This is a genomic window from Streptomyces sp. NPDC004788, assembly GCF_053601115.1.
The window spans coordinates 1-53,392 of sequence record NZ_JBSGBF010000053.1 but is presented as its reverse complement, the minus strand read 5'-3'; the positions used below and the strand labels follow the sequence as shown (position 1 = coordinate 53,392).

The 53,392-nt window shown below is 74.3% G+C and carries 50 protein-coding genes and 1 pseudogene; 29 read left to right on the top strand and 22 right to left on the bottom strand.

Annotated elements, in window-relative coordinates; genetic code table 11:
• Positions 1-903: DUF2637 domain-containing protein (locus ACWEJX_RS22845; RefSeq protein WP_451609261.1), on the bottom strand; the 903-nt coding region annotated here is incomplete at its 3' end.
• Positions 904-1,109: 206 nt separating this feature from the next.
• Complete coding sequence (locus ACWEJX_RS22840; protein WP_451609260.1) at positions 1,110-2,000, bottom strand: (2Fe-2S)-binding protein; 891 nt, start codon at positions 1,998-2,000, stop codon at positions 1,110-1,112.
• Positions 2,001-2,148: 148 nt separating this feature from the next.
• On the opposite strand from ACWEJX_RS22840, the gene ACWEJX_RS22835 reads away from it, so the two are divergent.
• Positions 2,149-2,937 (top strand): GntR family transcriptional regulator, encoded by a 789-nt coding sequence (locus ACWEJX_RS22835; RefSeq protein WP_451609259.1) that lies wholly within the window; start codon positions 2,149-2,151, stop codon positions 2,935-2,937.
• Between the two features lie 74 nt (positions 2,938-3,011).
• On the top strand, positions 3,012-4,688 hold the full coding sequence (locus ACWEJX_RS22830; RefSeq protein WP_451609258.1) for a WD40 repeat domain-containing protein: 1,677 nt from the start codon (positions 3,012-3,014) through the stop codon (positions 4,686-4,688).
• Between the two features lie 104 nt (positions 4,689-4,792).
• Here the strand turns inward: ACWEJX_RS22830 and ACWEJX_RS22825 are convergent, their stop codons facing one another.
• Positions 4,793-5,560 carry a hypothetical protein gene (locus ACWEJX_RS22825; RefSeq protein ID WP_451609257.1) on the bottom strand — a complete coding sequence of 256 codons (768 nt, stop codon included), beginning with the start codon at positions 5,558-5,560 and terminating at the stop codon, positions 4,793-4,795.
• A 198-nt stretch (positions 5,561-5,758) separates the two neighbouring features.
• The gene (locus ACWEJX_RS22820; protein WP_451609256.1) at positions 5,759-7,453 is read right to left on the bottom strand and encodes a PucR family transcriptional regulator; all 1,695 of its coding nucleotides are present in this window, start codon (positions 7,451-7,453) and stop codon (positions 5,759-5,761) included.
• A 272-nt stretch (positions 7,454-7,725) separates the two neighbouring features.
• Here ACWEJX_RS22820 and ACWEJX_RS22815 point away from each other — a divergent pair.
• The 3 genes and pseudogenes from ACWEJX_RS22815 to ACWEJX_RS22805 form a co-directional block, all read left to right on the top strand.
• Positions 7,726-7,845 (top strand): annotated as a pseudogene (locus ACWEJX_RS22815) (FAD binding domain-containing protein); the annotation flags it as partial.
• 205 nt (positions 7,846-8,050) lie between these two features.
• The gene (locus tag ACWEJX_RS22810; RefSeq protein ID WP_451609255.1) at positions 8,051-9,517 is read left to right on the top strand and encodes an NCS2 family permease; all 1,467 of its coding nucleotides are present in this window, start codon (positions 8,051-8,053) and stop codon (positions 9,515-9,517) included.
• Positions 9,518-9,596: 79 nt separating this feature from the next.
• A complete protein-coding gene (locus tag ACWEJX_RS22805) occupies positions 9,597-10,745 on the top strand; it encodes an XdhC family protein (protein WP_451609254.1) in 1,149 nt (382 codons plus the stop codon).
• A 26-nt stretch (positions 10,746-10,771) separates the two neighbouring features.
• On the opposite strand, the gene ACWEJX_RS22800 is transcribed toward ACWEJX_RS22805, so the two are convergent.
• Entirely contained in the window at positions 10,772-11,377 is a 606-nt protein-coding gene (locus ACWEJX_RS22800; protein ID WP_403801638.1) for a TetR/AcrR family transcriptional regulator, read from the bottom strand.
• A 181-nt stretch (positions 11,378-11,558) separates the two neighbouring features.
• On the opposite strand from ACWEJX_RS22800, the gene ACWEJX_RS22795 reads away from it, so the two are divergent.
• Positions 11,559-12,713 (top strand): acyl-CoA dehydrogenase family protein, encoded by a 1,155-nt coding sequence (locus tag ACWEJX_RS22795; RefSeq protein ID WP_451609253.1) that lies wholly within the window; start codon positions 11,559-11,561, stop codon positions 12,711-12,713.
• Here the strand turns inward: ACWEJX_RS22795 and ACWEJX_RS22790 are convergent.
• Positions 12,682-13,119: a glutaredoxin domain-containing protein gene (locus ACWEJX_RS22790; RefSeq protein ID WP_451609252.1), complete on the bottom strand. Its 438-nt coding sequence runs from the start codon at positions 13,117-13,119 to the stop codon at positions 12,682-12,684. The genes ACWEJX_RS22795 and ACWEJX_RS22790 overlap by 32 nt on opposite strands.
• A gap of 311 nt (positions 13,120-13,430) precedes the next feature.
• Between ACWEJX_RS22790 and ACWEJX_RS22785 the strand changes: the two genes are divergently transcribed.
• The 3 genes from ACWEJX_RS22785 to ACWEJX_RS22775 all read left to right on the top strand — a co-directional run bounded on the left by ACWEJX_RS22785 (position 13,431) and on the right by ACWEJX_RS22775 (position 15,513).
• Positions 13,431-14,192, top strand: a complete 762-nt coding sequence (locus tag ACWEJX_RS22785) for an SDR family NAD(P)-dependent oxidoreductase (RefSeq protein ID WP_451609251.1) — start codon at positions 13,431-13,433, stop codon at positions 14,190-14,192.
• Positions 14,193-14,250: 58 nt separating this feature from the next.
• The gene (locus ACWEJX_RS22780; RefSeq protein WP_451609250.1) at positions 14,251-14,955 is read left to right on the top strand and encodes a TetR family transcriptional regulator; all 705 of its coding nucleotides are present in this window, start codon (positions 14,251-14,253) and stop codon (positions 14,953-14,955) included.
• A gap of 162 nt (positions 14,956-15,117) precedes the next feature.
• On the top strand, positions 15,118-15,513 hold the full coding sequence (locus ACWEJX_RS22775; RefSeq protein ID WP_403801621.1) for a Zn-ribbon domain-containing OB-fold protein: 396 nt from the start codon (positions 15,118-15,120) through the stop codon (positions 15,511-15,513).
• Positions 15,514-15,593: 80 nt separating this feature from the next.
• On the opposite strand, the gene ACWEJX_RS22770 is transcribed toward ACWEJX_RS22775, so the two are convergent.
• Genes ACWEJX_RS22770 through ACWEJX_RS22760 form a run of 3 tightly spaced genes read right to left on the bottom strand, consistent with a single transcriptional unit; the run spans position 15,594 to position 18,549 of the window.
• Positions 15,594-16,550 carry an electron transfer flavoprotein subunit alpha/FixB family protein gene (locus ACWEJX_RS22770; RefSeq protein ID WP_451609249.1) on the bottom strand — a complete coding sequence of 319 codons (957 nt, stop codon included), beginning with the start codon at positions 16,548-16,550 and terminating at the stop codon, positions 15,594-15,596.
• 33 nt (positions 16,551-16,583) lie between these two features.
• On the bottom strand, positions 16,584-17,369 hold the full coding sequence (locus tag ACWEJX_RS22765) for an electron transfer flavoprotein subunit beta/FixA family protein (RefSeq protein WP_403801616.1): 786 nt from the start codon (positions 17,367-17,369) through the stop codon (positions 16,584-16,586).
• A 28-nt stretch (positions 17,370-17,397) separates the two neighbouring features.
• Entirely contained in the window at positions 17,398-18,549 is a 1,152-nt protein-coding gene (locus ACWEJX_RS22760; RefSeq protein WP_451609248.1) for an acyl-CoA dehydrogenase family protein, read from the bottom strand.
• A gap of 99 nt (positions 18,550-18,648) precedes the next feature.
• Here ACWEJX_RS22760 and ACWEJX_RS22755 point away from each other — a divergent pair, with 99 nt between their 5' ends.
• On the top strand, positions 18,649-19,437 hold the full coding sequence (locus tag ACWEJX_RS22755; protein ID WP_451609247.1) for a hypothetical protein: 789 nt from the start codon (positions 18,649-18,651) through the stop codon (positions 19,435-19,437).
• Between the two features lie 57 nt (positions 19,438-19,494).
• Here the strand turns inward: ACWEJX_RS22755 and ACWEJX_RS22750 are convergent, their stop codons facing one another.
• Positions 19,495-19,986 carry a hypothetical protein gene (locus ACWEJX_RS22750; RefSeq protein WP_451609246.1) on the bottom strand — a complete coding sequence of 164 codons (492 nt, stop codon included), beginning with the start codon at positions 19,984-19,986 and terminating at the stop codon, positions 19,495-19,497.
• 739 nt (positions 19,987-20,725) lie between these two features.
• On the opposite strand from ACWEJX_RS22750, the gene ACWEJX_RS22745 reads away from it, so the two are divergent.
• The 7 genes from ACWEJX_RS22745 to ACWEJX_RS22715 all read left to right on the top strand — a co-directional run bounded on the left by ACWEJX_RS22745 (position 20,726) and on the right by ACWEJX_RS22715 (position 29,989).
• Entirely contained in the window at positions 20,726-22,285 is a 1,560-nt protein-coding gene (locus ACWEJX_RS22745) for a vanadium-dependent haloperoxidase (RefSeq protein ID WP_451609245.1), read from the top strand.
• An 11-nt stretch (positions 22,286-22,296) separates the two neighbouring features.
• Complete coding sequence (locus ACWEJX_RS22740) at positions 22,297-22,884, top strand: HPP family protein (protein WP_451609244.1); 588 nt, start codon at positions 22,297-22,299, stop codon at positions 22,882-22,884.
• A 5-nt stretch (positions 22,885-22,889) separates the two neighbouring features.
• Positions 22,890-23,825: a sulfurtransferase gene (locus tag ACWEJX_RS22735; RefSeq protein WP_451609243.1), complete on the top strand. Its 936-nt coding sequence runs from the start codon at positions 22,890-22,892 to the stop codon at positions 23,823-23,825.
• Positions 23,818-24,243 carry a cupin domain-containing protein gene (locus ACWEJX_RS22730; protein WP_451609242.1) on the top strand — a complete coding sequence of 142 codons (426 nt, stop codon included), beginning with the start codon at positions 23,818-23,820 and terminating at the stop codon, positions 24,241-24,243. Before ACWEJX_RS22735 ends, ACWEJX_RS22730 begins: the two co-directional genes overlap by 8 nt.
• Positions 24,244-24,537: 294 nt before the next feature.
• Complete coding sequence (locus ACWEJX_RS22725) at positions 24,538-25,011, top strand: cobalamin B12-binding domain-containing protein (protein WP_451609241.1); 474 nt, start codon at positions 24,538-24,540, stop codon at positions 25,009-25,011.
• On the top strand, positions 25,008-28,253 hold the full coding sequence (locus ACWEJX_RS22720; protein ID WP_451609240.1) for an FAD/NAD(P)-binding protein: 3,246 nt from the start codon (positions 25,008-25,010) through the stop codon (positions 28,251-28,253). The genes ACWEJX_RS22725 and ACWEJX_RS22720 overlap by 4 nt, the downstream gene beginning before the upstream one ends.
• Positions 28,250-29,989: an acyl-CoA synthetase gene (locus tag ACWEJX_RS22715; protein WP_451609239.1), complete on the top strand. Its 1,740-nt coding sequence runs from the start codon at positions 28,250-28,252 to the stop codon at positions 29,987-29,989. The genes ACWEJX_RS22720 and ACWEJX_RS22715 overlap by 4 nt, the downstream gene beginning before the upstream one ends.
• A gap of 205 nt (positions 29,990-30,194) precedes the next feature.
• On the opposite strand, the gene ACWEJX_RS22710 is transcribed toward ACWEJX_RS22715, so the two are convergent.
• Positions 30,195-30,776: a TetR/AcrR family transcriptional regulator gene (locus tag ACWEJX_RS22710; RefSeq protein WP_451609238.1), complete on the bottom strand. Its 582-nt coding sequence runs from the start codon at positions 30,774-30,776 to the stop codon at positions 30,195-30,197.
• Positions 30,777-30,906: 130 nt separating this feature from the next.
• Here ACWEJX_RS22710 and ACWEJX_RS22705 point away from each other — a divergent pair, with 130 nt between their 5' ends.
• Positions 30,907-31,455 (top strand): carboxymuconolactone decarboxylase family protein, encoded by a 549-nt coding sequence (locus ACWEJX_RS22705; protein WP_451609237.1) that lies wholly within the window; start codon positions 30,907-30,909, stop codon positions 31,453-31,455.
• 148 nt (positions 31,456-31,603) lie between these two features.
• Positions 31,604-32,710 carry a LysR family transcriptional regulator gene (locus ACWEJX_RS22700; protein WP_451609236.1) on the top strand — a complete coding sequence of 369 codons (1,107 nt, stop codon included), beginning with the start codon at positions 31,604-31,606 and terminating at the stop codon, positions 32,708-32,710.
• A gap of 110 nt (positions 32,711-32,820) precedes the next feature.
• On the opposite strand, the gene ACWEJX_RS22695 is transcribed toward ACWEJX_RS22700, so the two are convergent.
• Positions 32,821-33,210, bottom strand: a complete 390-nt coding sequence (locus tag ACWEJX_RS22695; RefSeq protein WP_451609235.1) for a MaoC/PaaZ C-terminal domain-containing protein — start codon at positions 33,208-33,210, stop codon at positions 32,821-32,823.
• 141 nt (positions 33,211-33,351) lie between these two features.
• Between ACWEJX_RS22695 and ACWEJX_RS22690 the strand changes: the two genes are divergently transcribed.
• Positions 33,352-33,792, top strand: a complete 441-nt coding sequence (locus tag ACWEJX_RS22690) for a BlaI/MecI/CopY family transcriptional regulator (RefSeq protein ID WP_451609234.1) — start codon at positions 33,352-33,354, stop codon at positions 33,790-33,792.
• 5 nt (positions 33,793-33,797) lie between these two features.
• Positions 33,798-34,823, top strand: coding sequence for a M48 family metalloprotease (locus ACWEJX_RS22685; RefSeq protein ID WP_451609233.1), 1,026 nt, complete (start codon positions 33,798-33,800; stop codon positions 34,821-34,823).
• Positions 34,824-34,832: 9 nt separating this feature from the next.
• Here ACWEJX_RS22685 and ACWEJX_RS22680 read toward each other — a convergent pair whose 3' ends face one another.
• Positions 34,833-35,288, bottom strand: a complete 456-nt coding sequence (locus tag ACWEJX_RS22680) for a tellurite resistance TerB family protein (RefSeq protein ID WP_403789429.1) — start codon at positions 35,286-35,288, stop codon at positions 34,833-34,835.
• Between the two features lie 105 nt (positions 35,289-35,393).
• On the opposite strand from ACWEJX_RS22680, the gene ACWEJX_RS22675 reads away from it, so the two are divergent.
• The gene (locus ACWEJX_RS22675; RefSeq protein ID WP_451609232.1) at positions 35,394-35,732 is read left to right on the top strand and encodes an ArsR/SmtB family transcription factor; all 339 of its coding nucleotides are present in this window, start codon (positions 35,394-35,396) and stop codon (positions 35,730-35,732) included.
• A 69-nt stretch (positions 35,733-35,801) separates the two neighbouring features.
• Complete coding sequence (locus tag ACWEJX_RS22670) at positions 35,802-37,250, top strand: MFS transporter (RefSeq protein WP_451609231.1); 1,449 nt, start codon at positions 35,802-35,804, stop codon at positions 37,248-37,250.
• Here ACWEJX_RS22670 and ACWEJX_RS22665 read toward each other — a convergent pair.
• The gene (locus ACWEJX_RS22665; RefSeq protein WP_403790176.1) at positions 37,186-38,631 is read right to left on the bottom strand and encodes a glyceraldehyde-3-phosphate dehydrogenase; all 1,446 of its coding nucleotides are present in this window, start codon (positions 38,629-38,631) and stop codon (positions 37,186-37,188) included. The two genes, ACWEJX_RS22670 and ACWEJX_RS22665, sit on opposite strands and share 65 nt — an antisense overlap.
• Before the next feature lie 187 nt (positions 38,632-38,818).
• On the opposite strand from ACWEJX_RS22665, the gene ACWEJX_RS22660 reads away from it, so the two are divergent.
• Positions 38,819-39,502 carry an esterase/lipase family protein gene (locus ACWEJX_RS22660; RefSeq protein ID WP_451609230.1) on the top strand — a complete coding sequence of 228 codons (684 nt, stop codon included), beginning with the start codon at positions 38,819-38,821 and terminating at the stop codon, positions 39,500-39,502.
• 82 nt (positions 39,503-39,584) lie between these two features.
• Here the strand turns inward: ACWEJX_RS22660 and lysA are convergent, their stop codons facing one another.
• Positions 39,585-40,928, bottom strand: coding sequence for a diaminopimelate decarboxylase (lysA, locus tag ACWEJX_RS22655; protein ID WP_451609229.1), 1,344 nt, complete (start codon positions 40,926-40,928; stop codon positions 39,585-39,587).
• 11 nt (positions 40,929-40,939) lie between these two features.
• Complete coding sequence (locus ACWEJX_RS22650) at positions 40,940-41,275, bottom strand: SAV_915 family protein (protein ID WP_451609228.1); 336 nt, start codon at positions 41,273-41,275, stop codon at positions 40,940-40,942.
• A gap of 299 nt (positions 41,276-41,574) precedes the next feature.
• Here ACWEJX_RS22650 and ACWEJX_RS22645 point away from each other — a divergent pair, with 299 nt between their 5' ends.
• Positions 41,575-42,729 (top strand): hypothetical protein, encoded by a 1,155-nt coding sequence (locus ACWEJX_RS22645; protein ID WP_451609227.1) that lies wholly within the window; start codon positions 41,575-41,577, stop codon positions 42,727-42,729.
• Between the two features lie 208 nt (positions 42,730-42,937).
• Here ACWEJX_RS22645 and ACWEJX_RS22640 read toward each other — a convergent pair whose 3' ends face one another.
• Positions 42,938-43,423, bottom strand: coding sequence for a carboxymuconolactone decarboxylase family protein (locus tag ACWEJX_RS22640; protein ID WP_451609226.1), 486 nt, complete (start codon positions 43,421-43,423; stop codon positions 42,938-42,940).
• A 273-nt stretch (positions 43,424-43,696) separates the two neighbouring features.
• Between ACWEJX_RS22640 and ACWEJX_RS22635 the strand changes: the two genes are divergently transcribed.
• The 3 genes from ACWEJX_RS22635 (at position 43,697) to ACWEJX_RS22625 (ending at position 46,301) form a co-directional block, all read left to right on the top strand.
• Positions 43,697-44,563 carry an RNA polymerase sigma-70 factor gene (locus tag ACWEJX_RS22635; protein WP_451609262.1) on the top strand — a complete coding sequence of 289 codons (867 nt, stop codon included), beginning with the start codon at positions 43,697-43,699 and terminating at the stop codon, positions 44,561-44,563.
• Between the two features lie 350 nt (positions 44,564-44,913).
• Positions 44,914-45,522, top strand: coding sequence for a phosphoribosylanthranilate isomerase (locus ACWEJX_RS22630; RefSeq protein ID WP_451609225.1), 609 nt, complete (start codon positions 44,914-44,916; stop codon positions 45,520-45,522).
• A 95-nt stretch (positions 45,523-45,617) separates the two neighbouring features.
• Complete coding sequence (locus tag ACWEJX_RS22625; RefSeq protein WP_451609224.1) at positions 45,618-46,301, top strand: alpha/beta fold hydrolase; 684 nt, start codon at positions 45,618-45,620, stop codon at positions 46,299-46,301.
• Here ACWEJX_RS22625 and ACWEJX_RS22620 read toward each other — a convergent pair.
• The 5 genes from ACWEJX_RS22620 to ACWEJX_RS22600 form a co-directional block, all read right to left on the bottom strand.
• A complete protein-coding gene (locus ACWEJX_RS22620; protein ID WP_451609223.1) occupies positions 46,298-46,834 on the bottom strand; it encodes a helix-turn-helix transcriptional regulator in 537 nt (178 codons plus the stop codon). The two genes, ACWEJX_RS22625 and ACWEJX_RS22620, sit on opposite strands and share 4 nt — an antisense overlap.
• A gap of 28 nt (positions 46,835-46,862) precedes the next feature.
• Positions 46,863-47,753: a hypothetical protein gene (locus ACWEJX_RS22615; RefSeq protein ID WP_451609222.1), complete on the bottom strand. Its 891-nt coding sequence runs from the start codon at positions 47,751-47,753 to the stop codon at positions 46,863-46,865.
• 11 nt (positions 47,754-47,764) lie between these two features.
• Entirely contained in the window at positions 47,765-48,946 is a 1,182-nt protein-coding gene (locus ACWEJX_RS22610; protein ID WP_451609221.1) for a DUF2306 domain-containing protein, read from the bottom strand.
• A 107-nt stretch (positions 48,947-49,053) separates the two neighbouring features.
• Complete coding sequence (locus tag ACWEJX_RS22605; protein ID WP_451609220.1) at positions 49,054-50,409, bottom strand: esterase-like activity of phytase family protein; 1,356 nt, start codon at positions 50,407-50,409, stop codon at positions 49,054-49,056.
• Positions 50,410-50,499: 90 nt separating this feature from the next.
• Positions 50,500-51,741 carry an MFS transporter gene (locus tag ACWEJX_RS22600; protein WP_451609219.1) on the bottom strand — a complete coding sequence of 414 codons (1,242 nt, stop codon included), beginning with the start codon at positions 51,739-51,741 and terminating at the stop codon, positions 50,500-50,502.
• Positions 51,742-51,943: 202 nt separating this feature from the next.
• On the opposite strand from ACWEJX_RS22600, the gene ACWEJX_RS22595 reads away from it, so the two are divergent.
• Positions 51,944-53,338 carry an MBL fold metallo-hydrolase gene (locus tag ACWEJX_RS22595; RefSeq protein WP_451609218.1) on the top strand — a complete coding sequence of 465 codons (1,395 nt, stop codon included), beginning with the start codon at positions 51,944-51,946 and terminating at the stop codon, positions 53,336-53,338.
• Positions 53,339-53,392 lie beyond the last annotated feature (54 nt).

The following is a 53,392-nucleotide window of genomic DNA, read 5'->3' as shown; positions in this document are numbered from 1 at the left end:
AGGGTAGTACTGAGGTGTGCCCTTCCGCTCTGCCGCCACGCGCCGCGGCGCGGCCCCCGCCCGGGGGGCGGCGCCGCCCCCCCCCACGTCGACCTGCCGGCCACCCCGCCCGAACGCGCGGTGCTGCCGGCTGAGCGCCTTCAGCCGCGCCCGGTCCAGCTTGGCCTGCTCCCGCCGGCGGATGCGGTCCTGCTCCTTCTCCCGCCGGTCCTCGCGCACCTCGTCCACGGCCTCGTCCAGCGTCCGTACGCCTTCCAGGAGCATCAGCGACCAGGCGCCGAAGGTCTCCCGGGGCGCCCGCAGCCAGCGGACCATCCGGATCTGCGGCAGCGGCCGCGGGATCAGACCCTGCTCGCGCAGCGCCGCCCGCCTGGTCTGCTTCAGCGCCCGGTCGAAGAGCACCGCCGCCGACAGCGACATCCCCGCGAAGAACTGCGGGGCGCCCGCGTGGGCGACGCCCCGTGGCGCGTGCACCCAGTTGAACCAGGCCGCGGCCCCCGCGAACATCCAGACGAGCATGCGCGAGCCGAGCGCCGCGTCACCGTGGCTGGCCTCCCGGACGGCCAGCACCGAGCAGAACATCGCGGCGCCGTCGAGGCCGAAGGGGACCAGGTACTCCCAGCCCCCGGAGAGGTTGAGGTTCTGCCGGCCGAAGCCGACGAGCCCGTGGAAGGAGAGCGCCGCCGCGACCGCGGCGCAGCAGAAGAGCAGGACGTAGGAGGCGGTGCCGTAGACGGCCTCCTTGCGCCTGCGGCGCTCCTCGCTGCGCTCCCAGGAGTCGTCGGCCGCGGCCTGGTCACCGGCGCGCTTGCCGCGCGCGAGCACCGCCACCGCCGTCAGGACTCCCGCCACCATCACGCCGCCCGGAAGCAGCCAGTCGAGCGATATGTCGGTCAGTCTCATTGCGATGTCCCTTGCCTCGCAGTAGGGCGGTACGGCCGCCCATACTGGCCGACCCGGCGGGGCGGCCACGGGGTTTCGGGGCAAGAGCACGCCATCGGGGCCGTACGGCATACGAATAGGTGCGATCTGCTCGAACTGGCGGGCGAGGGCTGGGAGTTGTGTTCGATCGTCGCCACCCCTGCGGGTGGCGTAAGGGCACGAGACGGTCAGGCTGTCGCCGCGAGCCGGCGGACCCGCTCGGGGTCGGCCGTCCGCGGGCAGGTGAGGCAGGTGTCCTCGGGGCGCAGCGTGTAGAACAGGCAGCAGGTCGCCCGGTCCCGGGTCGCCCGGGCCGCGCCGCACGCCTCGCCCGAGCCCGGCAGCTCCCGGAAGCCCGCGGTCCCCACGAACGGCCCGGCCGTCCCCGGCATCAGCCGTTCCAGCTCGGCCAGCGCCCGGTCCTCCTCGCCCAGCAGCGCCGCGACGTACCAGAGGCCCTCGACGATCTCGTCCGTCACCATGCCCCACAGGGCCCGGCGGCCGCGCCGCATCCGGGGCCCGAAGCCGGCGAGCACCGCCTCGAAGTGCTCGGCGAGCGCCCCCCGCACCTCCGTCCGCAGCGCCTCCTCGTCGGCCACCACCCGCGCGCCCGGCAGGGCCGCCGCCGGATCGTCCGGCAGACACGCGAACTCCTCCACGCGGACCGCGAGCCGCCCGAGCGCACGCTGGAAGGCCACGTTCCGGACGGGCAGCCGCGGCACCCGGCGGTGCAGGAACCAGGGGAGGGTGACCAGGAGGCAGACCGGCCAGGCGTAACGGTGCAGCCCGAAGCTCGCGACCACGTCCGGGCGTGCCGTACGCCCGTAGTCCCGCCGCACCTGCGTCTCGTCCCAGGCCAGGAAGGCGTCGAGCCCGTCCCCGGCCGCGGCCACCTCCGCCGCGCCGACCCAGCCCGTGTCCTGCGGCATTCCCTCGTCCGCCGTCCGCTCGGTGATCCGCAAGGCGGTGAAGACCTCGCCGAGCCGGGCGTACGAGGCCGTGACCGGCGAGGCGGGCGCGGCGGAAGGGGAGGGCGCGGGGGACGCGGGGGCAGACGGCAGCAGAGCGGGCACGGCCATACGGGACCACCGAATCGCGATCGTTAGCAGGTTAGCCTTACCTTACCCGATGCGTACGGTGTTTGAACTGCGACGCCGTCCGCCTATCGTGCACGGGGGACCCCGGCACCGCGAGCCGGGTCCGGCACGAAGGCGCAGGAGGACCCGGGTGGAGCAGGCGGCGTACGAGACGTACGGGGCCGGTGAGGCGTACGCCGAAACGCCGCGGGTTCCGGAACAGGGGCAGGGGCAGGGGTCGCCCGTGTGGGGGCCGGCGTACGCGCGCGGCGAGCACACCCACAGCGAGCCGCCCGCCCCCGGGCTCGCCCCCCGCCCCGTACGCCGGCACTCCGTGCGCGGCCAGATCCTCCAGGCCCTGCGCACCGCCCTCGTCGGCGGCGAACTCGTCCCCGGCGAGGTCTACTCCGCCCCCGTCCTCGCCGAACGCTTCGGAGTCTCCGCCACCCCCGTCCGCGAGGCCATGCAGCAGCTCGCCACCGAAGGCGCCGTCGAGGTCGTCCCCAACCGCGGCTTCCGCGTCACCGAACGCACCCCGCGCGAACTCGCCGAGCTCGCCGAGGTGCGGGCCCTGATCGAGGTCCCCGTCATGCTCCGGCTCGCCCGCACCGTCCCCGCCGCCCGCTGGGCCGAACTCCGCCCGCTCGCCGAGGCCACCTCCACCGCCGCCGCCCGCGGCGACCGCGCCCACTACGCCGAGGCCGACCGCGCCTTCCACCGCGCCGTGCTCTCCCTCGCCGGCAACGAGCAGCTCCTCCTCATCGCCGACGACCTCCACCGCCGCTCCCAGTGGCCGCTCGTCAGCGCCCCCGTCACCCGGCACGGCGAACTCGTCGCCGACGCCGCCGAGCACACCGCCCTGCTCGACGCACTGATCGCCCAGGATCTTCCGGTCGTTTCGTCACTCGTACGCGAGCACTTCACCGGAGCGCAGGACTGACGACTAAGGTCGACAACGACAGGGTCTCTTCGTTCTGTACCGCTCGTCATGACCGCGCCGACCGAGAGGTGATCATGCCGTCCGTCCGCGCGGAGCGCCCAGGGGCCGCGGCCCTGCTCGGCTGGCTCACCGACCCCGAGGCCCCGCGCCTCTGTCTCGTCACCGGTGGCCCCGGGCTGCTCGACTGGCTCGCCGGGCACGGCCCGCGCGCCGCCGGCCGCCGCCGCACCGCCCGCGCGCTCGTCCCGCTGGCCGGACGCACGGCCCTCGGCACCGCGTGGGCCGTCGCCGACCGGCTCGGCGTCGTCGCCACATCGCCCGCCGACCTCGTCCGCGCCCTCGCCACCACCGAGACCGGCCGCGCCGCCCGCACCGTGCTGCTCCTGCCCGCCCTCCACTCCGCCGCCGAACCGGAGGCCGTCGCCCTGCTGCTTGCGGACCTGGCGCGGCTCGGGCGCGTGCGGCTGGTCGTGGAGGCGCGGCCGGGGACGCCGGAGTACGAGACGCTGGCGGCGGCGGGGCGGGTCGCGGAGGTGGAAGGGGAGGACGACGAGCCCTCGACGGCGCCCGGCCGGTCCGCCGCGTCCGGCGGGTCCGCCGCGCCCGCCGCGTCCGGCTCAGCTGCCCCGTCCGGCGGGTCCGCGGCGCCCGCCCCGTCTGCCGCGTCCGGCTCGTCCCGCTCCTCCGCCGCGTCCGGCTCGTCCGCCCCGTCTGCCGCGTCCGCCGTGGACCTCTCCGATCCCGTCGCCGTCTGCGGCGCCGATCCCGTCGCCGTGACCACCGGGTACATACGGGACCCGGAGCCCCGGGACGAGCACGGCGGGCTGCGGGGCGCCTGGCTGCGGGCCGGGCAGGCCCTGTGCGCGGCGCCCGCCCCGGGCGACCGGGCGCTCGGGCTGCTCGCCGTCCTGGGCGACGGCGCCGACCCCCGGCTGCGGCCCGCCCTGGACGAACTCGCCGCCGCGTCGCCCTGGCGGGTGCGGTGGACCCGCGTCGCCGGTGACGTCGCCCCGCCCTGGCCCGGACCGGTCGCCGCGCTCGCCGCGCAGGGCGGCACGCTGCTCGTCGCCGACCTCGGCGGCGCGGTGCGGCTCGTCGGCGCGGCCGACGCCCGTGCGCTCGGGCGGCTCGACCACCCCGTCACCGGGCGGGTCCGGGCGCTGGCGCCCGCGCCCGACGGGACGGTGCTGCTCCTCGACGAGCGCGGCCGGCTGCACACCGTGCCGGGCCGGGAGCCGCGCGCGCCCTATCTGCGCCGGCTCACCGAGGCCGTCTCGGCCACGCTCTACCGGCACCCCGGTACCGCGCTCGCCGCGATCGCGGGCTCCGTGGTGGTGGGGGACCGGCTGGGCTCCGTGCACGCCTTCGGGCTCACCGGGCTGCACCAGGCGGCCCTGCACAGCGGGCGGGTCACCGCCGTCGCCGCCGTCGAGTCGGCGACCCCCTTCGTGTGCAGCGGCGGAGCCGACGGGGCCGTCCGGGTGTGGACGCCCGGCACCGACCCCGACCCGGCCCCGCTCGCCGAGCGCGCGTCGCCCGTCGTCTCCCTGGACGCCGTGGAGACGCCGCACGGGCCTGTCCTCGCCGCGGCCTGGGCCGACGGGACGGTGGAGTTCCGTCGCCTTGAGCAGGCCGACCGGCTCGCCTTCCGCCCCGGCCCGCCGGTGCGGGCGGTCGCGGTGACGGAGGACGGCGCGATGGTGCTGGGCCTCGACGAGGTGCTCGTCCGGCTGGAGCGGCGGGGTGGGTGACGCGGGGCGTTCCCGCCGTCTCCCGGCTGCTCCGGCGAGGGCGCTCACTGGCCTCGGCCGCACCCGGCCGTGCTGCCGGGCGCGGACACGTTCCTGAATCCCCGTCAGATCGCCGGGTGCGGCTTCAACTGCGCCGCCAGCCACGTCGGTACGCCCCCGAGGAGGCGGAACAGGCGGCCCGCCTCGGCGCGGAGGCGGCCCGCTTCCGGTTCGGGTTCCGTGTCGGCGAGGGAGGCGAGGGCGGGCGCGGTGCCGACCAGGTAGCCCAACTCCTCGCGGATGCGCAGCGATTCGGCGAAGCCCTGCCGGGCCTCGGCCAACTCGCCCTCGCGCAGGGCGAGTCCGGCGAGGTGGCGCCAGGTGAAGGAGAGCAGCAGCTCGTCCTCGTGGGCCGTCGCGCCCTGGTGGGCGCGGCGGTAGGCGGCGCGGGCCGCCTGTGGGGAGCCGCCGAGGTTCTGGGCCAGCAGGCCGCGGCGGAAGTCGAGGAGGGCGCGGCGCGGGGTCTCGGGGCCGATCAGGGCCGCCGCGCGGCCGAGCGCCGCGCGGGCCTCGTCGGCCCGGTCCCGTACGCCCAGCAGGGTGGAGGCGTAGGCGAGGTAGCCGCGTTCGCAGGCCGCCGCCCCGCGTTCCTCGTCGGTCCGGGCGACCGCCTCCGCCGCGCGCAGCGCCTCCTCGGCCTCGGCCCAGCCCTGTTCGGTGTAGAGGCAGCGCTCGATCAGCAGGGCCGCCCGCTCCAGGGCCGCGGCCGGTTCTGCCGCGCGGGGCGTGAGGAGTTCGGCGGCGTCCGTCCAGCAGCCGCGGGAGCGAAGCCTCCAGACCGCGGTCTCCAGTGGGGTTCCCCGGCCGTACGCCACATTGCCCTCCCCGAGCACGCCATCGAGCTGAGTAGGGGGGAATCTCAGCACGAACCGAAGGCGTGGGCCAAGGGGTCGGGTGAAACTTTTCACAAAGGGAGTGGGTGGCGGAACGCGGCCGGGAACGGCCAGGGGCGGCAGTCGCCTGCCGCCCCGTCAGCTCACCTGGTCACCCGATGAGATGAAGCCCTTCGGGCGCCGGGTGCGTTCACCCGATCAGCTCATGCGCAGGGCCAGGAAGAAGTCCAGCTTGTCCTCCAGCCGGGACAGATCGCGGCCCGTGAGCTGTTCGATCCGGCCCACCCGGTAGCGCAGCGTGTTCACGTGCAGGTGCAGCCGGGTCGCGCAGCGGGTCCAGGAGCCGTCGCAGTCCAGGAACGCCTCCAGGGTCGGGATGAGCTCCGCGCGGTGCCGCCGGTCGTAGTCGCGCAGCGGATCCAGGAGCCGGGCCGTGAAGGCGCGCCGCACGTCGTCCGGGACGAAGGGCAGCAGCAGCACGTGCGAGGCCAGCTCGTGGTGGCCGGCCGCGCAGACGCGGCCCGGACGGGCGGCGGCGACGCGGCGGGCGTGCCGGGCCTCCTCCAGGGCGCCGCGCAGCCCCTCGGCGGAGTGCACGGCGGCGCTGACGCCCAGGGTGAGCCGGCCGTCGTCGCCGAGCCCGGCGGACAGCGGGGCGCGCACGGCGGTGAGCAGCGCGTCGGCGTGCAGCCCGAGGGACACGGACGGCAGGTCGTCCTCGCTGTCCGGCAGCGGCGCCGCGGCCAGCGGGACGAGCGCGATGGCCTCGTCGCCGCTGTGCGCGACGGCGATCCGGTCGGCGGAGTCGGGGCCCGTGGTGGCCGGGTCGACCAGGATCTCCTCCAGGAGCGCCTGGGCGATGGGGCCGCTGTCGACCGGGCTCTGCCCGGCCTCCTGCTCCCACTCGACGCGGGCGACGACGACCTGCCAGTGCGGCGCGGTCCCGAGGCCCGGCAGCAGCACCGGCGCGGCCACCCGCAGGCGGGCGGCGATCTCGGCGGGCGCGGCGCCCGTCTGCACCAGCTCCAGGACCTCCTGGGCGAGCCGGCGCCGTACCGTACGGGCCGCGTCGCGCCGGTCGCGCTCCACGGCGATCAGCTGGGTGACGCCCTGCAGCAGGTCGAGCCGGGCGGCCGGCCAGTCGCTCGCGTCGGCCTCGACGGCGAGCAGCCAGTCGGAGAGCACGGTCTCGCGCACGTCGCGGGAGGCGGGCGCCGCGCCGCGGCCGGTGTTGCGGATCGGGAAGAGCGAGTAGGGCGTGCCGCCGGCGGTGAGCCGGTGCGGGCCGCGCCGGCCGGTGCGGGTGGCGGCCAGGTGCTCGCCCGCCAGGGTGGCCGCGAGGGCCGGGTCGAGGGGCTCGCCGGCGCCCGCGATCTGGCGGCCGGTGGGGGAGAGCACCCAGGCCCGCAGGTCGAGGTCGGAGCCCAGGAGGTCCAGGACGACCTCGGGTCCGCCGCCCGCCGGACCGGAGGTCATCAGGCGCCTGTGGCGGTCTACGACAGCGGCCAGGTCACCCGCCCGTTCGCCGGACACCTGTCGAACAACATGCTCGGTGATCGTCGCGAACGCAACGGACTCGTGAACTGCGAACAGCGGAAGCCGATGGCGAGAACACGCCTGTACGAGGTCTTCCGGGATGTCACCGAGTTCGGCCTCGCCCGCGGCGAGCGCGGCCACCCCGGCCGCGGCCAGGGTCCGCACGAAGGGCTCCGCGTCGGCCGGCTCCCGCATCCAGGCGAGGCCCGTGAGGACCAGCTCGCCGCCGGACAGGTAGCGGCTGGGATCCTTGAGGTCCGTGGTCATGACGCCCCGGACGGAGCGGTCCAGCTCCTCCTCGCCGCCGAGCAGCCGCAGGCCCAGCGCGTCGTTCTCCAGCAGTGCGCGCAGCCGCATGATCTCGCCGCCGTTCTTCTCGTCAGTGGTGATGGGTGTTCGATGGTGAAGGATGTCGCGTTGTGATCGGTGACCTGTGGCCACCGTTTCCAGCGGGAAACGGCGGGGCTTGTGTTTCCCGCCTTTCGTTCGAATCTACAAGACGGTGGCGGCGACCGGCCAACCGCTTCATGGTTTCTGTCACTGCACCCTGGCGATCGGGGCTTGTGTACTAGGCCACACAGTCCGCGTTAACAGCACGTGAAGAGATCGTCGAAGGGAGGAGGGTCGATATGCAGCTCCTTCGCCCCGCCTCCTGGGAGGAGGTGCTCGCCGCCAAGGCCGAGCACCCCTCGGCCGTGCTCCTCGCCGGCCGTACGGACGTCATCGTCGAGATCGACTTCGCCGAGCGCCTGACCGGCACCGGGCAGCGGCGGTTACCGCAGTACCAGCCGTAACCGCGGCAACCGCTGTACCAGCAGTACCGATTCACCCCGTTCGTCTCGGGCCGTCCCCCGGGTCGTGCAGCCAACTGGAAATCCCAAATCCCGCAGTCCACGCGCACCCGCGCTCACGGATTCGATGCGGGTGCCCCTTTGAACCTTGGGAGTAGGCCCCATGACCCAGTCGTCAGTGGAGCCGGAGACCACGGCGGAGGACGCGGGCAACGGCTCGCGCAACCCCGCCGGCAGGTCCTGGCTCGACCGGTACTTTCACATCTCGGAGAGAGGATCCACCGTCGCGACGGAGATCCGCGGCGGCGTCACCACCTTCATGGCGATGGCGTACATTCTCCTGCTCAACCCCCTGATCCTCTCCGGCAAGGATGTCGCCGGAAACCAGCTCGGCCAGGCCGCGCTGATCACCGCCACCGCCCTGTGCGCGGCCGTGACCACGCTCCTCATGGGCTTCTGGGGCAAGGTCCCGCTGGCCCTCGCGGCCGGCCTCAGCGTCTCCGGTGTGATGGCCTCGCAGGTCGTCCCGGTCATGACCTGGCCGCAGGCCATGGGCATGTCCGTGGCGTACGGCGCGGTGATCTGCCTCCTGGTCGTCACCGGCCTGCGTGAGATGATCATGAACGCGATCCCCCTCGCGCTCAAGCACGCCATCACCATCGGCATCGGTCTCTTCATCGCGATCATCGGCTTCGTCAAGGCCGGCTTCGTGCACGAGAACCCCGCTCCCGGCGGCGGCCCGGTCACCCTCGGCCCGGCCGGTGAGCTCCAGGGCTGGCCCGTCCTGATCTTCGCCTTCACCCTGCTGCTGATCTTCGCACTCCAGTCGCGCAACATCCCCGGCGCGATCCTCATCGGCATCGTCAGCGGCACCGTCGTCGCGGCCATCCTCAACGCGGTCGCCGACATCCCGGCCAAGGCCTGGTTCTCCGGTCCGCCGGAGCTGCACGGCAGCGCGGTCTCCGCCCCCGACTTCTCGTTGATCGGCAACGTGTCCTTCAGCGGCTGGGGCGACGTCGGCTACATCACCATCAGCATGATCGTCTTCACCCTGGTCCTCGCCGGCTTCTTCGACGCCATGGCGACCATCCTGGGCGTCGGCACCGAGGCCAAGCTCGCCGACGCGCAGGGCCGGATGCCCGGCCTGTCCAAGGCGCTGTTCATCGACGGCGCGGGCGGTGTCCTCGGCGGCGTCGGCGGCGCCTCCGGCCAGACCGTCTTCGTCGAGTCCGCCACCGGCGTCGGCGAGGGCGCCCGCACCGGTCTGGCCTCCGTGGTCACCGGCGCGTTCTTCGCCCTGTGCCTCTTCTTCACGCCGCTGACCGCGATCGTGCCGCAGGAGGTCGCCGCCGCCGCCCTGGTCGTCATCGGCTCGATGATGATGCAGAACGCCAAGCACGTGGACTGGAGCGACCGCTCCGTCGCGATCCCGGTGTTCCTCACCGTGGTCCTCATGCCCTTCACGTACACCATCACCACCGGTGTCGCGGCCGGCGTCATCTCCTACGCGGTGATCAAGACCGCGCAGGGCAAGGCCCGGCAGGTCGGCGGCTTCATGTGGGCGCTGACCGGGATCTTCATCGTCTACTTCGCCATCCATCCCATCGAGAGCTGGCTCGGCGTCGGCTGATCCCGCCGATCCGACGGAACCCGGGCCCGGTCCCGGGTAACGTCGCCCTCCACACCCGTAGGTCCTGGAGGAGTGCGCCGTGCTGGACATCGCCGCAGAGCTGCACCGGTGGGTCGAGCAGGGCCGCGAGTTCGCCGTCGCCACCGTCGTGGGCGTCAGCGGCAGCGCACCCAGGCAACCGGGCGCCGGGCTCGCCGTGGACAGCGAAGGCACGGTCATCGGCTCGGTCTCCGGCGGATGTGTGGAGGGCGCGGTGTACGAGCTGTGCCGGGAGGCGCTCGAAGAAGGCCGTACGGTCGTCGAGCGCTTCGGCTACAGCGACGAGGACGCCTTCGTGGTCGGTCTGACCTGCGGCGGGGTCATCGACATCCTCGTCACACCCGTGCGCGGCGGGGTCTTCCCCGCCGCGCTCAGGGCCGCCGCCTTTGGGGAGGCGGCGGCCCTGGTCCGGGTCGTCGAAGGCCCGGCCGAACTGATGGGCCGGGCGCTGCTCGTCCGGCCCGACGGTTCGTACGAGGGCGGGCTCGGCGGCCATCCCGACCTCGACCGCACCGCGGCCGGCGAGGGCCTCGCGATGCTGGACGCGGGCCGCACCGGGACCGTGGAGATCGGCGAGGACGGCAGCCGCTGCGGCCGGCCCGTCACCCTCCTCGTCGAGTCCTCCGTCCCCGCCCCCCGCATGATCGTCTTCGGCGCCGTCGACTTCGCGGGCGCGCTGGCCAGGGTCGGCACGTTCCTCGGTTACCACGTGACCGTCTGCGACGCCCGGCCCGTCTTCACGACGCGGGCCCGCTTCCCCGACGCCGACGAGATCGTCGTCGACTGGCCCCACCGCTATCTGGAGTCGGCCGTCGCGGCAGGCGCGATCGACGGCCGGACCGTGCTGTGCGTGCTCACCCACGACCCCAGGTTCGACGTCCCCCTGCTCCGCGTCGCGCTCGGGCTCCCCGTCGCCTACATCGGCGCCATGGGCTCCCGACGCACCCACGAGGACCGCAACCGGCGGCTGCGCGAGGCCGGCGTCACCGAGCTCGAACTGGCCCGGCTGCGCTCCCCGATCGGCCTCGACCTCGGCGCCCGTACGCCCGAGGAGACCGCCCTTTCCATCGGCGCCGAGATCGTCGCCGCCCGCCGCGGCGGCAGCGGCGTGTCCCTCGCCGGCGCGCACACCCCGATCCACCACGACGGACCGCACGAGCCGGACGGCCGGATCGGCTCCGTGGTCTGACCCGGACGCCGCCCCGACCGCGCGGCTCAGCCCTTGCGCAGCCCGTTCAGGAGCAGCTGGGCGAGCTGTTCGTAGGCCGCCGCGTCCGCCAGTCCGGTCGCCGCGGCCACCTGCCGCTGCTGGATGCGGACCATCACGGACGAGATGACGTCGGCGGCGAAGGCCACGTGCACGTCGCGGAAGACGCCTGCCGTCACGCCCTCCTCGATCAGCTCCTGGACCCGCCCCGCGGCCGCGCGCGTGTTGCGCTCGTACACCTCCGCGGCCGGCTCGAAGGCGGCCACGTCGTCGAAGAACTGCGGGGAGACGGGCGCCAGTTCGGCGGCGACGGCGCGCAGATAGGCGGCCAGGCGCTCGGCCGGTCCGGTCGCCGCGGCCAGGACCGCCTCGACGCGCACGGTGGCGCGCCGGAAGAACTGCACCACGGCGGCCCGGACGAGCTGCTCCTTGCTGCCCGCGAGGCCGTAGAGCGTGCGCTTGGAGCAGCGGAGCCGGGCGGCGAGGTCGTCGAGGGTCAGCTGGGCGAAGCCCTCCCCGACGAGGAGCGCCACCAGGTCGTCGAAGAGCTCGGAGCGCCGGGCGGCGCCCCGGCCCGTGAGCCGGGGGGCGTGTGCGGCGGAGGTCTCGATCACCCGAACAGTATGCCGCGTCGACCCGATCGGGGGGTTACGGGACCACCCTTCTGCGCTACGCTAACCGGTACTGCCGTACCCCTCGCAGTACCGTTTCACGGGATCCGCAGCCCGGATCCGCTCTCCGTGATCCGTTTCGTTCGTTCTCGCAGCCACCCCTTTGCGTCGTGATGGAGTCGCCATGGATGTCGACCGTCTGCTTCCCACCCCCGAGGCGGCGGACCTCATCGCTCTCACGCGGGAGATCGCCGACAAGGAGCTCGCCCCCCGCGCCGACGAGCACGAGGCCGCGGAGGCGTACCCCGAGGGCCTCTTCACGACCCTCGGCGAGGCGGGACTGCTCGGCCTCGCGTACCCGGAGGAGTTCGGCGGCGGGGGCCAGCCCTACGAGGTCTACCTCCAGGTCCTGGAGGAGCTCGCCGCCCGCTGGGCCGCCATCGCCGTCGCCACCAGCGTCCACACCCTCGCCTGCCACCCGCTCTACGCCTTCGGCACCGCCGAGCAGAAGGAGCGCTGGCTGCCGCAGATGCTCGACGGCAGGCTCATCGGCGGCTACAGCCTCTCCGAACCGCAGGCCGGCTCCGACGCCGCCGCGCTCACCTGCAAGGCGGAGGCCACCGAGGACGGCGGCGCGTACCGGATCACCGGCACCAAGGCGTGGATCACCCACGGCGGCAAGGCCGGCTTCTACTCCCTCTTCGCCCGCACCGCCCCCGGCAGCCACGGCATCTCCTGCTTCCTCGCGCCCGGCGCCACCGAGGGGCTCTCCTTCGGCGCGCCCGAGCGCAAGATGGGCCTGCAGGCCGTGCCCACCACCGCCGCGTACTGGGACGGCGCGCTCGTCGACGCCGACCGGCGCATCGGCGCCGAGGGCCAGGGCCTCCAGATCGCCTTCAGCGCCCTCGACGGCGGCCGCCTCGGCATCGCCGCCTGCGCCACCGGCCTCGCCCAGGCCGCGCTGAACGCCGCCGTCGCCTACGCGAACGAGCGCACCACCTTCGGCCGGAAGATCATCGACCACCAGGGCCTCGGCTTCCTCCTCGCCGACATGGCCGCCGCCGTCGACTCCGCCCGCGCCACCTACCTCGACGCCGCCCGCCGCCGTGACCTCGGCCGCCCCTTCAGCCGCCAGGCCAGCGCCGCCAAGCTCATCGCCACCGACACCGCGATGAAGGTCACCACGGACGCCGTCCAGGTCCTCGGCGGCTACGGCTACACGCGGGACTTCCCGGCCGAGCGCTACATGCGCGAGGCGAAGATCATGCAGATCTTCGAGGGCACCAACCAGATCCAGCGGCTCGTCATCAGCCGGCAGCTCTCGGTGGCCGCGAAGTAGCGAGCAACCGCTCCCGCACCCACGCCGGATCGGGGTTGGTGCAGGGGCGGCCCGCCACGACGACGGTCGGCACCGTCTCGTCGCCGTTGTTGGCCGCCCGTACCGCCGCCGCGCCCTCCGGGTCGCGCCAGATGTTCACCCAGTGCGCCCGGCGGGCGTCCCGGCCGAGGCGCAGCCGCAGCCGCAGGCAGTACCGGCAGCCCGGCCGCCAGTAGACGACCGGGCGGCCGTCGGCCGCGGCGCCGGTCGAGCGCGGGAACACCAGGGGCGAGTTCAGTCCCGCGAGCACCACGAACCCCAGCAGGAGGAGAGCGGCCGAGCCGACCGAGCCACGGACGGCCGTCGAGGCCGCCACCAGGGCACCGGCGAGCACGAGCAGGAGCGGCAGGAGCCAGGCGCGCATCATGCTCCGCAGGCTATCCGTACGCGTGTCCGGGCGTCGCCGCTTTGAAGCTCAACTCCCGCGCGGGGGTCTTCGAGTTCGAGGTGGGCGCGGACGGCAAGGCGGACGCCAAGCTGTACGAGTGGTCGTGAGGCCGGGACCGCCCGGACAGACCTCCTCGTCATCGACGCCGCTCGGTAGGGTGAGCGGCGTCGACCGTGCCCGGCCCCGGTCCGGCGCACGGCCCGGTCCAGGGCGCTCACGAGGCGCCGCGGCCGGCCATCCACCACACCCGGCGGCCCGACACCCGGCGCCGCGTTCGCATGAGGAGATCCATGGACATCGCAGGTTCCGCCGCGCTCGTCACCGGTGCCGCTTCGGGGCTCGGGGCCGCCACGGCCGCCGCGCTCGCCGCCAAGGGCGCCACCGTCTACGGTCTCGACCTCGACAAGGCGGTCGCGGGCGCCGAGGCGCCGGCGGACGGCGTCACGCTGATCGCGGCCGACGTCACCGACGAGGAGCAGGTGCGGGCCGCGCTCGCGCGGATCGAGGAGGACGGGGCGGAGCTGCGGCTCGCCGTGAACTGCGCCGGCATCGCGCCCTCGGCCCGGGTGCTCGGCCGCAAGGGCCCGCACGACCTGGAGCTGTTCCGGACGGTCCTGGACGTCAACCTGGTCGGCACCTTCAACGTCATGCGGCTCGCCGCCGAGGCCATCGCCCAGCGCGAGGCCGACGAGAACGGGCAGCGCGGGCTCGTCGTCAACACCGCCTCCATCGCCGCCTTCGAGGGCCAGGTCGGCCAGATCGCGTACGCCGCCTCCAAGGCCGGTGTCGCCGGGATGACCATCACCGCCGCCCGCGACCTCGCCCAGTTCGGCATCCGGGTCGTCACCGTCGCCCCCGGCATCGTCGACACCCCGATGATGGCCGGCTTCAGCGACGAGATCCGCGCCGGGCTCGCCGCGAGCGTCACCTTCCCGCAGCGGCTCGCCCGCCCCGAGGAGTACGCCCGGCTGGTCACGATGATCGCCGAGCACGACTACCTCAACGGTGAGACCATCCGCATGGACGGCGCCCTGCGCATGGCCGCCCGCTGATCCCGCCGGTGGCACCTAGTGCCGTCGCGCGAGGGATCGGAGTGCTAGGTTCGAGGGTATGAGCACCAACCCCGCCAAGCCCTCGATGCGTGACTCCCTCGTCGCGGCGGCCTTCCAGCTCTTCCTGGAGCGCGGCTACGAGCAGACGACGGTCGACGACATCGTCAGGACCGCCGGGGTCGGCCGCAGGTCCTTCTTCCGGTACTTCCCGTCCAAGGAGGACGTGGTCTTCCCGGACCACGAGCAGAGCCTCGCCGACATGACCGAGTTCCTCGCCGCGAGCGAGGACGGCGACGACCCGCTGGAGCGGGTCTGCGAGGCCACCCGGCTCGTCATGCGGATGTACGCCGAGAACCCCACGTTCTCCGTCCAGCGCTACCGCCTCACCCGTGAGGTCGCGGGCCTGCGGACGTACGAGCTCTCCGTCGTGTGGCGCTACGAGAAGGTCCTCGGCGACTATCTGCGCACCCGCTTCGCCGACCGCCGCGACGGCACCCTGCGCGCCAACGTCGTCGCCGCGGCCGTCGTCGCCGCCCACAACCACGCGCTGCGCCACTGGCTGCGCTCCGGTGGCGAGGGCGACCCGCTGGCCGAGGTCGACCGGGCCCTGGAGTTCGTCCGCTCGACCTGGGACCCGGCGGCGGCGCCGGCCGGGACGGCGGCGGAGCAGGAGCCGGACGACGTGGTCGTGGTGATCGCCAAGCGGTCCACGCCGATGTGGCGCGTGGTGCGCGAGGTGGAGGCGAGCCTCGGCGAGAGCTGAGTGGCGGCGGCGGGCGCCGGCGGGGCGGCGGTGGGCCCGGCTGAGGACACGGAGGGGTCTCAGTATCGTCAATTGAGGGAACTCAGGTCTTTATTTGCTGGCACTCAGTGCCATATGTTTGCTCCATGCACGGTTGAGCCGCCGAGTGCAAGGAGAACCATCGTGTTCCACACCGGATCCACGGGCCTGCGGAGCCAGGCCGGCGCCGTCCTCGACGCCGAGTCGGCCGCCGAGCCCGAGCTCTACTTCCAGCGCTGCCGCTGGTGCCAGACCACCACCTTCCAGCGCCTGCTCTGCCCGACCTGCGGGTCCACCGACCTGGCGCCCGAACTCAGCGCGGGCGAGGGCGTGATATCGGTGCGCCGCGCCTTCACCGCCGCCGAGGCCGACCTCTGGCCGGTCCACATGACCGAGGGCTTCGTGGTGCGCTGCCGGGTCGACGGACCGCCGCACGCGGTGCGCCCGGGCGTCCGGGTCAAGCTCCTCCACGACGGCAGTGCGGGCCGCCGGCCGGTCGTGCGGCTGAGCGAGGAGGTCGCGCTCGACGGCTGGTTCTGAGCGCGTCCCGCACGGAGACACGGACAAGCGGAAAGGGGCGGGTGGCACAGAGTGCCACCCGCCCCTTTCGCCGCTTCCGATCAGCGGGCGCCGATCTCGTCCGTCAGCTGCGGCAGCACCGCGAACAGGTCGCCGACGACGCCGTAGTCGACCAGGTCGAAGATCGGGGCCTCCGCGTCCTTGTTGACCGCGACGATCGTCTTCGACGTCTGCATGCCGGCCCGGTGCTGGATCGCGCCGGAGATGCCCGCCGCGATGTACAGCTGCGGGGAGACCTGCTTGCCGGTCTGGCCCACCTGGTTGGAGTGCGGGTACCAGCCCGCGTCCACCGCGGCGCGGGAGGCGCCGACGGCCGCGCCGAGCGAGTCGGCCAGCTTCTCGACGACCGCGAAGCCCTCGGCCGCGCCGACGCCGCGGCCGCCCGAGACCACGATCGCCGACTCGGTCAGCTCCGGACGGCCGGTGGCGACCCGCGCGGTGCGCGAGACGACCTTGGCGGCGTTGCCGGTGAAGGCGACCGAGACGTTCTCGACGGCGCCGGCGGCCGGCGCGGCCTCGGGGGCGGCCGAGTTCGGCTTGACGGTGATGACCGGCACGCCGTGCGAGACGGTCGACTTCACCTGGTACGAGGCGGCGAACACCGACTGGGTGGCGACCGGGCCGTTCTCGCCGGCCTCCAGCTCCACCGCGTCCGTGATCAGACCGGACTCCAGGCGCAGCGCCACGCGCGCCGCGACCTCCTTGCCCTCGCCGGACGAGGTCACCAGGACGGCGGCGACGCCCTTGTCCTTGGCGATCTGGGTGAGCGCGTCGACCTTCGGCACGACGAGCTGCTCGGCGAACTCGGCGCCGTCCGCGACGTACACGGTGGCCGCGCCGTACTCGCCGGCCGTCGCGGCGATCGAGGCCGCGGCCTCGCCGGCGCCGAGGACGACCGCCGAGGGCTCGCCGATCCGGCGGGCCAGCGTGAGCAGTTCGAGGGCCGGCTTGCGGACCGCACCGTCGGCGTGGTCCACGAGAACCAGGATCTCAGCCATGATTCCTTGCTCCTGAGGGGTGGTGACGGTGGGTCAGATGAACTTCTGCTCGGACAGGAAGGCGGCGAGCTGCTTGCCGCCGTCGCCCTCGTCCGTGACGATCGTGCCCTTGGTGCGGGCCGGACGGGCGGTGGCCGAGTCGACCAGGGTCCAGGAACCGCCGAGGCCGACCGTGTCGGCGTCGATGCCGAGGTCGTCCAGGTCCAGCTCCTCGACCGGCTTCTTCTTGGCGGCCATGATCCCCTTGAAGGAGGGGTAACGGGCCTCGCCGGACTGGTCGGTGACCGACACGACGGCCGGCAGCGGGGCCTCCAGCTGCTCGCTGGCGGCGTCGCCGTCGCGGCGGCCCTTCACCGTGCCGTCCTCGACGGAGACCTCGGAGAGCAGCGTCACCTGCGGCACGTTCAGCCGCTCGGCGAGCAGCGCCGGCAGCACGCCCATGGTGCCGTCCGTCGACGCCATGCCGCAGACGACCAGGTCGAAGCCGGTCTTCTCCAGGGCCTTGGCGAGAATCGCCGAGGTGCCCATGACATCGGTGCCGTGGATGTCCTCGTCGTTGACGTGCACGGCCTTGTCGGCGCCCATCGACAGCGCCTTGCGCAGCGCGTCGGTGGCGTCGTCCGGGCCGACCGTGATGACGGTGACCTCGGCGTCGTCCGCCTCCTCGGAGATCCGGAGGGCCTGCTCGACCGCGTACTCGTCGAGCTCCGAGAGGAGGCCGTCCACGGCCTCGCGGTCGGTGGTCAGGTCGTCGGCGAAACCGCGGTCGCCGGACGCGTCGGGAACGTACTTCACACAGACAGCGATCTTCAGGGTCACGGCCTGTCTCCTTTCGACGAAGAGGGGGTTACGGGAGGTTGCGGGCCATGACGATGCGCTGGACCTGGTTGGTGCCTTCGTAGATCTGGGTGATCTTGGCGTCGCGCATCATGCGCTCGACGGGGTAGTCGCGGGTGTAGCCGTAGCCGCCGAGGAGCTGGACGGCGTCGGTGGTGACCTCCATGGCGATGTCGGAGGCGTAGCACTTGGCGGCGGCGCCGAAGAAGGTCAGGTCGCCGTCGACGCGCTCGCTCTTGGCGGCCGCGGCGTAGGTGAGCTGGCGGGCGGCTTCGAGCTTCATGGCCATGTCGGCGAGCATGAACTGCACGCCCTGGAAGTCGGCGATGGGCTTGCCGAACTGCTTGCGCTCCTGGACGTAGCCCTTGGCGTAGTCGAGGGCGCCCTGGGCGACGCCGAGGGCCTGGGCGGCGATGGTGATGCGGGTGTGGTCGAGGGTCTTCATGGCGGTGGCGAAGCCGGTGCCCTCGGCGCCGATCATGCGGTCGGCGGGGATGCGGACGTTGTCGAGGTAGACCTCGCGGGTCGGGGAGCCCTTGATGCCGAGCTTCTTCTCCGGCGCGCCGAAGGACACGCCCTCGTCGGACTTCTCCACGACGAAGGCGGAGATGCCCTTGGAGCGCTTGTCGGGGTCGGTGACGGCCATCACGGTGTAGTACTCCGACACGCCGGCGTTGGTGATCCACCGCTTCACGCCGTTGAGGACCCAGAAGTCGCCGTCGCGCACCGCGCGGGTCTTCATGCCGGCCGCGTCGGAGCCCGCGTCGGGCTCGGACAGGCAGTAGGAGAACATCGCGTCGCCCTTGGCGAGCGGGGCGAGGTACTTGTGCTTGAGCTCCTCCGAGCCCGACAGGATCACCGGCAGCGAGCCGAGCTTGTTGACGGCCGGGATCAGGGAGGAGGAGACGCAGGCGCGGGCGACCTCCTCGATCACCAGCACGGTCGCCAGCGCGTCCGCGCCCGCGCCGCCGTAGGTCTCGGGCACGTGCACGGCGTGCAGGTCGGCCGCGACCAGCGCGTCCAGGGCCTCCTGGGGGAACCTGGCCTCCTCGTCCACCGCGGCGGCGAAGGGCGCGATCTTCGCCTCCGCCAGCGAGCGGACCGTCTCCCGGAGCATCTCGTGCTCCTCCGACAGGCGATACAGGTCGAAGTCCTTGGCCATGGTGTCTCGGCTCCCCTAGCGATGCTTGTGGCAGTTTGGCACTGAGTACCCTCAGCAAAACACACTCAGTGCCACGATGCTAGTGGTTAGGGTGCCGACATGGACCACAGGGGGGACGCCGAGGAGCCGGGCCGGCTCCAGATCCATGAGATCGAGGAGAACGGACCGGACGGGACACGCTGCGTCGCGCGGTGTGTCGGGGGCGTGGTGCGCCCGGGGGACCGCTTCGACGGCGGCGACCTCACCGTCGAGCGCCTCGCCAGGCCGCTGCGGCCGCACCTGGAGTTCGTCGACCCGCCGCACGCCGTACGCGTCTGGCTCGCCGGGCCGGGGGTGAGGAGCCTCCGGCCCCGTCTCGTGATCGCGACCGCGGGGCCGCGCCACTACGGGTACGCCGGCCCGCGCGAGCTCTGGCGCGCCGCCGCGGACAGCCCGGTCGGGCGGGTCGTCACCACCACCGCCGACCTGCGGGCCTGGGCCGCCGAGCAGACCGCGGCCGACCTGGCCGAGCCCTTCACCTACGTCGTCGACACCGACGGTCTGCTGCGACTGGCGCCCCGGCGCTCCGAGCACGTCGCCTGCGCCGGGCGCGGCGAGGTCCGGGCGGCGGGGGAGATCAGCTGGGCGCGGGACGCGGCCGGGGACTGGAGCGCCGTCGAGGTCAGCAACCTGTCGACCGGGTACGCCCCGGACCCCGAGTGCTGGCCGTCGGTGGCCGCGGCGCTCGAGGCGGCCGGGCTCGCGCACCCCGGCTGCTTCACCCACGCGGTGGTCTTCCGGCGTTGCGCCGGGCCCGCCTGCGCGGCGCTCAACCTCGTACGCGACGAGGAGTACGTGTGCGCGGTGTGCGCGGCGCCGCTGCCCCGGGACTGGAACGCCGCGGCCTGACATCCGTCAGGTCGCGGCGCGCGGACGTGCGGGGGAGTGCGGCGGAGCGCGGGCGGGTCAGGGCGTGGGGCGGGGCTGGGTCGTGACCACGACCGCGGCGGCGAGCAGGACCAGGTTCTTCACCACGAACTCGCCGATCATCGTCAGGAGCAGCGGGTCGGCGTGGTCGAAGGCGGCGTGCGGGGTGAGGACGAGGACCGAGAAGGTCCCGAGGAGGTGGCCGGCCAGGAGCGGGAACAGGGCCGCGCGGGCCCGGGCGGATATCAGCCAGACGCCGAAGACGACCTCGATCCAGCCGAGCGCCGGGACGAACCAGCCGCCCGTGTCGAACGGGATCACGTCGACGACCAGCTGCGCGGCCGGGCTCCGGCCGATCACCTTCAGGACGCCGAACCAGACGAACACCCCGCCCAGGCCCCAGCGCAGCCCGAGCAGGCCGCAGCGGTGCAGGCGCGGGGCCAGCCGGTCGAAGAGGCCGGCGCCGACGGCGGGCCGCGGTGCGGGCGGGACGGGCGTACGGGACGGGCGCAGGGGCGAGGAAACGGTCATGGCGGCCACTCCAAACGGATCGGTGCGGATCGGACGAGGGGTGCGGCCCGGACGCGCGCCCGGGCGGAGCGGTCCGGCGGCCGGCGGCCCGCGGCGTCCGCCCGAAACGGGGCGGCCGGGGGTGGCCGGGGTGACCGGGTGACACGGTGGCGCTGCGGCGGTACGCCGGTCCGGCGCCGGACCGGCCTTCGCGCGACCCGTGCGCCGCTACGGCGCGAGGCCGTAGAAACGACGTACGGAGGGCCCGCACGCCGGTGCGGCGCCGGGCCTGCACGTACGGCCCTGTACACCGGTGCGGCGTCCGGGCTGTACCTACGACCTGGACGCCGGTGCGGCGCCGGCCTCTACGTAACGACCTGGACGCCGGTGCGGCGTGCGGGCCTGTACGTAACGACCTGGACGCCGGTGCGGCGCCGGGCCCGTATGTGCGGCCGCGTCCGGGGGCGGTCACGGCACGGCCCCCGGCGCGTGCCGCCGCTCCGGGGGCCGGGACCGGGTGCCGTCCCCTCACGGCACGGCGTACCCGCTCGCCGGGCGACCGGCAGCGCCTGGTTGCGCATCACGCTAGCCACTCGCCGGGGTCACGGCGATGCCCATCGCTTCCTTGCATGCCTCCGATGAAGGAAGCCGATAGGCCGTTGCCCCGCGCGATCAAATCTCGCCAGCCTGGGGACAGTTCGAGCTTCTGTCTGATCCGCGACCCACTCCTGCCCCGCACCGCACGCGAAGGAAACCAGGGATGTCTCTGCGACCCGTGTCCCCCGCCCCGACCACCCCCGCGGCCGTCACGCCGCTCACCCGGCGGCGGGTGCTCACCGCCTCCGCCGCCGCGGCCGGCGCCTTCGCGCTCGTCACCGCCGGCGGCGGCACGGCCTGGGCGTCCACCCCGCTCACCCGCTTCGAGGCGGAGACCCGCACCGGCCGCCGCGCCCCCGGAGCCGTCGCCGAACCGAGCGTCGTGGTCCGCTGGAACCAGGCCACCATGGACGCCATACTCGGCCGCTACCACACCGCCGGAAACCGCTTCGGCCCCGCGACGGTCAACGCCCGCGCCCTCGCCGTCGTCCACAACTGCATCTACGACGCCTGGGCCTGTTACGACCGCGTCGCCTCCGGCACCCGCTTCGGCGGCGCCCTGCGCCGCCCCCGCGGCGAGCGCACCCTCGACAACAAGAACGAGGCCGTCAGCTACGCCGCCCACCTCGCGCTGCTCGACCTCTACCCCGAGTACAAGGTCGCCATCGACTCGATGCTGAGCAGCCTCGGCTACGACCCCGAGCTCACCGGCCCGCGCCGCTACAGCCCCGCCTGGATCGGCCGGCGCACCGCCCAGGCCGTCCTCGACTACCGGCACGCCGACGGCGCCAACCAGCTCGGCACCCCCGCGTACTCCGACACCACCGGCTACCAGCCGAAGAACCCGCCGCAGACCGCCGGCGCCTTCGACCCGTCGATCGTCGTCGCGCCCGAGCACTGGAGCCCGCTGATCGTCGGCGGCAAGACCCAGAAGTACCTCACGCCGCAGTTCGCGGTGATGCAGCCGTTCGCGCTCAGCAGCCCCGACCAGTTCACGGTCGCCGCGCCGCCCGCGTACCCCTCCGTCCGGATGACCGCCGCCATCGAGGAGGCCCTCGACATCAGCGCCGGTCTGACGGACGAGCAGAAGTGCATCGCCGAGTTCTGGCTCAACGACGACGTCACCCCGCCCGGCGCCCAGCAGATGTGGGGCCGCTTCGTCTCGGCCCGCGACGGCTACGGCATCGACGAGGACGCCAAGCTGTTCTTCGGCCTCAACATGGCCGAGTGCGACGCCGCCATCGGCTCCTGGGCGGTCAAGGCGCAGTACGACTTCGCGCGCCCGTCCACCCTGATCCCGTACGACCAGCGCGGCCGGCAGGTCCGCGCCTGGGGCGGCCCGGGCAACGGCACCGTCACGCGCGACGGCGTCGACTGGCAGGCGTACGTCGCCGTGCCGCCGTTCCCCGCGACCGTCTCGGGCCACAGCACCTTCTCCGGCGCCGCCGCCGAGTTCCTGCGCCGCTTCACCGGCACCGACGCCTTCGGCGACTCCTTCCGCTTCCGGGCCGGCACCTCGACCGTCGAGCCCGGCCTCACCCCGCACGACGACGTCGTGCTCACCTGGCCCACCTTCACCGAGGCCGCCCACCAGGCCGGCATCTCCCGGGTGTACGGCGGCATGCACTGGAGCTTCGACAACGAGCCCGGGATCGAGATGGGCCACCAGATCGGCCAGGTCGTGTACCGCAAGGCCATGTGTTACTTCAACGGCGCGCACTGAGGAGACAAGCCGTGAGCAACCAGACCACCCAGACCCCGTCTCCGGCGCAGAACGCGCCGCAGGCCGGGGCGCCACAGGCCGCCGGGCAGGCCGCCGCGCAGTCCGCCGCGCGCAAGCGCGGCAGTGGCGCCCCGCCCTTCCCCGGTGCCAAGCCGGCGCTGCTCGGCACGCTCGCCACCCTCGTGTCCCTGGTCGTCCTCGTGGCGCTCGGCCAGGCCACCGGCCAGCTGCTCTTCATCGCCCCGCTCGCCGCGACCGCGATGATCATCTGCAGCACCCCGGCACTGCCGCCCGCCCAGCCCCGCAACGTGGTCCTCGGCCAGCTCGGCTCCGCCGTCCTCGGCCTCGCCGCGGCCGCGCTCGCCGGCCACAACCTGTGGGTCGCGGCCGTCGCCGCCGGCCTCTCCGTCGGACTGATGCTGCTGCTGCGCGCGATCCACGCCCCGGCCGCCGCCACCGCCGCCGTCGTGGTGCTCCAGCACCCGGCGCCCGTCCCGTTCCTCGTCCTGCTCGCGATCGGCAGCGTGCTGCTCGTCCTGGTCGGCCTGGTCGCCTCCAAGGCCGGTGCGATCGCCAAATACCCGACGTACTGGTGGTGAACCCGATGAACCGCGACTCCCTGCTCGTCAGCACCGACCGGATCCAGGCCCACCTCGCGCACCCCGAGGACGCCGAGGACCGGGGCCGCATGGTCCTCGTCGAGATCACCGACGGCGGCAACGACGGCGGCGGCCGGGCCGGCCGCATCCCCGGAGCCGTACGCCTCGACTGGAGCGGCGACCTCCAGGATCCGGTACGCCGGGACCTCATCGGCCCCGAGGCCTTCGCCGCCCTCCTCGGCCGGCACGGCATCTCGCCCGACGACACCGTCGTCTTCTACAGCGGCAACAACAACTGGTGGGCGGCGGCCGGCTATTGGCAGTTCCGCCTGTACGGGCACCGGGAACTGCGCCTCCTCGACGGCGGGCGCGCCCGCTGGGAGGCGATCGGCGGGGAGCTCACCACCGAGGCGCCCCGGCGGGCCGCGACCGAGTACCCCGTGCCGGCCGGCGCCGACGAGTCCGTCCGGGCCCGCCGCGACGACCTGCTCGACCACATCGGGCGGCGCACGCTGCTCGACGTACGGTCGATCGAGGAGTACCTCGGGCACACCAACACCCCGCCCGGCGTCCCCGACGACATCGGCGTCCGCTGCGGCCACGCGCTGTCCGCCGAGCACATCCCCTGGCACACCGCCGTCCACGCCGACGGCACCTTCCGCGACGACGACGAACTCAGGGCCGCGTACGGCGGGCTGCGCACGGACGTCGCCACCGTCGTCTACTGCCGGGTCGGCTGGCGCTCCGCACACAGCTGGTTCGTGCTGCACGAGCTGCTCGGCATGAAGGACGTGCGCAACTACGACGGCGCGTGGCGGGAGTTCGGCTCCCTGATCGGCGCGCCCATCGTCAAGGGCCCGCAGCAGTGGGGCCCCGACCCCATCCCGTCCGTCGTTCCCCAGCGCGCCGCCGCCGCATCGGAGGTCACCGCACGTGCCTGACGTCACCATCTACCGCGATGTCCTGCGCGACGGCTTCGAGCAGACCGAGCTGCCCTGGGTGCCGTGGACCGAACCAGGGCGCGAGGGCGTCGAGTTCGTCGTCCTGTGGGGTCCCGGCCACGCGGGCGAGGAGGACTCCGCGTCCCTCCTGCTCCGCTTCCCGCCGGGCGCGCACGGCGACTTCCACGAGCACCTGGGCCACGAGCTGATGCTCGTCCTCGACGGCACCCTCGACCACAGCGACGGGCGCCGCTTCCACCGCGGCGACCTCGTCGTCGAGGAGCCCGGCACCCGCCACCAGATGTCCAGCGCCACCGGCTGCACCGTCCTCGCCGTCCGTGCCCGCCCGGCCGCCGCACGCACGCCCGTCGCGGGCGAGATCACGACAGGCGTGGGCGCGGGCGCGCCCGCCGCCTGACGCCCGGGGCCCGGCCTCCTGCCGGGCCCCACCCCCCGGCCCGTACCGCCTGCCGTGCGGGTGGACGAGCTCCAGGCGCGCGCCCGCTCTTCCGCGCCCGCTCTTCCGCGCCCCTTTTTTCCGCGCCTCGTGTGCGCACCGCCGCCGGCCGTCGCCCGGCCCCCTCACCGGCCGCGCCACCACCGCCCCGCCGGTCCGCGACCGACCGTCGCGCCCTTCCCGCGCCACCGCCCACGGGCGGCTCCCCCCTTGTCGCATCCGTATACGCATCCGCACCGTCACTGGAGACACGCCATGCAACGCATGCACAGTCCCGAGCCCTCCCGCCGGGTCCTGCTCACCACCGGTTCGTCCGACGCGCACACGTGGAATCTGGTGCACCTCCAGCTCTTCCTGGAGGAGCACGGGCACTCGGTGCTCAACCTGGGGCCGTGCGTGCCCGAGCGGCTGCTCGTCGACACCGCGCGGATGACCAGCCCCGACCTCGTCGTGCTGTCGTCCGTCAACGGACACGGGCACCAGGACGGACTGCGGGCCGCCCGCGCGCTGCGCGCGGACGAGGACACGCAGGGGATCCCGATGGTGATCGGCGGCCTCCTCGGCATCTCGCCGGACGGGGCCGAGGAGCGGCGCGCGGAGCTGCTGGCCGCCGGGTACGACGAGGTGTACGCGGACGGCACGGCGCCCACCGCGCTCCTCACGCACCTCGGCCGGCTCGGCGAACGGGCCGCGGCGAGAGGCGCGTGTACCGGGCGGGCCGCGGCATGACCCCTTCCGGACCGCCTCCGCTCCCGCACTCGTCCCCGCAACCCCTCTCCCAGGCTCCGCCCGGCGACCTCGGCGCGTTCGTCCAGGAGTCCGCCGCGGCCGGTGAGCTCGTCGTGCAGCCCCGGATGGGCATGGTGTCCCCGGAGGCCATGGCCGCCGGTGTCGCGGCCGTCGCCGCGCTCCCGGAGCGGACCGTCTCGACGCTCACCATCGACAGCTACACCCGCGTCGGCGACCACGCCGCCGCCACCGCCGCCCTGCGCACGGGCCGGCCGCTCAACGGCTTCCCGATCGTCAGCCACGGCCCGAAGACCGCCGCCCGGGTGGCCGCGGCCGCCGGGCGCCGCACGCCGGTGCAGGTCCGGCACGGCTCGGCCGACCCGATGGCCATCTTCCGGACGATGGCGGCCGCCGGGCTCACCGCCAGCGAGGGCGGCCCCGTCTCGTACTGCCTGCCCTACGGCCGTACCCCGCTCGCCGAAGCCGTCGCCGCCTGGCGGGACTCCACGCAGTTCCTCACCGAGGAGAGCCGGGCGAACGGCCGCCGGGCGCACCTGGAGTCCTTCGGCGGCTGTCTGCTCGGCCAGCTGTGCCCGCCGTCGATGCTGGTCGCGGTCTCCGTCCTGGAGTGCCTCTTCTTCGCCGCGAACGGTGCGACCAGCGTCTCCCTGTCGTACGCCCAGCAGACCCACGCCGCCCAGGACGCGGGCGCCCTCGCCGCGCTGCGGCTGCTCGCCGACGAGCTGCTCCCGGCCGGCGTCGACCGGCACATCGTGCTCTACACGTACATGGGGGTCTATCCGCGCACCGTCCCCGGCGCCCGGCTGCTGCTGCGCCGCAGCGCCGAACTCGCCGTGCACGGCGGGGCGCAGCGGCTGATCGTGAAGACCGAGACGGAGGCGCACCGCATCCCGACGGTCGCGGAGAACCTGACGGCGCTGGGCGTGGCCGCCGACGCGGCCCGGGCGGCGCGCACCCGGCTGCGGGCCGCGGGCCCGCCGGCCGGCGACACCGAGGAGATCCTCGGCGAGGCCCGGGCCCTGGTCGGCGCGGTCCTGGCGCTCTCCGACGACCTGGGGGCGGCGATCCTCAAGGCCTTCGACCGGGGGCTGCTCGACGTGCCGTTCTGCCTGCACCCGGACAACCGGGGCGACGCCCGTTCCGCGGTCGCCCCGGACGGGCGGCTCCAGTGGACCGATCTGGGGTCGCTGCCGCTGCTCACCACCAGCCGGAGGACCACCCCGATGACCTCGCGCCAGCTGTCCGGGATGCTCGGCCGGGTCGCCCGCGAGCACGACCTGGCCGCAGAGACCGCCCCGCCGCCCGAGCCGGCGCCGCTCAGGACACCGAAGTGCCTGGCCGACCCGGTCGCCGAGCCGCTGCGGATCGCCTTCGTCGGCATGGGCCCGCGCGGCCTGTCCGTCCTGGAGCGGCTCGCCGCCCGGTGCGCCGAACGGCCGCCCGCGCGCCGGATGGAGGTGTACGCGATCGATCCGTACGAGGCGGGGGCCGGACGGATCTGGCGCACCGACCAGTCGCCGTGGTTCCTGATGAACACCGCGGCGCAGGAGGTCACCATGTTCTCCGGCCCGGCGGACGAGGGGCCGCACCGGCCGGGCGCGGGGCCCTCGCTGGGCGAGTGGTGGGCGGAGCACGACCCCGCGCACGCCGAGCCGCAGGGGTACGCGCCGCGGGTGGTGTACGGGCGGTACCTGTCGTACGTGATGGAGCGCGTCGAGGAGACCCTGCCGCCCTGCCTCACGGTGCACCGGGTCCCGGCGAAGGTGATCTGCGCCGAGCGGAGCGCGGCCGGGGAGTCGTACCGGCTGCGGCTCGACCGCGGCGACGTGCTCACCGTGGACCGGATCGTGCTCGCCACCGGGCATCCGGTCAACGAGCCGGACCGGCAGCAGCGGGAGTGGCTGCGCTTCGCCCGTACGCACACGACCGCGGCCCGGCCGCTGCGGTACGTGACGGGCGGCTCGGCCAACGCGATGCCGCTCGCGGACATCCCGGCCGGCGCCCGGGTGGGTGTCATCGGGATGGGCCTGACCTTCTACGACGTCGTCGCGGAGCTGACCCTGGGGCGCGGCGGCGCGTTCACCGAGGGCGGGGACGGGCTGCTCTACCTGCCCAGCGGGAAGGAGCCGCGGATCCTCGCCGGCTCGCGCGCCGGCGTGCCGCTGCTGACCCGGGGGATCAACCAGAAGGGGCCCGAACACCGCTACCGGCCCGTCCTGTTCACGCCCGCGCGGATGGCCCGGCTGCGCGCCGAGCACGCCCCGCTCGACTTCGAGCGGACGGCGCTGCCCTGGCTGCTCGCCGAGGTGAACGTGGTGCTCCTGGCGACCCGGATCCGGCAGGTCCACGGGCCGGACGCGGCCGCCGAGTTCACCGGCCGGGCGGAGGAGGCGCTCGCGCTCGCGCCCGACCTCGACGTGCTGCGCGGGCTCGCCGCGGGGTACCGGGTGGATCCGCGGCCGCTGACCGAACTGACCTCGATGGCCCGGCCGTTCGAGGGCCGCAGGTTCGGCTCGCCGGCCGAGTTCCAGAAGGTGCTCACCGAGTGGCTGCGGGCCGATCTGGGCGACGCCCGGCTCGGGAACGCGGACGGCCCGGTGAAGGCGGCGGCGGACGTGCTGCGGGACGTCCGGCAGACCATCCGCGACCTGGTGGACTTCGGCGGCCTCACCCCCGAGTCGCACCGCTGGTTCGTCGGCGCGTTCAGCCCGGTGGCCGCGATGGTGTCGACCGGTCCGCCGCTCGCCCGCTCCGAGCAGTTCCTGGCGCTGCTCGCGGCCGGGGTGCTCGAACCGGTGGGCCCCGGCGCCCGGTTCGGCACGGACCCGGTCGAGGGCCGGTTCACGGTGGAGTCGGCGCAGGTGGAGAACTCCTGGACGGCGCTCGACGTGCTGCTCGACGCCCGGCAGCCGACGACCGACGTGACCGCGGACCGCGATCCGCTGATCCGGGGCATGGTCGCCGACGGGATGATCCGGCCGTTCACGAACACGGCCGACGGGACGGGCGAGTTCATGACCGGCGGGGTCGACTGCACGGACTCCCCGTTCCACGTGGTCGGCGCGGACGGTGCGCCGGACACCTCCGTCCATGTGATCGGCATCCCCAGCGAGCACACCCGGTGGTTCACCCAGGTCGGCAGCGGCCGGCCCGGCACCTGGGGCTCCTTCACGCGGGACGCCGACGCCATCGCCGGGGCGCTGGCCGGAGCGGCGGGATGACGGGCCGCGGGACGAGGGCGGCGGGCGCGGTGCCGGAGCGGCGGCCGGCCGGGTACGCGGAGCACCGGCGGACCGCCGCCCACGAGGAGTACCGGGCCGCGCGGGACCTGCTGCTCCGGCTGCGCGGCGACCGGGAGGCGGCCACCGCCGCGTTCCGGTGGCCGCGGGCCGGGCACTTCAACTGGGCCCTGGAGTGGTTCGACGTGGTCGCCGAGGGCAATGAGCGCACCGCCCTGGAGATCCTCGGCCACCCGGCCCCGGACGGCACGGTCCCGGTCGCCGACCGGGTCACCTTCGCCGAACTCGGCGCGCGATCCGACGAGTTGGCAGTCGGTCTTGCGGAGGCGGGGGTGGCCCGGGGCGACCGGGTGCTGATCCTGCTCGGCACCCGGGTGGAGCTGTGGGAGACCCTGCTCGGCTGCATCAAGCTGGGCGCGGTCGTGGTCCCCGGCTACCAGGACCTCACCCGGGACGAGGCCGCCGACCGGATCGGCCGCGGCGCCATCCGGCACGTCGTCTGCGCACCCGAACTCGGCGACATGCTGGACGGGTTGGAGGTGCCAGGGGTGCGGATGGCGCCCGGCGCCGGACAGCGGCCGGGCTGGCTCCCGTACCCCGACACCCGCGATGCGGCCCGGCGCCGCCCGTACCTCCCGGACGGCCCGAGCCGCGCCGCCGATCCGTCGTTCTGCTACTTCACCTCGGGCACCACCTCGCTGCCGAAGCTGGTCGAGCACTCCCACGCCGGATACGGGGTCGGGCACCTGTCCAGCCTGTACTGGAGCGGGCTGCGCCCGGGCGACCGGCACCTCAACCTGTCGGCGCCGGGCTGGGCCAAGCACTCCTGGTCCAGCTTGTTCGTCCCGTGGACGGCCGGCGCCACGGTCGTCGCCCCGCCCGACGGCGGCATCCCGGCGGCGCTGCTGCCCGGGGTGCTCGCCGGTCAGCGGATCAGCAGCCTGTGCGCGCCGCCGAGCGCGTGGCGGGCGATGCTGCCGTACGTGACCGGGGGCCGGGGCGCGCCACGGCTGCGCGAGGCGACGGCGGCCGGCGAGCCGCTGACGGCCGAGGTGACGGACCGGATCGAGCAGGCGTGGGGCGTGCGGGTCCGGGACGGCTACGGCCAGACCGAGGCCACCGCCCTGATCGGCCGGGCCCCGGACACCCCGGCCGCCGACTCCCCGCTCGGCCATCCGCTGCCCGGCTACCGGATCGTGCTGCGCGACCCGGAGACCGGGGAGCTCGGTGAGTCCGGCGAGGTGTGCGTGGACCTGACGGAGCGTCCGCCCGGTCTGATGCGCGGCTACGCCGACCGGCCGGACCGCACGGAGGAGGCCTTCGCCGGCGGTCTCTACCGGACCGGGGACCGGGGCGAGCGGTGCGCCGACGGGTCGATCCGGCTGCTGGGCCGGCTGGACGAGGTCTTCAAGTCGCACGGGCACCGGGTCTCGCCGATGGAGATCGAGGCGGTCCTGCGCACCCATCCGGCGGTCGCCGACGCGGCGGTGATCCCCTGCCCGGACGAGCGCGGCGGCCTGGCCCCGTACGCCGTGGTGGAGGCCGCCCGCGCCTATGAACCGAGCCTGCTCGCCCAGGAGTTGATCGACCTGGCGGCCCGCCGGCTCGCCCCGGTCTTCGTGCCGCGCGGGGTCGACCTGGTCCCGAGCCTGCCCCGGACCCGCTCGGGCAAGGTGCGGCGGGGCGCGCTGCGGCCGGGCGGCGGGGCGGTCGCCTGAGGCCCCTTCGTGGCACCGTACGAGCGGGCCCGGTCGACGACATGTCGGCCGGGCCCGCTTCGTACGGTACGGGAGGGTGTCGGACGCTTCGTACGGTACGGGGAGGGCCCCGGACGCCTCGTACGGTACGAGAGGGCGCCGGACGCCTCGTTCGGTACGGGCAGGGTGCGGGACGCCTCGTTCGTGCGGGGGGGTGCCGGACGCTTCAGGCGGCCGTCACCGGGTCGCGTTCGGCGGACCGGAGCAGCACCGTCGCCACCGCGCGGGCGCGCACCGCCGCCTCCGTTGTGCCCTCGCGCAGGGCCGTGACGATGGCGCCGTCGCCGAGCAGGGCGAGCTGGCGGGCGAGGGTCTCGTGGTCCCGGTAGCCGCCCTCGGTGAGGAGGCTGTCGAGGCGGGCGATGACCTTCTCCTTGTGCTCGGCCGCCACATGGTGGGCCGGACTCTCCGGATCGGCCGTCTCGACCATGGTGTTGATGAAGGCGCAGCCGCGGAAGTCCGCGGCGGCGAAGCGCTCGGCGAGTCCGTCGAAGAGGGCGAGCGGCAGCTCCTCGGGTCTGCGCTCGCTCGCCTCGATCCGGCCGTCGAGCCAGGCCCGCCACATGCCGTCACGGCGCCGCAGCACCTCGACGACCACGTCGTCCTTGCTGGGGAAGTGCCGGTAGAAGGAGGCGCGGCCCACTCCGGACTCGGACAGGATGCGCTCGATGCCGACGGCCCGGATGCCCTCTTCGTAGAAAAGACGCTCCGCGGCGCTGAGGAGCCGTTCTTTCGCGTTCGTGGCCATACCGAACGGTACCACTCGGTGCCGAAATGCTGAATGGAGTGGGCGCTTCCCGTTGCGCGGGACGGAACCGATCGGTACCGTCTGGATGGTACCGATCAGTTCCATGTTGATCCGGCTCAAGGAGAGCGTCATGCCCCGCCTCACCCAGCTGACCGTCGAGACCGCCGACGAGGAGCAGCGCGAGCTGCTCGAAGGCACCCTCAAGCAGCTCGGCAAGCTGCCCAACCTGTACGCCGCCCTCGCCAACGGCCCGGCCGCCCTGCGTGGTTACCTCGCCATGCGCGACGCCCTGGTCGGCGGCAGCTTCGGCGCCCGGCAGCGCGAGCAGCTCGCGCTCTACATCGCGCAGCGCAACGACTGCACGTACTGCGTCTCCGCGCACACCCTGCGCGGCGGCAAGGTCGGCCTGAGCGAGCAGGAACTGCTCGCCACCCGCCGGGGCCAGGACGCCGGCGACCCGCACATGGACCAGGTCCTGCGCATCACCGGCGCCATCATGGAGAGCGGCGGCCGCGTCACCGACGCCGCCCTCGCCGACGCCCGCGCCGCCGGCGTCACGGACGCCGAACTGGCCGAGATCGTCGGCCACGTGGCGCTCAACGTGCTGTCGAACTTCTTCAATCACGTTGCGCAGCCGGATCTGGACTTTCCGTTGGTCCCGGCCCAGCTCGCCGAGTAGAGTCCTCCGCGGCCGAGCAGGGGTGCCGGAAGCGACGCAGCGTCCGGCACCCCTGTGGTGCTACGACCGACTGGGGCGATCGATTCGGGCGGTGTGACCTGCCGTCCAGTGCCATCCGCCGCCGGGGGGCGGCAAGGGGGTTGAACACGTGGACATCGACGCAAGAACCCTGAGAACCTTCCGTGAAGTGACCCTCACGGGGTCCTTCACCCAGGCGGCCCGCCGCCTCGGGTACTCGCAGTCCAGCGTCACGGCGCAGATGCGCGCCCTGGAACGGCAGGTGGGGGAGCCCGTCTTCGAACGGCTTCCCAGCGGCGTACGGCTCACCCGCACCGGCATCGTCCTGTGCGACTACGCCCGCCAGATCCTCACGCTCGTCGGGGAGTTGGAGGTCACCCTGCGGCGGCCCGCCGCCAACCCGCCGCGGATGACCGTCGGCATCGTGCCCGCGCTCGCCTACGGCCAGCAGCTCGCCCGCCTCACCCACATCGGCCGCCGGCTGCTCTCCGGCGTCCAGCTCGCCCTGCGCGTCATGGGCACCGGCGAGATCCACGACGCCTTCCGGGCCGGCACCATCGACGGCGCCCTCGTGCTCACCGTCGCCGACGCCGACGACCCGTCCGGCGCGACCGGGACCGCGGCCGAGCAGCCACGCGCCGAACGCCCCGACGACCTCACCGAAACCCGGCTCCAGGAAGTCGAGTTCGTGCCCGTCACCGGTGGCTCGCGGCTCGGCGGCACGTCCGTCGGCCGTCAGGTCGTCATCGCCGACCCCGACTGTCCCTCACAGCGCTGGCTGCCGGAATTCCTCCGGCTGCGCTCCGAGGCGCCGCCCGAGATCCACGAACTCGGCTCCATGGCCGGGGTCCGCGCCGCCGCCCAGTCCGGGCTCGGCTGCGCGATGCTCCCGATGGCCCTGGCCGCCTCCCCGAACGAGGCCACCGGACTGCGCCCGCTGCCCGGCGTCCCCCGGATGCGCTGGAACGCCTGCATGATCTCGGCGCGCACCGACGACCGGCCGGCGCTCGACTGGGAGAACCTGGCCGAGACCCTCCGTCAGGCCACCGCCCTGGCCTGCGTCGTCCCACGGCTCGACACCGAGTGCACGGCCCCCGCGGCTCCCGCGCCCTCCGGAGCCCCGTCGGCCGCGGTGGCTCCTGTGGCCCCTGCAGCGCCCGTGACCCCGGTGGCGCCCGTGACCCCTGTGACCCCCGTGGCTCCCGTCGTGGCGGCGAACCCGCGCCTCGCGGGCTGACCGCCACCCCCTGAACCGGTGCCACGGCACATCCGTGACCTCCCCGGACCCACACCCCCGACCGGGCCCACGAGGCGGCGGAAGTGCCGTGGCACCTTTCTGCTCACCGTTCAGTGCCGGATGATGCCGGTGCTCTCGCCGCGCAGCACCGGCTCCCCGTCCTGGTTGCTGATCTCGATGTCGAGCTCCAGGCCCGTGCCCGCGCGGACCTCGCTCATCGCCCGGACGGTCACCTCCGCCGTGATCGTGTCACCCGACCAGACCGGCCGCAGGAACTCCCAGGCCATCCGGCGCGCGATGAAGTCGAGCCGCCCGCCGATCTTCGTGGCGAGCGACGCGGTGAGCAGCCCGTGGGCCATCACCCGCCCCTGGTCGGGCAGATGGTGCCGGCCGTGGTCCCCGCTGAGCTCGGCGAAGGCGGCGACGTCCGCGTCCGTGATGGTCCGCCGCTCGCGCAGCACCTGACCGACTTTCAGGCCGACGGCGTGTGACTCTGACACTTCGCTCCTCCAGGTGAGCGTCGGACATGAGGCCGTCAGTCTCGCAGCGCCCCTGTGAGCACCGCAACCAAGCGCTTGCTCAGCCGAGGCCCGGCGCGGGTCGGTGAGTACGATGGGGGCCGGACGGGAGAGGACGGCGGCGTGACGGTTCGAAGCGGCTCGGACGGGACGGAGTCCGCCCCGCGCAGGCGCGGCCAGGGCGAACTGGAGGCCCAGGTGCTCGCCGTACTGAAGGACGCGCCCGGCCCCGTGCCCGTGGTCTGGGTCCAGGAGGGCCTCGGCGGCGACCTCGCCTACACCACCGTCATCACCATCCTCACCCGGCTGCACGGCAAGGGCGCCGTCGCCCGCGAACGCGCCGGACGCTCCTTCGTCTGGACCGCCGTCGCCGACGAGGCCGGACTCGCCGCGCTGCGCATGCGCAAGGTCCTGGACGCCGAGGCCGACCGCGAGGCCGTCCTCGCCAGCTTCGTCACCGCCCTCTCGCCGGGCGACGAGCGACTGCTGCGTGAACTCCTCGCCGACGATGCCGAAGCGGCGGCCGAAGCGAGAACGGACCGCCGGAGGGAGGGCGGAGACTAGCGGTCATGGGAGTCTTCGTCTTCCTTCCGCTGCTGCTCCCGCTCAGCGCCTGGCCCGTCGCCCGGCTCGCCGAGCACCGGCTGCACCCGCGCGCCGCCACCCGGCTGCTCACGGGCTTCGCCGTCGTACTCGCGCTCTGCAGCACGCTCTGCCTCGCCCTGCTCATGGTCGTCGGCACCGCGCAGCTCCCCGGCAACCCGCTGCCCGACGGCTGGTCCGACCCCGAGGTGCGGGCGGCGGTCCCGTACGACGGGATCGCCGGGCGTGCCGCCATCCCGGCCCTCGGCGCCGTCGTGCTCGCCTGTCTGCACGCCGTCGCCCGCCATCTGCGGGTGCGCCGCCGCGCCGAGCGGGCCCTCGCCGGGCTGCCGGGCGGGCGGCCGGTCGCGGTGCTGCCCGACCCCACCCCGTACGCCTACGCCCTGCCCGGCCGGCGCCGCCGCCGACTCGGCGGCAGCCATGACCGGCGTGTCCGGCGTGTCCGGCGCGACCGGGTCGTGGACCGGGTCGTGGTCAGCAGCGGGATGCTGGCCGTGCTCGGCCCCGCCGAACGGCGGGCGCTCTTCGCGCACGAGCGGGCCCATCTGACCGGCCGTCACCACCGCCATCTGCTCGCGGTGGAACTCGCCGCCCGTGCCAACCCGTTCCTGCGCCCGCTGCGCACCGCCGTCTCCTACACCGCCGAGCGCTGGGCCGACGAGGAGGCGGCCGGCGCCGTCGGCAGCCGTCGCACGGTCGCCCGCGCGATCGGCCGGGCTGCGCTGATCGCGGCGCCCGCACCGGCCGCCGCCGCCCTGGCCCACGTGTCCGGCGGGAGCACGGGCGGGGGAGCGGGCCCGGTGCCGCGCCGGGTCGCCGCCCTGCTCGGCCCCGAGCCCGCCGAACCCGGCCTCGCCTGGCCGCCGCTGTCCACGGCGGTGGGCCTCGCGGTGTGGGGCGCGGCGGCGGGCGCGACCGTCTCGGCGCTCTCCTCGGCGAACTCGGCCGTCACCCTCCTCCTCGTCCTGCACGCCGCCACGCCGCTCGTCTAGCTCCGGCTCCTACAGGTCGAACTCGTGCGGCGGCAGGTCGAGCGCGAAGCACGCCTCGCGCACCACGCCCTGCTCGGTCTTGTCGAAGTCGCCGTCGGCGCCGCCGATGACGATGCCGATCTGGACGACGGCACGGGCCTCGGCCGGCTTCTTCTTCGCCTTGGCGATCTCCTGGAGCACGCTGACCTTGCCGAAGTCGAAGTCGGCGGCCAGCTTGTCCAGATTGGCGTCGAAGCGGCGCTGCAGATCCGCCGCGTCGAAGTTCTGCAACACCTCGTTGGTCGCGATGAGCTGGGCGACCCGGCGGCGCTCGGAGGCGTCGACGGTGCCGTCGGCCGCCGCGACGAGCGCGCACATCGCCATGCTCGCGTCGCGGAAGGCGCCGCTCTTCAGGTCGTTCTTGGTCGCGAGCAGCTGGGTCTGCATCGATGCCGCGGATTCCTTGATGCGGTCCCACAGGGCCATGTCGGTGTACTCCTGACGTCGTCGATCAACTTCTACGTGTCTGTAGAACGTGGCAGGGTGACCGGGAGTTCCCCGGTCCTCCGCGCCGCTGCCTACGATGAGGAGGTGCCGGAACCCCAAACGCATGAGCGGACCCCCGGGGCCCGTGAACTCGCGGCCGCCGCCGCCGTCTTCGCGCTGCTCGCCGACCCCACCCGCCTTCAGCTCGTGTGGCTGCTCACCAAGGGGGAGGCCGACGTGACCGCCCTGACCGAGGCGTGCGGCGCCGCGCGCCCCGCCGTCAGCCAGCATCTGGCCAAGCTGCGGATCGGCGGTCTCGTCCAGTCCCGCAAGGACGGCCGGCGGGTCGTGTACGCGATGCCCGACGGGCACCTCAAGCGGCTCGTCGTCGAGGCGATCAACCGCGCCGACCACGAGGTGAGCGGCGAGCCCTGGCACGACTGAGGCGGCCGGGTCCGCGGAACCTCACGTCAACATGTGCGCAACCATGCACGCATCCGCTACCGTGGAAGCGTGCTCTCCGTGCTGCGCACCCCCGCCTTCCGGCGCCTGTTCGCGGCCCAGGTCGTCGCCCTCGTCGGCACGGGCCTCGCCACCGTCGCCCTGTCGCTGCTCGCGTACGACCTCGCGGGCGCGGACGCCTCCGCCGTCCTCGGCACCGCGCTCGCGCTCAAGATGGTCGCGTACGTGGCCTTCGCCCCGCTCGCCGGAGTCCTCGCCGCCCGGCTGCCACGGCGCACCCTGCTCGTCTCGCTCGACCTGCTGCGCGCGGGCATCGCCCTCTCGCTGCCGTTCGTCACCGAGGTCTGGCAGATCTACGGCCTCGTGCTGCTGCTCCAGGCCGCCTCCGCCACCTTCACGCCCGCCTTCCAGGCCACGGTTCCCGACGTGCTGCCCGGCGAACGCGCCTACACCGAGGCCCTCTCGCTCTCCCGGCTCGCCTACGACCTGGAGAGCCTCGCCTCACCGGCCCTCGCCGCCGCGCTGCTCGCCCTCGTCCCGTACCCCTGGCTGTTCAGCGGCACCTCCGCAGGCTTCCTCGCCTCCGCGCTGCTCGTCCTCACGCTGCGCCTGCCGAAGCCCGCCCGCGGACCCGAGGAGCGGCGCGGCTCCCGGGTGCTGCTCGGCGCCCGGCTGATGTTCGCCACCCCACGGCTGCGCGCCCTGCTCGCCCTCGATCTCGCGGTGGCCGCGGCCGGCGCCCTGGTCCTGGTCGGCACGGTCACCCTGGTCCGGGTCACGCTCGGCCGCCCGGCGGGCGACGTGCCGCTCGCGCTCGGCGCGTACGGCGCGGGCTCGATGGGCGTCGCGCTCCTGCTGCCCCGGCTGCTCGACCGGCTCGACGAGCGGCGCGTGATGCTGACCGGGGCGTTCGCCCTGCCCGCGGTGCTCGGCGCGCTCGCCCTCGCGCTCACCCTGGGGCGCGGCGCCGCGGCCTGGGCCGGGCTGCTCGGCGCGTGGGTACTCGCCGGGGCGGCGACCTCGGCGGTGCTCACCCCGAGCGGCCGGCTGCTGCGCCGCTCGGCCGACCCAGCGGACCTCCCGGCCGCCTTCGCCGCCCGTTTCTCGCTCTCGCACGCCTGCTGGCTGTTCACGTATCCGCTGGCCGGCCGGCTCGTCTCGCGCGGCGCCGGCCCGGTCCTCCCGGCGGCGGTCCTCGGCGGTCTCGGGCTGCTCGCCGCGCTCGCCGCCGCCCGGCTCTGGCCCCGTACCGACCCGGCGGCGCTGCCGCACACCCACCCCGAACTGCCCGCCGGCCATCCGCACCTCGCCGGGGCCGGGGCGCACGCACACGTCTTCCACATCGACGCGCTCCACCACCGGTGGCCGGAAACGCCGGACGGCGGCGGGGCAGGGCCCCACCGCCGTCCGGTCGGTGTCCTCAGGTCCGGGCGGTTCAGACCGCCGGGGCCGGGAAGGTCGGGTACTCGACGCCCGAGACGTGCTGGACGACCCGGATGACCTGGCACGAGTAGCCGAACTCGTTGTCGTACCACAGGTACAGGATCGCGTTGTCGCCGTCGACCTTGGTCGCGCCGGCGTCCACGATCGACGCGTGGCGCGAGCCGACGAAGTCCATGGAGACCGCGTCGGGAGCCGTGGTGAAGTCGATCTGGCGCTTCAGCGGCGAGTGCAGCGAGACGTCACGGAGGTACTCGAGGACCTCGTCGCGGGTGGTCTCGCGGCCCAGGCGCAGGCTCAGGATGGCGATCGAGACGTCCGGGACGGGGACGCGGATCGAGCTGCCGGTGATCGGCGCCTTCAGGTCGGGCAGCGCCTTGGCCACGGCGGAGGCGGCACCCGTCTCCGTGATGACCATGTTGAGCGGCGCCGAGCGGCCGCGACGGTCCGCCTTGTGGTAGTTGTCCAGCAGGTTCTGGTCGTTCGTGAACGAGTGGACGGTCTCCACGTGACCGCGCAGCACGCCGTACTCGTCGTCCATGGCCTTGAGCGGCGGGACGATCGCGTTGGTGGTGCAGGAGGCGCAGGACAGGACGCGCTCGTCCGGCTTGATCGTGTCGTGGTTGACACCGTGCACGATGTTCGGGACGTCGCCCTTGCCCGGGGCGGTCAGGACGACCTTGTCGATGCCCGGACGCAGGTGCTTCGACAGGCCCTCGCGGTCGCGCCACTTGCCGGTGTTGTCGATCAGGATGGCGTTGTCGATGCCGTACGCCGTGTAGTCGACCTCGGACGGGTCGTTGGCGTAGATCACGCGGATCGTGTTGCCGTTGGCGACGATCGAGCTGTTCGCCTCGTCGACCGTGATCGTGCCCTGGAACTGGCCGTGGATCGAGTCGCGGCGCAGCAGCGAGGCGCGCTTCACCAGGTCCTGGTCGCCGCCGCCGCGGACGACGATGGCGCGCAGGCGCAGGCCGTTGCCAGAGCCGGCCTTCTCGATGAGCAGGCGGGCGACGAGCCGGCCGATGCGGCCGAAGCCGTACAGGACGACGTCACGGCCCTCGCCGCGCTCGATCTTGTTGGCGCCGGTGGCGCCCGCGACGGCCTGGGCGGTGAAGTCCGCCACCGACAGACCGCGGTCGTCCGTCTTGTAGTCGGCGGCCAGCATGCCGATGTCGATCTGGGAGGGGCCCAGGTCGAGGGTGGTGAGCGCCTGCAGGAACGGCATGGTCTCGGTGACCGACAGCTCCTCGCCGTCGATCTGGCGGGCGAATCGGTGGGTCTTGAGAATGCTCACCACCGACTTGTTCACCAGGGAGCGGCTGTGCAGGAGGACGGTGACGTCCTGCTCCCGGTGCAGCTTCCCGATGATCGGAATCATGGACTCCGCGATCTCCTCGCGGTTCTTCCAGTTTGTGAACGAGTCCTCGTTGACAGTCACAGAAAGCATCTCTCGATCGAGCTAGGCAGTGCTCAAATGCTAACCCGTCCCCTCTGATGGGCGGCAGGGGGGTCCCGTGTGGTCCTGGACACGGGGGTGTGGCAGGGGAGTTTCCGGCGGTAACATCCGGCCGTCGAGCGTCTGACACTCCGTCATCCGTCAAATCGGCCGCCTTGGAGGCCCGTCGATGCGCCGCTCAGCCACCGCTCTCCTCGCCCTGCTGACCGCGTGGACCGCCCTGATCGCCGGGCCCGGCACCGCCCCGGCGCGGGCCGCCACCGGCCACCGGCCCGTGATCCTCGTCCACGGCTACAACGCCGACCCCGGCGTCTGGGGAAGCCTCGACGCGCGGCTCCGGGCCGCCGGATACGGCGACGACGAGATCTTCCGCTGGGGCTACGACACCCACCAGTCCGTCAACGAGGTCCTCGCCGGGAGCTTCGCCGCGTACGTGGACGACGTGCGCCGCCGCACCGGCGCCGACCGGGTCGACATCGTCGCCCACTCCTACGGCAGCCTGCCCACCCGCTGGTACGTGAAGTACGGCGGCGGCACCACCACCGTCGCCCACTGGATCTCCCTCGCCGGACCCAACCACGGCACGAGCGTCGCCTGGGCCTGCGCCCTGTGGGACCAGGCGTGCCGGGACATGACCCCCGGCAGCTGGGTGCAGCAGCGGCTCGCCGAGGGCGACGAGACGCCCGGCCCCGTCGCCTACACCACCTTCTGGTCGAACTGCGACGAGGTGATCAACCCCGACGACAGCGTCCCGCTGACCGGCGCCGACAACCGCCCGGCCGGCTGCCTGAAACACAACGACCTGCTCACGGACGACGGGGTCGGGCGGGGAGTCGTGGAGTCCCTGGCATGACGACCCGACAGCCCGACACCAAACGGCACCGCCTGCCTCGCGGGCTGTCGGGCTGTCGGGCTGTCGGACAGAGCGGCCGGCGTCAGATTCCGACGTCGCGCGCCCGCATGTCCTCCAGCGTCTCCCTCCTGACCAGCAGCCGACTGCTGCCCGCCGACACCGCCACCACCGGCGGGCGGCCCACCAGGTTGTACGAGGAGGCCATCGACAGGTGGTACGCGCCGGCGGCCGGGAGGGCCAGCAGGTCGCCGGGGCGGATGTCGGCCGGGAGCGGGACGCCCTCGGCGAGAATGTCGCCGGCCTCGCAGTGGCGGCCGACGACGGTCGCGCGCAGGGCGGCCGCGGCCGAGTGGCGGCCGATCAGCCGGGGCGCGTACCGCACCCCGTACAGCGCCGGCCGCGGATTGTCGCTCATGCCGCCGTCGACGGCGACGAAGACGCGCTCGGGGGTGGTCTTCACGGCCAGGACGCGGTAGACGGCGATTCCGGCGGGGCCGGTGATCGCCCGGCCGGGTTCGACGAGCAGGCGGGGGACGGGCAGGCCGGCGTGCGCGCAGCTCGCGACGAGCTCGGCGCGGATCCGGCGCGCGAGGGCGGTGAGGTCGAGCGCGGGGTCGCCGGGCCGGTAGGGGATGCCGTGGCCGCCGCCGAGGTCCAGCTCGGGCAGCACGACGCCGTGCGCGTCGCGGGTGCGGGCCATCAGGCCCACCAGCCGCCGCACCGCCACCAGGTAGGGCTTGACGTCGGTGATCTGCGAACCGAGGTGGCAGTGCAGCCCGGTGAGCCGCAGCCGCGGCTGGTCGAGGATGCGGGCGACGGCGTGCTGGGCGTGTCCGTCGCGCAGCGAGAGCCCGAACTTCTGGTCGTCGGAGCCGGTGCGGATCTTGGCGTGACCGCCCGCGCCGATCCCCGGAGTGACCCGCAGCATCACCTTCTGCTCGCCGCGCGGGCCGACGGCGGCGGCGATCCGGGCGATCTCGGCCGGGCTGTCGATGACGATCCGGCCGACGCCGAGGCGCAGCGCGGCCCGCAGGTCCTCGGGGGACTTGGCGTTGCCGTGCAGCAGGATCCGCTCGGGCGGGAAGCCGGTGGTGACGGCGAGCTCCAGCTCACCGGCCGAGCACACGTCGAGGCCCAGGCCCTCCTCGTCGATCCAGTGCGCGAGGGCGCGGCACAGGAACGCCTTGGCGGCGTAGTGGACGTCGGCCTCCGGGAAGGCGTCGCGGTAGGCGCGGCAGCGGGCGCGGACCTCGTCCTCGTCGAGGACGTAGACCGGCGTGCCGTGGCTCTCGGCGATCTCGTCGAGCGCGACCCCGCCGACCAGGAGCCGCCCGTGCGGGCGCAGGGCGGTCGAGGCCGGCCAGACGGACGGGCCGTCGCCGCCGGGGCGGGGCGCGGCGAGCGACGGCAGCGCGGTGACGGTCATTCCGGTCCCCCTCACCGGGCCGCGACGGGCAGGTGGGGGAGCGGCAACCGGGAGCGGACCGGCGCCGGGGCGGTCAGCGCCGGGTCGACGGTCAGCGCCTCGACGCCCAGCGGCCGGACCAGGGCCCGCAGCGCGGGCTCGGCGAGCGGGGTCCATGCGTGGCCGGCGCCGAGGACGGCCCGCAACCGCTCGGGCGTGGTGAACGCGACCGCCGTACGGCCGCCGAGAGGGGTACGGAAGAGCCGGGCCGCGCAGCCCCGGGCGACCGGTCGGACGGGCACGCAGAGCCGTCCGGCCGGCACCCGTTCGGAAGGCTCGGGATCGTCTCCGTACAGGACGTGGGTCATGGTGGTTCCTCCCCTGGAATCCCCTGGTGTCCCCTGCTGTCCCTCGGAACCCCCGGGTGGCCCCCGGGATCCCTTGGAACGCGCGGCCCGGCGCCCTTCGCGCCGGGACTCCGCTCCCGACACCATGCCCCCGTCCCCAGCACTCCGGGACCCGTGCTGACGACCCTCTGACGCGGCCTTGACGCGATCCCGGCGAGGGCCGCCCTCCTCACGGGACCGCGGTGCGTGCGGCGCCCGTTCCCGCCCGGATTCGCGGGATCGCCCCGAACCAGGCCGCCGGACCTGGCACGCTTGCCGTCGTGACGTACGTCGTGACCGTGGAAACGTGCATACCGGACGGCGCCCCCGAGCTCGACGACCTCGGGCAGGTCGGAGCCGCCGTCCTCCTGGAACGCGGCTTCGGCTCCGTGGCCGGCGCCGAAGGACCCGGCGGCGTGGAGGTGGACGTCTTCGACATGGCCGTCGGCGCCCACCCCGGCGGCGCCGTCCTCACCGTGAGCGTCGCCGCGCCGAGCCTGGAGGTCGCCGAGGACGCCGTGGGCGCCGTGACCCAGGAAGTCCTCGACCGCGCCGAACCGCTGGCCGGCTGGCTGGTGGTCAGCAGCGAGGTCAGGCTGCACGCCGAGCGCGCCCGGGAGAGCCTCGCCGCCGCCGACGGGCCCGACGCGCCGCCCAGCGACCCCGCCCTCCGCCGGGCCCGGCACACCGCCCGCCCCGGCACACCGGGAGTCCCCGGCGCTCCGGGCTTCCCTGGAGCCTGGAGCGCCGCGGACGACTGGATACCCGACGACGACGTCATCGAGGAGAGCCCCGACCCCGAGGCCGAACTCCGGGCCATGGCGCCCCGGCTGCGCGCCTTCGACCCGGCCGTCTTCGGCACCGCCCCCGAGACCGCCGCCCTCGCGGCCGGCGCCCTCGTGCACGCCGCCGAGGTGCTCATCGACGAGCTCTATGACGACGTGCAGGCCCTCGCCGAGGAGGACACCGACGTCGCCGCCTGCCAAGGCCACCTCTGGCACCTGGACCGGCTGCCCGCCCGGCACGCGGCCCGCTACGACGAACTCTTCGCCCGCCGCTTCCTGGTGACCGCGGTCGCCCTCACCACCCGCTTCACCGACGGCAGTTTCCGCCGCCTCGGCTGCCCCGCCGAGGAGATGGTCACCCGCCTCCTGCTCGAACAGGCCCGCGTCGCCCTCGACCTGTACGGCCTCCTCGACGAGGCCGTCACCGCCGCCCTGGAGCGCTTCGCGGACCGGGTGCACGAGGACGGGGACCGCCGGCAGACGGGTGGATCCGGCAGCTGGTTCACCCCGTTCGACGCCGACCGGTACGTGCACCCGTACGCCGTCGACGCCTACCCCGACGGGGGCCCGGGCCCGGGTCCTGATTCCGGCCCGGGCGAGCCGGCCGGAGGCCGTACCGAGGAGTGCTCGGAGGAGACCGAGGGCGCCTGACCGGCGGTCGTGGCCGAGGCCGTGCCCGTGCCGTGGCCGTGCCCATGTCGCGCCCGTGCCCGTGTCGTGCCGCGCCTCTGCCGTGTCCGTGCCGTGCCAGCGCCCGTGCCGTGCCTCTGCCCGTGCCGCGCCTGTACCCGTGCCGCGCCTGTGCCGTGCCCGTGCCCGTGGCTGTGGTCGTGACCAGGTCACGGCCGCAGCCACCGGGTCAGTCCGACAGGTCGCCGAACATGCCCGGCTCGTACGCACCGCCCTGCTGGCGCGCGATCACGCCCAGCCGGTTCGCCGCGTTGACCTGGGCGACCAGCGACACCAGGGCCGCCGTCCGGTCGTCGTCGTAGTGCTTGCGCACCTCGGCCCAGGTCTCGTCCGAGACGCCCGTGCCGGCGTCCGCGAGCCGGGTGCCCTCCTCGGCCAGCGCGAGCGCGGCCCGCTCCGCCTCGGTGAACACCGAGGACTCGCGCCAGGCCGCCACCAGACCGAGCCGCACCGGGCTCTCGCCGGCCGCCGCCGCGTCCTTGACGTGCAGGTCCAGGCAGAAGCCGCAGCCGTTGATCTGGCTGATCCGCACCGACACCAGCTCCTGCGTGGTCTTCGGCAGCGTCGACTGCGTGATCACCAGGCTGGCGTTGCCGAAGCGCTTGGCGAACCGGCCGCCGACCTCGTTGGCCATGATGTTGAAACGGGGTTCCATCGATCGTCCTCACTCGTCTCGACAGGGGCGTGCGCCCTGTCCGACCACGAGACGCCGCCGCCCCGGATCCCGTGACACGGCCCGCCGAGTGACCTGCGCCACTGCTCCGCGGTGTCACAAGGCGGCACCCGGCGGCGTCCTGTGCGCGTGACACCGACAGAAGCGAACGCACAAGAACGGAACGGGCTGGAGCGCAGCGAGCAGGAGCGCAAGGGGCAGGAGCGGCCGGTGACGTATGAGCACGACGCGCACGAGGGCGGCTCCGGCGGCCGGATGGACGCCGCGACCGACGCCTTCGTCGCCCACCGCAACCTCCTCTTCACCGTCGCCTACGAGATGCTCGGCTCGGCCGCCGACGCCGAGGACGTCCTCCAGGAGACCTGGCTCAAGTGGGTGGGCGTCGACCTCGACGCCGTACGCGAGCGGCGCGCGTACCTCGTCAGGATCGCCACCCGGCTCGCGCTCACCCGGCTGCGCACCCTCGCCCGCCGCAAGGAGTCGTACGTCGGCCCCTGGCTGCCCGAGCCGCTGCTCACCGCGCCCGATGTCGCCGAGGACGTCGAACTCGCCGACAGCGTCTCCATGGCGATGCTCCTCGTCCTGGAGACGCTGCTGCCGACCGAACGCGCGGTGTTCGTGCTCCGGGAGGTGTTCGGGCTCGAGTACGACGAGATCGCCGAGGCCGTCGACAAGTCCCCGGCCGCCGTCCGGCAGATCGCCCACCGGGCCCGCGCCCATGTCGCCGCCCGCCGCCCGCGCGGCGCGGTCTCCGCGGCCGAGACCCGGGGCGCCCTCGACGCCTTCCGGCAGGCCGTCGAGACCGGCGACCTCCAGGGCCTGTTCGACCTGATCGCACCGGACGTGGTCCTGCTGACCGACGGCGGCGGAGTCGTACGGGCCGCGCTGGAGCCCGTCGTCGGCGCCGAGCGGGTGGTCGCCGTGCTCGCCCGGATCGCCGCGCTCGCCATCCTCAGGCCCGCCCAGATCAACGGCTGTCCGGCGCTCGTCGTGCACGTCGACGGCGAGCCCGACACGGTGCTGGCGATCCGCGTCGACGACGGCCTGGTCACCGGCCTGTACGCGGTGCGCAACCCCGAGAAGCTGTCGCGGATCGGCGCGGAGGCGCCCCTCGGCCGCTGACTCCCGGCCGCCCGGCCCCCGCCGGCTCCCGGCCGAGCCGCCCGACCCCCGGCCGGCCCGGCCGCCGAGCTTCTGGCTCCCGCCGGCAGGCCCGGCGACGCTCCCGGCTCCCGCCGAGCCGCCCGCCCCTCCCGGCCGGCCCGGCCGCCGAGCTTCTGGCTCCCGCCGAGCCGCCCCGCTCCCGCCGGACGGCCCGGCTCCCGCCGAGCCGCCCGGCCCCCGCCGAGCCCGCGGCCCCTCGGCCACCCAGCCGCCCCCCCGCCGGGCCCCGGCCGCCGGGCCGCCCCCCGCCGGGCCCCGGCGGGTAGGCTCGGCGGGGCCGCCGGGCCGCAGAGGACAGAGGAGAGACAGTGTTCGTCAAGGTGTGCGGGCTCGCCACGACCGCCGACATCGACGTGGCCGTCGAGGCCGGCGCCGACGCGATCGGACTGGTGATCAGCGGGACCAGCGTCCGCGGCCTGGAGCGGGAGCACGCGGCGCGGCTCGCCGCGCACGCGCCGGCCGGTGTGCTGTCCGTCCTCGTCGTCAACGACACGCCCGCCGTCGAGGCCGCCGGGCTCGCCCGGGAACTGGGCGTCGGCGCCCTTCAGTTGCACGGCGGCCACTACCGAGCGGAGGACTTCGCGGCCGCCGCCCGGGTCTTCCCGCGGCTGTGGCGGGCCACCTCCCTCAAGGAGCGGCCGGACACCCGCGTCGGCGCCCACGGCGAGGAGGTGCTGCTGCTCGATTCGCCCCGCGCCGGTTCCGGGGCGCGCTGGGACCTGTCGCTGCTCGACGGGGCACGTCCCGAAGGGACGTGGCTCCTCGCCGGCGGCCTCGACCCCGAGAACGTCGCCGAGGCGATCGCCCAGGGCCGCCCGTGGGGCGTCGACGTGTCCAGCGGCGTCGAGTCGGCGCCCGGCGTGAAGGACCACGACCGGATCCGCGCGTTCGTCGCCGCGGCGAAGGCCGCCGCCTGATCCCGCTCCCGGCCTGCTCGGAGCCCGTTGTCAGACCCTGCCGATAGCGTGCGGGGCGTAGGGAAAGATCCGCACTCGCTCCGGGGGTAACGACCGTGGACATCCTGCTCATCGCCGGCCTGTGGCTCGACGGCTCCGCCTGGGACGCCGTCGTGCCCGAGCTCACCGCGCTCGGGCACCGTCCCGTGCCGCTCACCCTCCCCGGCCAGGGCGACGGCGCCGCCTCCGCCACGCTCGACGACCAGCTCGCGGCCGTGCTCGCCGCCGTCGACGCGGCCGACGGGCAGGTCCTGGTGGTGGGGCACTCCGCCGCGTCGAGCCTGGCCTGGCTGGCCGCCGACGCGCGCCCGGAGAAGGTGGCCAAGGTCGCCCTGATCGGCGGCTTCCCCGCCCCCGACGGACGGGCCTACGCGCCGTTCTTCCCGATCGAGGACGGCGCCATGCCGTTCCCGGGCTGGGGCCCCTTCGAGGGACCGGACGCCGCCGACCTCGACCAGGAGACCCGGGACCGCCTCGCGGCCGCCGCGCTCCCCGTCCCCGAGGCGGTCGCCACGGGAGAGGTGCGCCTGACCGACGAGCGCCGCTTCGACGTGCCGGTCGTGGTCGTCTGCCCCGAGTTCACGCCCGCCCAGGCCAAGGAGTGGATAGCCGGAGGCGAGAGCCCGGAGCTGGCCAGGGCCGCGCACGTCGAGTACGTCGACATCGACTCCGGGCACTGGCCCATGACCACCCGCCCCCGCGAACTGGCCCGCGTCCTCGCCGAGGCGGCGACGGTCTAGGGGCCGGCCTCGCCGCGCTCCGGCTCCCGGTCCGCCACCCAGCGCCAGAAGTCGACCATCATCCGCTCGTAGCGGATGCCGAACTCCAGGGCCTCGCGCTGGCCGCGGGTGAGCAGTTCGCCCACCGACGCGGCCAGCGACTCGTACTCGTCCAGGGTGCGGGTGTGCTCGGTGATCTGGACCGGGGCGTGGACGCCGGGGCTCGCGCCGAACCAGAGCTTGAGGATGCCGCGTTCGCGCGCCTCGACCGGGACGAACGCGGGATCGTCCAGCCAGCCGCGCAGCGCCCGCGCGCCCTCCTCCGTCACCCGCAGGAGCCGCCGGTTCCGTCCGCCCTCGCGCCGCACCTCGGTGAGCAGGCCCGCCTCCAGGAGCCGGTCGCACTGCGCGTACACCTGCGCGTGCGGCACGGACCAGAACGGCGCGACCGTGCGGGCGGCCTCGACCTTCACGTCGTACGGGCTGGCCTCGCCCAGCTTGTCGATGATGCCGAGCACCAGGAAGGAGGGCGTGGTCAACCGAACGTCAGGCATGCCGCGACCGTACACGCAGCGGCGGGGCCTACGGTCGGTCGGCGACGGCTGCGGCCGCCCGGTGGCGGGTCCACAGCAACTGCCCGGATACGCCCGTCGCGAGCAGCCCGGTGACCAGGCCGCCCAGACAGGCCGCGGCCCCGGACGACCAGTCGACGTCGCCCGCGTGCACGGCGAGCAGCACCGCGACCGCGAGCGAGACGACCGGGACGGCGAGCAGGGCCGGGCGGATGCGCGCCAGGTCGTCCTCGGCGAGCGAACCGAGCACGCCGACGCCGAGCGCCAGCGCCCACACGCCGAGGCCCTGCGCGTCGGCGCGGCTCACCTGCCACGGCACCAGCGGGCCCCAGAAGCCCGGCGCCACGAGCAGCCCCGCGCCGACCCCGGTCCAGCCCGCGCCGAGCAGCGCGAGCGGCGGCTTCGTCCAGCCGGGCAGCGGGGCGGTCCGCGCGGCGGACCGGGGCACCGGAGCGGGCTCGCGGTACTGGAGCGCCAGGCACACCACCGCGCCGAGCGCGAGCAGCGCGAGCGTCGCCACCCAGCCCAGGCTGAACATGACGATCAGGATCGGCCCGCCGGTCACCACCCGCAGCGCGCCGCCGTTCACCAGCGACACCGTGAACAGGCCGACGAGGACGACCGCGAGCGGCCACACCAGGGTGCGGACCTCCTCCCAGGTGCCGGCCCGGCCGATGGTGAGCAGCGCGGGCGCCGTGCCGAGCATCGCGGCCCCGAGCAGCCCGGGGCTCAGCGCCTCGGGCGAGGTCCAGGGGCCGGCCGCGTGACCGGTGACGCTGGCGATGACGAGCAGGGCGCCGACGCCGACGCTGATCAGGGCCACGACCGTGCTCAACACGACCACGCCCACGGCGAGTTCGCGTCCGCCGCCCGCCGCCTGCTGTTCCGTGCGCTCGCTCATGAGGGGCTCCTCTACGGATGGGTCCGAGGTGTGCGGGCCGGCGCCGTGGCCGCGGGGACGCGCCGCGGTCTGCGGGCCGCCTCCCGGCCGTACAGCACGCGCAGGCTGACCACGGCGTGGGCGCCGAACGCCAGGAAGCCACAGCCGATGCCCGCCCCCGCGACCAGTGCCGTCAGCGGGTCGAGGCCCAGCGAGCGCTCGCACGCCACCGCCGTGCCCGCGGAGAAGGCGGGCGCCAGGAGCAGCGCGAGCAGGTGCGTGCGCCACTCCTCGCGCGCCCACACCGCGCCGCGCCGCCCCGCGCGCAGCGCGCGCAACTGCAGGACGGCGACGACGGCGACGTACGGGACGAGATGGGCGAGCAGCAGCCGACGCCCCTCGGTGCCGTGGTCGAGGAAGCCGCGCGCGAGCCACGCCAGACCGGCCGCGCCCGCCGCGTACCCGACGGCGAGCACGGGCCACGGGCTCCAACTGCCGGAGATCAGTGGATGGTTGGCGCGCCGGTCCAGGGCGCGGGAGGCGAGCAGCGCGCCGAAGACGACGAGCAGGCCGAGGTGCATGATCGCCACGCGGTTGACGTCCTGGAGCGAGAGGCCCGGGTAGAGCACGGGCAGCGCGCCCCACTCGAGCCGCAGCAGCGGCGCGGTCATCAGATAGCCGTAGCAGAGCAGCATCCACCGCTGGTGCAGCTCCGGCAGCCCGGTGACGGCGGTGAGGATGCCGAACGTGACGCCGAAGACCGTGCCGGCCAGGATCGTCGCGAGCACGATCCAGAACGCCGCTCCGCTGAACGCCTCTTCGGGCCGGGTCCGGGCCAGATAGAGCGCGGCGCCGGCCATCGACACGTAGACGACCGCCGCGTACGCGATGCCGAGGGCGCGGTGCAGCCGGACCCGCCGCCGGACCGCGGTGAGCAGCTGCGCCGGGCCGAGCAGCATGAGCAGCCCGCCGAGCACCGAGTGCAGGATCAGCGGGAGCAGGCTGCGGGTGTACGGGCCCGTCCGGTCGCGGACGGCGGCGGCCACGTACTCGGGCGAGACCGACCGGCCCAGCAGCCATTCGCCGAACGCGGGTGCGCCGGGCCGCGCGTACGGCCAGAGCTCGGTCATCGCGATCGGCGCGTAGGCGAGGCAGGTCACCGTGACGGCGACGGCGGCGACCCGGCCCCACCGCACCCCGGTGGATCGTGGCATGACGACTCCTCGATAGTCCTTTCTGGACTATCGAGGAAGGTAGAGGCAACCCCCGCCCCGGTCAATGCCTCGAACGGCCAGGACGGGGACGGGGGTTGGGGGCGGCGTCAGCGCAGCGGGCGGTCCAGGCGCACCCGCACCAGCTCCGTCTCGACGCCGCTGTCGACCAGTCGGCCGTCCGCGTCGAAGGCGCCGCTGCCGTCCGTCATACCGAAGTCGTTGTCGTCGATCAGCACCAGCGTCCGGGAGTCCTCGACCGTGATGCCCTCGATCTTGCCGGGGACGCCGTCGAGCGCGCCCAGGTCGACCACCAGGCGCTTGGCCGGCACCGGCACGCCGGCGGCCGCCGGATCGGCCAGCTGCTCCAGGGCCGGCGTGGTGCCGGCCGCGTCCCAGGCGGAACCCAGGATGTCCGAGCCCCGCCGCAGCCGGATCTCGTAGAGACGCGCGGCCTTGTCGGTGCGCTCCTCGACCATCAGCCGGTCGCCGCCGAGCGCGACGAGCGCGGAGATCTTCAGCTCCGAGGTCCTGGTCTGGCCGGGCTCGACCGTCCCGACCGGGTCGAAGCGGTACGCGTACTCGCCCGTGACCTCGCCGCGGCGCGGCGAGAAGCGCAGCAGCCGGGTGGTCCGCGACTCCTCGCCGCTCGCCTTGTCCGGGTTGAGCAGCGGGCTCTGCAGCGCGAGCACCAGGTCGCCGTCGGGCAGCAGGGCCAGGCCCTCGAAACCGCGGTTGACCTTGCGCTTGAGGTAGACCGACGGCAGCGCCTCGACCACCGGGTAGTCGGCCCCGGTCAGGCCGAGTCCCTGCGGCACGTACCGGGCGAGCACCCGCCCGCGCGGCGAGACGTGCACCAGCGAGGGACCGTACTCGTCGGCCAGCCAGAAGCTGCCGTCCCGGTCCCGCACCAGGCCCTCCGTGTCCAGACCGTTCGGGTCGTACGCGAGCGGGGTGGCGGCGGCGTAGTCGTACGGGGCCTCGTCGCGGCCCGGCTGGTTCGGCAGTCCGGTCACGGCGCGGCCCGAGGCGGTGGTGAGCGGGATCGCCTCCAGGACCTCGATGCGGTCGCCGACGGCACGGATCCGCACGACGGCCGGGTCGAAGCCGGGCACCGGGAAGGTGCGCCGCTTCTCCTTGCCGACGGCGATCTGGCCGTTCGGTCCGCGGTCGGTGACGGTCCAGTACTCGCCGGGCCGCTCCGCCGGATAGAGGTCGCTGCCGATGCCGCCCAGGTCGATCCCGCGGTCGTCGGCGACGCTGCCGGGCAGCAGCCGGTTGCTGAACGCGGCCAGCGGGATGTCGGGCAGGGTGGCGGTGGACACCACCCGGGGCCCGTCGGACTCGTGGGCCGGCGCACCCTGGGCCGGCCGGGCGACGGCGGTCAGGGCGAGCGCGGCGGACAGCGGCAGGACGACGGCGGCCGGGCGCCGGAGCGCCCGGGACACGCGAGAGGCGTTGGTCATGGCCGGATCGTGATCGTCGCGGGTGAGGCACGGGTGGCGGCCGGGGGATGGGCGGGTGAACCGGGAGTGGCGGGCGGATCCGACCCGGCTTCAGGTACGGCGCACGGAGGGGTGCTCGCTGATCCAGCGGGCGGCGATCAGGCCGGAAAGGGCGGTGAGCACCGCCGCGGCGACGACGGTGGCGTTCAGGCCGAGGACGTCCGCGAGGACGCCGGCGACGAGGGCGCCCACCGCGTAGCCGAGGTCGCGCCAGAAGCGGTACGTGCCCAGGGCGCCGGCCCGCCAGGCCGGGTGGGCGTGGTCGGAGACGGAGGCGAGGAGCGCCGGGTAGACCATCGCCGTGCCGAGGCCCAGGAACACCGCCGAGAGAACACCGGCGAGCAGCGGGCGGTCGAGCAGGACGAGCGCGAGGACGAAGCCCACGGACTGGACGAGCATGCCGGTCACGATCAGCGGCTTGCGGCCGATACGGTCCGCCAGATGGCCGGTGGGGATCTGGCCGAAGCCCCACAGCAGCGGGTAGAGGCCCTTGATCAGGCCGATCGCGGCGAAGCCGAGGCCGTGGTCGGTGAAGAGCAGCGGGAAGACGCCCCAGGTCAGGCCGTCGTTGAGGTTGTTGACCAGACCGGCCTGGCTGGCGCCGCGCAGCGAGCGGTCGCGCCACGAGGTCCGTACGAAGGTCTCCCGCAGGTGTGGCCGCCCAGCCCCCGACAAGGCCGGGTGCCGGGCGAGTTCGAGGGCGACGTGCCCGGCGGTGTCCCGGACGACGAGCGAGAGGCCGAGCCCGGCCGCCACGAAGACCACGCCGATGAGCTCGGGCACGGGCCGCAGCCCGTACGCGGTGGCGAGATAGCCGGTGAGCAGCGCGGTGGCGCCCACGGCCGCGTATCCGGCGGCCTCGTTGAGCCCGGTGGCCAGGCCCCGGCGAGCCGGGCCGACCAGGTCGATCTTCATGTTGACGGTCATCGACCAGGTCAGCCCCTGGTTGACGCCGAGCAGGACGTTCGCCGCCACGATCAGGCCCCAGGTCGGCGCGTACGCGAGCACGAAGGGCACGGGGACCCCGATCAGCCAGCCCGTGAGCAGCAGTTGGCGTCGCCGGAAGCGGGCGGTCAGGGCGCCGGCGGCCAGATTGGTCAGGGCCTTGGTGAGGCCGAACGCGATGATGAACGAGAAGACGGCCAGGTCGCTCCCGAGCCCGAAGACCTCGGTCCCGATGAGCGGCACCGTGGTCCGCTCCAGACCGACGAGCCCGCCCACCGCAGCCGTGACGACCACGAGCAGCGCGAACTGTGCGCGGTTCTCGCGCAGCCCGAGGCGGAGCTGTTCCATCGCCGAATCCTCCTCTCCCGGATGCCGGCGGGAAGGCCGACATGTCCGAAACCTACGTCGTCAGCGGTGCGGAACCGCGCTAGGGCAGGTTATACCCCGGGGGGTATTTGACGCGGACGGTGAGCCGGGTCTACGGTCGTGGCCAGATACCCAGGGGGGTATGAAGAGTCGCCTCTTGGGCCCGACGCAACGGAGATCCGCCGTGTTCTTCAGCCAGTACTACCTCGACTGCCTCTCCCAGGCCTCGTACCTGATCGCGGATGAGACCACCGGTCAGGCCGTGGTCGTCGACCCGCGCCGGGACGTCTCCGAGTACCTCGCCGACGCCCGCGCCCGCGGCTTCACCGTCGTCGGCGTGATCAACACCCACTTCCACGCCGACTTCGTCGCCGGCCACCTGGAGATGGCCGACGAGACCGGCGCCTGGATCGGCTACGGGCGGCGCGCCGAGACCGAGTACCCCATCCGCAAGCTGGCGGAAGGCGAGCGCGTCGCGCTCGGTGACGTCGTCCTGGAGGTCATGGAGACGCCCGGCCACACGCCCGAGTCGATCAGCGTCCTCGTGTACGAGCACGCCGCCGACCCCGTCCCGTACGGCGTGCTCACCGGCGACGCCCTCTTCATCGGCGACGTCGGCCGCCCCGACCTGCTCGCCTCCTCCGGCGTCACCGCCGAGGAACTCGGCGCGATGCTCCACCACAGCGTCCAGCACAAGCTCATGGGCCTGCCCGACGAGGTCCGCGTCTTCCCGGCGCACGGCGCCGGCTCGGCCTGCGGCAAGAACCTGTCCACCGAGAAGCAGTCGACGATCGGCGCACAGCGCGCCACCAACCACGCCTGCGCGCCGATGAGCCGCGAGGACTTCGTCGCCCTCGTCACCGCCGGCCACTCCGCCGCGCCCGGCTACTTCGCGTACGACGCCGAGCTCAACCGCAAGGACCGCGCCCGCTACGACCTGACGGCGGCCGCCCGGCCGCTGGCGCTCGCCGACTTCGCCGCGCTGCGCGAGCGCGGCGCGGTCGTGGTCGACGCCCGCGGTCCGCAGGACTTCGCCGCCGGTCACTTCCGCGGCGCGCTCAACGTGCCCGCCGACGGCCGCTTCGCCGAGCAGGCCGGCACCGTCCTCGACCCGGCCGCCGAACTCGTCGTCATCGCTCCGCAGAACCGCGAGGAGGAGATCGTCACCCGGCTCGCCCGAATCGGCTTCGACCGCGTCGCGGGCTACCTCCGGAGCGCCGACGACGCCCTGGTGGCCCTCGCCGACCAGGTCACCCCCGCCAGCCGCGTCACCGTCGCGCAGCTGCGGGCCGCGCTCGAAGGCCAGGCGCCGCCGGTGGTCGTGGACGTCCGCGGCGAGGGCGAACGCGAGGCGAACGGCGTCGTCCCCGGCGCGGTTCACATCGCCCTCGCCGAACTCCCCGGGCGACTCGCCGAACTCCCCACCGACCGTCCCCTCGTCGTGCACTGCGCCGGCGGCCACCGCTCGTCCATCGCCGCCGGCCTGCTGCGCCACCACGGCTTCACGGACGTCTCCGACCTCCTGGGCGGATACACGGCGTGGGCCCTCGCGGAGAACGGCGCCGCAGCCGCACGCTGAGGGGAGCGGGGGCCGTGCAGGGGGCCGCGTTCGGGACGGCCCCCGCGCGTCGGC

Bases quoted from the DNA above. Each gene is read 5' to 3' on its own strand.
- ACWEJX_RS22840 (WP_451609260.1), bottom strand. From the start codon at position 2,000: ATGGCCGTGCCCGCTCTGCTGCCGTCTGCCCCCGCGTCCCCCGCGCCC.
- ACWEJX_RS22830 (WP_451609258.1), top strand. From the start codon at position 3,012: ATGCCGTCCGTCCGCGCGGAGCGCCCAGGGGCCGCGGCCCTGCTCGGC.
- ACWEJX_RS22820 (WP_451609256.1), bottom strand. From the start codon at position 7,453: ATGCGGCTGCGCGCACTGCTGGAGAACGACGCGCTGGGCCTGCGGCTG.
- ACWEJX_RS22810 (WP_451609255.1), top strand. From the start codon at position 8,051: ATGACCCAGTCGTCAGTGGAGCCGGAGACCACGGCGGAGGACGCGGGC.
- ACWEJX_RS22795 (WP_451609253.1), top strand. From the start codon at position 11,559: ATGGATGTCGACCGTCTGCTTCCCACCCCCGAGGCGGCGGACCTCATC.
- ACWEJX_RS22790 (WP_451609252.1), bottom strand. From the start codon at position 13,119: ATGATGCGCGCCTGGCTCCTGCCGCTCCTGCTCGTGCTCGCCGGTGCC.
- ACWEJX_RS22785 (WP_451609251.1), top strand. From the start codon at position 13,431: ATGGACATCGCAGGTTCCGCCGCGCTCGTCACCGGTGCCGCTTCGGGG.
- ACWEJX_RS22780 (WP_451609250.1), top strand. From the start codon at position 14,251: ATGAGCACCAACCCCGCCAAGCCCTCGATGCGTGACTCCCTCGTCGCG.
- ACWEJX_RS22770 (WP_451609249.1), bottom strand. From the start codon at position 16,550: ATGGCTGAGATCCTGGTTCTCGTGGACCACGCCGACGGTGCGGTCCGC.
- ACWEJX_RS22760 (WP_451609248.1), bottom strand. From the start codon at position 18,549: ATGGCCAAGGACTTCGACCTGTATCGCCTGTCGGAGGAGCACGAGATG.
- ACWEJX_RS22755 (WP_451609247.1), top strand. From the start codon at position 18,649: ATGGACCACAGGGGGGACGCCGAGGAGCCGGGCCGGCTCCAGATCCAT.
- ACWEJX_RS22750 (WP_451609246.1), bottom strand. From the start codon at position 19,986: ATGACCGTTTCCTCGCCCCTGCGCCCGTCCCGTACGCCCGTCCCGCCC.
- ACWEJX_RS22745 (WP_451609245.1), top strand. From the start codon at position 20,726: ATGTCTCTGCGACCCGTGTCCCCCGCCCCGACCACCCCCGCGGCCGTC.
- ACWEJX_RS22735 (WP_451609243.1), top strand. From the start codon at position 22,890: ATGAACCGCGACTCCCTGCTCGTCAGCACCGACCGGATCCAGGCCCAC.
- ACWEJX_RS22725 (WP_451609241.1), top strand. From the start codon at position 24,538: ATGCAACGCATGCACAGTCCCGAGCCCTCCCGCCGGGTCCTGCTCACC.
- ACWEJX_RS22720 (WP_451609240.1), top strand. From the start codon at position 25,008: ATGACCCCTTCCGGACCGCCTCCGCTCCCGCACTCGTCCCCGCAACCC.
- ACWEJX_RS22715 (WP_451609239.1), top strand. From the start codon at position 28,250: ATGACGGGCCGCGGGACGAGGGCGGCGGGCGCGGTGCCGGAGCGGCGG.
- ACWEJX_RS22710 (WP_451609238.1), bottom strand. From the start codon at position 30,776: ATGGCCACGAACGCGAAAGAACGGCTCCTCAGCGCCGCGGAGCGTCTT.
- ACWEJX_RS22705 (WP_451609237.1), top strand. From the start codon at position 30,907: ATGCCCCGCCTCACCCAGCTGACCGTCGAGACCGCCGACGAGGAGCAG.
- ACWEJX_RS22685 (WP_451609233.1), top strand. From the start codon at position 33,798: ATGGGAGTCTTCGTCTTCCTTCCGCTGCTGCTCCCGCTCAGCGCCTGG.
- ACWEJX_RS22680 (WP_403789429.1), bottom strand. From the start codon at position 35,288: ATGGCCCTGTGGGACCGCATCAAGGAATCCGCGGCATCGATGCAGACC.
- ACWEJX_RS22660 (WP_451609230.1), top strand. From the start codon at position 38,819: ATGCGCCGCTCAGCCACCGCTCTCCTCGCCCTGCTGACCGCGTGGACC.
- lysA (WP_451609229.1), bottom strand. From the start codon at position 40,928: ATGACCGTCACCGCGCTGCCGTCGCTCGCCGCGCCCCGCCCCGGCGGC.
- ACWEJX_RS22650 (WP_451609228.1), bottom strand. From the start codon at position 41,275: ATGACCCACGTCCTGTACGGAGACGATCCCGAGCCTTCCGAACGGGTG.
- ACWEJX_RS22640 (WP_451609226.1), bottom strand. From the start codon at position 43,423: ATGGAACCCCGTTTCAACATCATGGCCAACGAGGTCGGCGGCCGGTTC.
- ACWEJX_RS22635 (WP_451609262.1), top strand. From the start codon at position 43,697: ATGGACGCCGCGACCGACGCCTTCGTCGCCCACCGCAACCTCCTCTTC.
- ACWEJX_RS22620 (WP_451609223.1), bottom strand. From the start codon at position 46,834: ATGCCTGACGTTCGGTTGACCACGCCCTCCTTCCTGGTGCTCGGCATC.
- ACWEJX_RS22615 (WP_451609222.1), bottom strand. From the start codon at position 47,753: ATGAGCGAGCGCACGGAACAGCAGGCGGCGGGCGGCGGACGCGAACTC.
- ACWEJX_RS22610 (WP_451609221.1), bottom strand. From the start codon at position 48,946: ATGCCACGATCCACCGGGGTGCGGTGGGGCCGGGTCGCCGCCGTCGCC.
- ACWEJX_RS22605 (WP_451609220.1), bottom strand. From the start codon at position 50,409: ATGACCAACGCCTCTCGCGTGTCCCGGGCGCTCCGGCGCCCGGCCGCC.
- ACWEJX_RS22600 (WP_451609219.1), bottom strand. From the start codon at position 51,741: ATGGAACAGCTCCGCCTCGGGCTGCGCGAGAACCGCGCACAGTTCGCG.